Consider the following 57,671-nt stretch of genomic DNA (forward strand, 5'->3'; position numbering starts at 1 on the left):
TTCGACGCGTCAGATGCGGGCTATGTCGTGATTGCCGATGGTATGGGCGGTCACGACGCCGGTGAAGTCGCGTCAGAAATGGTGATTTCAGCCTGGCGTGACGCGTTGGACGCAGAACTTGAGGCCGAAACGCTGAACGAAGGATCCGCGATTGATGCCCTTCCATTGGCGGCCATGCAGGCAAATGCAGCGATCGCCAATCATAACGAGGCGCAGGGACAGGGCTTTAACATGGGCTCGACCTTGTTGGGTGTCTTGCTTCTGGGGCAGCGCGTTTTCTGGATTTCCATCGGGGACAGCCCTTTGTTTCTGTTCCGCGACAACACGTTGACGCAGATCAATGAAGATCACTCAATGGCGCCCGTGATCGATGCGAAACTAAGCGCGGGAGAGATCACAGAGGCTGACGCGCGCGATTTGGACCGTAACCAACTGACATCCGTGATCATGGGTGGCGGTATTCCCAAAGTAGATTGCCCCGAACGTCCCATGCAGGTGACACCAGCGGATATTCTGATCCTTGGCAGTGATGGCCTGCAGTATCTCAGCGACGCCGAAATTCAATCGGTTCTGAGCAAGCACCAACACTCTCTGGCTCAGGATATCGCCGAGGCGTTGCTGTTGGCGGTTCAGACCAAAGACGATCCGGATCAAGACAATCTGTCCATCGCTGTCGCGAAATTCACAAGAACATAATCAGGCAAAGCAACAGGACCCATGAAAAAGCACCTCATCATTTCCAGCCTTGCTCTTGCTGCCGCCACCGGCGCAGCGTCAGCGCAAGAGGCTTGTACCAGCTACGAAATCCAACGTGGTGACAGCCTCAGAGAATTGGCGATTGAAGTATACTCGACCGAAGACTTCCGCATTATCTTCGACGCCAACCGTGACGTCATTGGGTCGAATCCAAACATAATCCGTGTTGGCGATGTTCTGGAGTTGCCGTGTCTGGAAGATGTCGGCCGAGCTCCGGCCCTTGCCGATACCGAAGCAGAACGTCTTGCTGCGGAAATGGCAGCAGAACTGGTAAAAGCCGCCGAGGAACGCGCCGCAAAAGCTGTGGCTGAGGCCGAAGCCCGTGTGGCAGCAGCCGAAGCGGAAGCAAAGAAAGCCAGTGAAGAGGCAGTCGTCGAAGCACGGGCCGCAGCCAAAGAAGAAATTGAGGCCGCCCGATCAGAAGCCGCTGCGTTGATCCGGAATGCCGATGCAGGAGAGCGTCCGGAAATTCGGGACCGGCAGCTTTTGTTGATCACCGGCGGGAACTATGCCCCCTTTACTGACGAAGCGCTACCAAACCGTGGGTTGTATACCAACCTTGTTGAAACGGCCATGCTGCGCGCTGCACCGGAACAGTCCTACAAGATCCAGTTTGTGAACGACTGGTCATCTCATCTGGATCTGTTGATGCCAACACTAGCATTTGACGGAACCTTCCCTTGGTCGCGCCCAAACTGCGAAGAGCCTGAAGCCCTGTCGGAAAGCGATCGCTCGCGCTGTGAAACCTACAACTTTTCGAACCCGTTCTACGAAGTTGTGGACACCTTCTTTGCCTTCGAAGGCTCGGGGTATGAAGAGGCGCTGAGCTATGCCGACTTTGCAGGCACAACGATTTGCCGTCCCGAAGGTTGGTCGACCTCTCACATGGACGCCGTCAGCCTTTACGAGCCGATCATCACTTTGTTGCGTCCGGTTTCGCCCGACGATTGCTTTCATGCGGTGATCGAAGGCCGCGCGGATATTGTCGCAATCGAAGCCCATCTGGCGGTCGAAGCAATCCAACGCCTGGGATACGAACACCGCATCATCGAAAACCCCAACCTAGCGGCGATTAAGTCGCTTAACGTCATGACCCACAAAGATAATCCTGATGGGGAGGCGATCCTTGAGACGCTTAATCAGGGTCTGGCAATCATGCAGCAATCCGGAGAGTGGCGCGACATCGTGTCGACCGCTCTGCGGCATCAAATGGAAAATGGATAAGGCCCCAACTGGCCTGGCAAAACTAAAGTCTGGAGGACGTGGACATGTTTGAATTCAACCTTAAAAAAGTAGCCCTGTCGGCCACCGCCGTTACAGCACTGACTGCTGGTGCAGCCGCAGCGCAGGAAGCTTGTACCAACTACACCGTTCAGGACGGCGACACGATGGCGACTATCGCAATCGCAGCCTATGGCACCTCGAACTATCAGCCGATCTTCAACGCGAACCGCAACGAGATCATCAACCCGAACGCTCTGGAGCCGGGCCTGGTACTGGCGCTGCCTTGTGAAGACGGGAGCCTGCCCAACGGTCGGACTGCTCAAGAAATCATCGCAGAAGAAGAAGAGCGCGCGGCGAGTGTCAAGCGTTCCAACGTCTATGCGCCTCCCATCAAGATGGTTGCCGGTAACGGCTGGGAGCCGTTTACAACCGAGAACCTTAGCGGTGGCGGCATCATGACTCGTCTGGCGACGACCAGCCTTCAGCGCGCGGGTAACCAACGCGATTATTCGGTCAGTTTCGTTGATGACTGGAGCTCGCACCTTGATACCCTGTTGCCACTTGGTGCGTTTGACATCTCCATCGCTTGGACTATCCCAGATTGTACGAACCGCACATACGAATGGTCAGCTGAAACAACCGCGCGCTGTACCCAGTTTGTTGCTTCGGTTCCAGTTTACGACATCGTTGGTGGCTTCTTCACCCTGCCAGAAAGCCAGTATGCTAACGCTACGGATTTCAAGGATTTTGAAGGATCCACCATCTGCCGGATGGCAGGTTGGAGCATGGTTGTCCTGGAAGAAGTCGGCTTGAACCGTGAGAATACAACTGTTGTCCAGCCGAATTCCGCGCGTGAATGCCTGGATGCGGTTTTGACCGGCACGGCCGATGTGGCCGCGTTCGAGGTTGATCTATTCGCATCCACAATGAACGACATGGGTTTGACCTCGTCTGACATCATTGAAAACCCCTATGTTTCGACGCTGTCATCGATGAGTTTCCTTGCGCATCGTACAAACCCGTTCGCGCGTGAGTATATTGCGATGATGAACAAAGGCCTGAACGAAATGCGCGAGTCCGGCGAATGGTACGCGATTATTTCAGACTCGCTACGTGAACAAAATGCAAAACTGAACGCAGCTTCGAACTGATCCCTCGGTTCAGCTGAAACTACGGGCCGGTCTTTGAACCGGCCCTTTTTTCTTTCAGGAAGCGTCCAATTTCTTCGGAAGACAAATTTTGGCCGTTTATCTGCTGCATAACCGCCTCATAGGCACAGCATTCTGAGCCTGAAGCGCAATCATCATTCCCCTTGCGGGACCGCAAAAGCATGAGTGACGCATGATACAAGGTGCCTTGGATCTTAGGAAAAAATCGGTCACGCCTGTGAACAGGCCGGACCTGGATATTGCCGTGATCTTACCGTGCTACAATGAAGCGATTGCCATTGGTGAAACCGTAAAACAGTTTCGTGCCGCCCTGCCTGAGGCAGTCATTTACGTATTTGACAACAATTCCACAGACGACTCGGTCAAGATCGCGGAAGAGGCTGGTGCGCTGGTCTTCTCTGAGCCTTATCAGGGCAAAGGCAACGTTGTGCGCAGAATGTTTGCCGATGTAGATGCTGATGTCTACGTCATGGCGGACGGAGATGCGACGTATGACAGCTCGGCTGCTCCGGACTTAATCAACCTGTTGGTTTCGCAGAACCTGGACATGGTCAATGGCGCGCGCGTGAATGATCAAACGGACGCTTACCGTCGCGGACACAAATTCGGGAATGCCCTGTTCAGCGGGCTCGTGAAGTTCTTTTTCAAAAGCAAAATCAACGATCTGCTGTCCGGTTATCGGGTTTTCAGCAGACGTTTTGTCAAAAGCTTCCCGGCTGTATCCAACGGGTTCGAGATTGAAACCGAACTCACCGTACATGCGATGCAGATGCGTATGCCAATTGGCGAAGTAGAAACCCGCTACTTTTCACGACTGCCGGATTCGAACTCCAAACTGGCCACTTTTTCGGATGGTTGGCGTATTTTGAAGATGATCGGCCTTCTGATCAAAGACGAAAAACCCATCTCGTTCTTCTTGTCCTTGGCCGTGTTGGCTTTCGTACCTTCGCTGTTGGTCTTTATTTCGGTTTTCCGCGAGTTTCTGGATACAGGGCTGGTTGACCGGATTCCATCACTGGTCGTTGCCGTATCGGGGTTTGTTGCTTCGATGCTGTCGATTGTATGCGCACTTATCCTGCAATCTCTTGCCCTCGCACGGCGAGAGGCGCGCCGCATGTCCTACCTTCAGTATGAAGGTGTCGCTGCCTCAGGGGTGAACCGGATGCAAACTTCCCTTGCAAAAGCCAAGTCACGCAAATTCGCCTGACGGGCAGCGTATTTTCAAAAATTGGTTTACTCCACCCAACAGCGTTTGCGTGCTCTGTATCTCCGTGTCGGTTGTTACGGACTTTTCACGATCTCGGGCTTCAAAAAGCAAAATGACCAGCACCCCAAATGCTGGTCATTTTCTGAGTGAGTGATATAGCCCTAAGGCCTCACCAGTGAAATTCTCTGTTACCACACATTTAACGTAGTGTGATGGTCGCAGCTATTGGGGGAATCCCGTAGGTCAGTGCAGTTTCACTCCATCGTATTGAAAAGATTTGCTAATTTTATTCCACCTGTGTTCTCGGACTTCTGTGAGTTTCAAACGAGCACCCGAGACCTAGAGAAAGCTCCAAATTTTTGTGACACCATAACTTTGGGCTGACCGAGCCCAAAAAATAGGGGCCGCACTGTGTGCTGGCCCCTGGTGGCATACAAGGCAAATGCCTAAGCACCTGCTGTTATTTTGATTAGCCGATAATCGCGTTCAGTGTTGCACTGGGGCGCATCACAGCGGCCGTCTTGGCCGGGTCTGTGTGATAGTACCCTCCCAAATCCGCAGCAGCACCCTGAGCAGCAGCCAGTTCAGACAGAATTTGCTCTTCCTTCCCTGCCAGTTCGTCTGCTAAGGGCGCGAATTCGGCTGCGAGTTCGCCGTCATCGGATTGGGCTGCCAAAGCTTCTGCCCAGTAGCGTGCGAACCAATAGTGGCTGTCGCGGTTGTCCGGCTGACCCACTTTACGGCTTGGCGAACGGTTGTTGTCCAAGATGCCCTGCGTTGCAGCTTCGGCAGCAGCACCCAGAACACCTGCCTTGGCGTTGCCTTTGCTGTCAGCAAGGAAGTTCAGAGATTCACCAAGAGCACAGAACTCTCCCATCGAGTCCCAGCGCAGGTGGTTTTCCTCAACCAACTGCTGAACGTGCTTCGGAGCGGACCCTCCTGCCCCGGTTTCAAACAATCCGCCGCCATTCATCAGTTTCACAATCGACAGCATCTTGGCAGAAGTGCCCAGTTCGAGGATCGGGAACAGATCGGTCAGATAGTCCCGCAGCACGTTGCCGGTGATGGCAATCGAGTCGTTGCCCGCCGTGATGGTTTCCAGCGACTGGCGGGTGGCTTCGCGCGGGGCCATGATCAGGAACTTGTCGGCAACGCCAGCGGCCTCGAGCGCCGGTTTGACGTATTTGATCAGTTCGGCATCATGGGCGCGGTTTGCGTCCAGCCAGAAAATCGCCTCGGACCCGGTCAGGCGCTGACGGTCCATCGCCAGTTGGATCCAGTTCTCGATCGGTGCTTTCTTGACGGTGCAGGCGCGCCAGATGTCGCCAGCCTCGACCTCGTGGCTATGCAACGTTTCACCATTCGCAAGAACGATGCGGATCGTACCATCGGCAGGGGCTTGGAACGTGGTCGGGTGCGAGCCATATTCTTCGGCCTTCTGTGCCATCAGGCCGACGTTGGCGACTGCACCTGCGGTCGCTGGGTTTAACGCGCCGTTGGCTTTGAAGAACTTGATGGTTTCGTCATAGACCGGCGCGTAGCAGCGGTCAGGGATCACACAATTGGTGTCACCCTTGGCGCCTGTCTCATCCCAACCCTTGCCGCCTGCACGGATCACGGCAGGCATAGAGGCGTCGATGATCACGTCTGAGGGCACGTGCAGGTTGGTGATACCGCGATCTGAATCAACCATGTACATCGACGGACGATCACCTTTGATCGCATCGATGGCGGCCATGATAACGGCGTTGTCTTTCACACGATCCAACACGTCACCCAGGCCCGAATTCGGGTTCACACCCAGTGCGTCCAATTCGGCACCGAATTGCTCAAACACCGGGGCCAGCCACGCTTTGACGGCATAGCCGAAGATGATCGGGTCGCTGACCTTCATCATCGTCGCCTTCATGTGTAGCGAGAACATGGTGCCGTCTTTCTTGGTGTCCTCGACAGCGTCGGCCAAGAAAGAAGACAAGGCCTTGACCGACATGAAGGTAGCGTCGGCCACAGTGCCTTCTTCCAGCGGCCAGGCGTCTTTCAGGACGGTTACGCCGCCGTCTTTACCAACGAATTCGATCTTTGCGTTACCGGCCTGAGCGGCGCTAATGGTCGCTGACTTTTCGTTGGCATAAAAGTCGTTGCCGGTCATGGACGACACTTTGGTTTTGCTGTCCGAAGCCCATTCACCCATCGAATGGGGGTTCTTCTGGGCATAGTTCTTAACCGCACGCGCCGCTCGACGGTCGCTGTTGCCCTCTCGCAGAACCGGGTTCACGGCCGAGCCCTTGATCGCGTCATACCGCGCTCGGATTGCTTTTTCTTCTTCTGTGGCCGGTTCTTCAGGGTAGGCAGGAATGTCATAGCCTTGCGACTGAAGCTCTTCGATGGCGGCAACCAACTGCGGAACCGAGGCCGAGATATTCGGCAGCTTGATAACATTGGCGTCGGGTGTTTTTACCAGATCCCCCAAAGCGGCCAGATCGTCGGTGATGCGCTGTGCATCTGTCAACTTCTCGGGGAAGGTTGCCAGAATGCGCCCAGCCAGTGAAATATCCTTGGTTCCAACGCTGACGCCCGCAGCAGATGCGAACTTGCGGATGATGGGCAGGAACGAGGCGCTGGCCAGCTCGGGCGCTTCGTCTACAATGGTATACAATATGTCGAAGTTCGATTTATCTGCCATATTCTTTTACCTTTTTTAAGCCTTTCGGGGCGTGCGATCTAAGAGTTAAGGGCCGCAATAGCGCGGCGCGGGAGGGGCGCGATCACGATACCGCCCCTGGGTGACTCTGTTTTGACAGGGCTTCCCTTAAATCAGGTTTGACTTGGAATCAATTGCCTACATGCGCGCGTTTTGCCACGGGTCGGGAAAACTACTTGCAGCCCTGCCCTCATTTGGCTTGGGGGCCAAGTGACGCGAACCCGACTTTCTGTTCCAATCGGCGGATGTGATCATCAATTGCCTTGTTGATATGTTCAACTGCACCCTGTCGGGCTTGCGGGTCGACGGGGACGTCAGCGCCCTCAATAATGTCCATAAGAAGCCCCAAAGAGTACGGACCGCCTTTTGCCAAGAATTGCTGATACTCTGCACGAGCGAGATCTGTTGCACCCAAAGCAGCAAAGGAATGGCTTCGCGTTACCCACTCAGTACTCTGCCCATGGACTATGTATCCAAGCAAAAGATCCATCGTTCTCCGGACCGATCCTTTTTCGCCCCAGTCGATTTTGTTCTCTGCTTTCGGATTCGGGGTAAGCGCTATTCTTGATTCAGCCGCATACAAGGCTTTGCCCAAATCATAGCCATGACGAAGTTCATACGTGACGCGGACGCCGTGTGCCCATGGTTGATCCGGCCATTTCGTTTCAGCTTTCGTCAACTGGGACTCAAAGTCCTCGGCGGGCATAGCCTCGTATAGAAGATTCAAATACCGGACGCCGACATCTTCATAGCCAGGATCTATCTCCAACACCTTTTCATAACCTTCCAGCGCAAGAGAAACTTCACCCCATGCTTGCATCTGCTTTGCCACGATGAACAAAACACATGTGCTATTGGGTCGGATCTTTTGTGCCTGTTCAAAATCGGCCCGGGCACCGGCTTTGTTCTCCAGCGCGTTCTTGGAATAGCCGCGCCAGATGAGTGTAACCGCATCTTCAGAATTCAAGGACAACGCGCGATCCGCGTCTTCAATTGCCCGCTGATAGTGCCCGTAACAGTGCAAAGCCTGCGCCCGTTTGGCGTTGTAGTCCTGACGCGCCTCCAACGGTTCGTCATTCAGGTCAAGCAGCGCAGTGCAGGCCGGAATAGCCATTTCTGATCCACCGCTCATTCCACAGGCGGCGCGCAGTTTGGCGTAGTCCCTTTCCGCTTTCGAAGGCGCGTTGAACGCCAGTAACAATGTCGAGAAAACGACGATCAACGCGGCAAGGCGAACGCGCATAGTATCCTCAAAACAAATACGTTTCTACCATAGGTAGTTGCTTTGAAGGCAGCAAACAAGCGTTGCGGATCAGCCAAACGTTAAAACGCTACCGAAACCTTTGCCCTGTCTCGGGGTCGAACACCATGGCGCGTTCGGGCAGGATTGAAATGCCGATCCGGTCACCCGTTTTGCTGCGTTGATCGTCCCGCTCCTCGACAATCAGTTTGTCGCCATTTGGTGTCAGCAGATAGGAATAGGAAACGCCCCCTAATGCCTCGGTTAGATCCACTGTGCAGATCTCCGCCGACCGGTCGATCTGGATATGTTCCGGGCGCATCCCCAAAGTTACTTTGCTCTGTCCGGCAGGAACCGTTGCAGTGATCGGCAATGGCTGAGCCAGGGCAGGATGGGTAACGTGCCCATCGGCATACTCACATTCCAGGAAGTTCATCGCGGGTGAGCCAATAAAGCCGGCAACAAAGCGGTTGTCGGGATCTCGGTAGAGGTCCATTGGGGCACCCACCTGCTCGATACGACCATCGCGCAGGACTACGATTTTGTCGGCCATAGTCATCGCTTCTACCTGGTCGTGTGTCACGTAAATCATGGTAGCGCCGATTTCCTGATGTAGACGCGCGATCTCGACCCGCATCTCGACCCGCAACTCGGCGTCCAGGTTCGACAAGGGTTCATCAAACAGAAAAACCTCTGGTCCGCGAACAATGGCCCGACCGATTGCAACCCTCTGCCGTTGACCCCCTGACAGAGCCTTGGGTTTACGCTTGAGGTATTGATCCAGTTTCAGAATGTTCGAAGCTTCCTGAACCTTCTTATCAATCTCGGGTTTTGCGACACCGTTCATACGCAGGCCGAACCCCATGTTTTCGGCAACCGTCATGTGCGGGTAAAGCGCATAAGTTTGAAACACCATCGCGACCCCACGTTTTGCAGGGTCCATATGCGTGACGTCCCGCGCACCGATGTGAATCTGACCTTCCGAGGTCTCTTCAAGCCCCGCAATCATGCGCAACAAAGTGGACTTGCCGCATCCCGAGGGGCCAACAAAAACGCAGAACTCACCATCGTCGATCTGCAGGTCGATCCCGTGAATGACCTGCGTCTGACCATACCGCTTGATCGCCTGGTTCAGAGTTACTCCTGTCATGTCACTTGCATCCTGTCATTGCTATGGTTTGGACCTGTTTCGGGAAAGCGCCATGCCTGCGCTTCGGCCCCGATCTGTTCAGCCACGCGGCGTAGACGCGGCACCCAGGCTTCGAGTTGTTTGAAATTCATCCGTTCCGTCGAGCCTGTCACGGAAATCGCGCCCAGCATTCGATTGTTCGACGTCAATACCGGGCAGGCGATACATATGATGCCGGGTTCATGTTCTTCGTCGTCTACCGCAAATCCCCGGGTTCTTATCCTATCAAGATCTTCGCGCAGCGCTTGTTCGGAAGTCAGGGTTTTTTCGGTGAAACGGTGATAGCTTTGCTGAGAAATCACCCTGTTCAGCGCGTCTTCCTCTAAAAACGCCATCATCGCCTTGCCGACCCCGGTGCAGTAAGCTGGGCCGACTTTGCCAGCTTGCGAATACATTTCTATGGGCTGCGCCGCATTGCGTTTGTCGACATACAGGACTTGCCCCGAATCGAGCTGTGCCAGGTGCACGGTTTCCCCGGTTTCCCGGCTCAGCCCATCAAGAAACGGGCGAGCAATCGGCGCCAGAGAACTTTGTGTCCATGCGGCATGGGCCAGCCGAACCAACCTCATTCCAGGCGCATAGGTTTGTCTGTCCGGGTCGTAAGACAACATTCCCTGATTCGTCAGGGATTGAAGGAATCGGTAGAGCGTTGCCTTGGGAAAGGCACTGCTGTCCAGCAGTTCAGAAAACCGCACAGGGCGTTGAAAAGCCGCGACGTGATCCAACACGTCACATGCTTTGCCTATGGTTCCATCACCTGACACGGGCCTGTGTTCTCCTCCGCTTTCCATCGCTTCCTCTCGATGGGTCTTGACAAGACTAACCGAGTCGATGTGTAGTTTTCAATATATAAAACTTGGTTTCAATATTTGGAACCTCACATGGGAGCAACAGGGAGGAGACCATGTATTCCACTTTCAAGCGCACAACGGCTGCGCTGGCGCTTGGCGTCGCAATGGCGGCGCCAGCAGCTGCGGAACTGACCGGAGAGCTGCGCATTTTCCTGGACACGTCTAACCCTGCGCCGCGTGCGACGATGGAAGCGATGATCGAGCGGTTTGCGGAACAGCATCCAGGTTTGGAAATCGAAACCACCGTGATCGACCGCGAAGCTTATAAAACGCAGATCCGCAATTTCCTTACGGCCGACACTCCGGACGTGGCCACTTGGTACGCCGCCAATCGCATGAAGCCGTATGTTGAGGCTGGCCTGTTTGAAGACGTATCAGACCTGTGGGCCGAGCCTGAAATTGCCGAGAACCTGGCTTCGACCAAAGGCGCGATGACCATCGATGGCAAGCAGTGGGGTGTGCCATACACCTACTATCAGTGGGGTGTTTATTACCGCAAAGACATCTTTGATGAGCTGGGCTTGAGCGAGCCGACGACCTGGGAAGAAGAACTGGCCAACTGCCAGAAGATCGTCGATTCAGGTCGCGCCTGCTATACCATCGGCACCAAGTTCCTGTGGACCGCCGGTGGCTGGTTCGACTACCTGAACATGCGCACCAACGGGTTTGACTTCCACAACCAGCTCGCCAATGGCGAAATCAGCTGGGAAGATGATCGAGTCAAACAGACCTTCGCCAACTGGAAACAGCTGATCGACATGGGTGCGTTCATCGACAACCACCAGACCTATAGCTGGCAAGAGGCCCTGCCCTTCATGGTCAATGGCGAAGCCGCTGCTTACCTGATGGGCAACTTCGCCGTTGCGCCGTTGCGTGATGCGGGGCTGACGGATGATCAACTGGACTTCTACCAGTTCGTTTCCATCAATCCCGACGTCGAATTGGCCGAAGACGCTCCGACAGACACGTTCCACATCCCGGCCAATGCGTCCAACAAAGAAGCCGCACGTGAGTTCCTGCGCTTTGTGGTTTCGGCAGACGAGCAGACCGAGATCAACAATGGTGCAAACCTTGGTCAGCTGCCTGTGAACGCGCAGTCTTCGGTGGATGACGACAAGTTCCTGCAGCAGGGCTTCCAAATGTTGTCATCCAACAGTCCGGGCGGTGTCGCTCAGTTCTGGGATCGCGATGCTCCGGCTGAAATGGCCAAAGTGTCGATGGAAGGCTTCCAGGAATTCATGGTCAAGCCGGACAATGCTGATCGTATTCTGGCGAAACTGGAACGCGCCCGTCAGCGCATCTACGACAACTAAGCGGATCGGGCCGGGCTAATTGCCCGGCCTACCTATCCCCTGAAATATAGGACGGGCTTCAGTCCGCCACCCCTTATCGCCCGGAACACCATCATGACCGTTGCCGCCGACATCCCAGAACAAGAAAGCTGGTTTCACCGCAACCAGCAGCGAATTGCGCCGTGGTTGTTTCTGGCACCGGGCCTGCTGTTCTTCATGGTCTATGTGATCATCCCGGTATTCCAATCCTTCAACCTGTCCCTTTACGAATGGGACGGTTTGGGCGCAGCCGAATATGTCGGGTTCCGGAATTACGAAGACCTGTATTGGGAATGGGTGGATCGGGATGCTTTTTTCATCTCGCTGAAAAACAACCTGATCTGGCTGGTCCTTTATCTTCTGGCGATTCCGGCGGGCCTGTTCATTGCATTATTCCTGAACCAGACGGTTTGGGGCATCCGCCTGTACAAGTCCCTGTTTTTCTTCCCGTTCGTGATCTCTCAGGTGGTCGTCGGCCTTGTATTTACATGGTTTTATGACCCGACCTTCGGGCTCTTGAACGAATTCCTTGGTTTCTTCGGCCTTGGCCCGCTGAATGTGCTGGGCGACGAACGGTTCGTAACCTATGGCATCATCTTCGCCGGTCTTTGGCCGCAAACCGCATATTGCATGATCCTGTATCTGACGGGCTTGAACGCAGTGGATCCAGAACAGATCGAGGCCGGGCGATTGGATGGCGCAAAAGGGTGGAGAATGCTGTGGCATATCATCCTGCCACAATTGCGCCCCGCCACCTTCATCGCTTTCGTAGTTACAATCATCGGCGCGTTGCGCAGCTTCGACCTGATCTCGATCATGACCCAAGGCGGGCCCTTCGGATCATCTCGGGTGCTGGCCTACTACATGTTCGAGGTTGCCCTGTCTGAATACGGCTTCCGCATGGGATATGGCGCCGCGATCGCAGTGATCCTCTTCCTCATCATGCTCTGCTTCATCGCCTACTTCCTGTGGTCGATGTACCGCGAAGAAAAGGGGCACTGAAATGTTTCCCAAACCCATCGAAAAACAACCTCGCGCGGCGCAGATCACCTATCAGGCCATGCTGCCACTGGCCCTGTTGCTGTGGCTTGGTCCATTGCTGGCGGTTGCCCTGTTTTCGGTCAAGCCCGCCGCAGACTTCACAAACGCCAATTACTGGGGATTGCCATCAAGCTTTGAAGGTGCGTTCAACTATGGGCAGGTGTTCTTCAACTCGGACATGCCGCGCTATTTGTTGAACTCGTTTATGATCACCGTCCCGACGGTGATCGGAGCTGTCGCGCTAAGCTGCATGACTGGCTTTGCGCTTGGGATCTACAAGTTCAAATCGAACCTCTGGATCTTTTTCATGTTCGTTGCGGGCAACTTCGTACCCTTCCAGATTCTGATGGTGCCTGTCCGTGATCTCACGCTTGAACTCGGTCTCTACAACACCAAAACTGGCCTTGTCCTGTTCCACATCGCGTTCCAGACAGGGTTCTGCACCCTGTTCATGCGGAACTTCATTCGCGCCCTGCCCTTCGAGTTGATCGAAGCTGCGCGGGTCGAGGGTATCAGCGAAATCCGTATCTTCTGGTATGTCGTTTTGCCCTTGATGAAGCCTGCAATCGCTGCGCTCAGCGTGCTGATCTTTACCTTTATCTGGAACGACTATTTCTGGGCCGTTGTTCTAACCCAAGGCGCAGAAAGCCAGCCTGTTACGGCGGGGATCACCAGTTTTAACGCCCAGTTCAGAGCTGCTTACCAATTGATGAGTGCAGGCTCGATCGTCGCAGCCCTGCCGCCTGTTGCCATGTTCTTCCTGATGCAGAAACACTTCATCGCGGGCCTGACCCTCGGTGCAGTAAAATAACGTCAAACCAAGAGTTTGTAAGATGACAAAGATCACCTTTATCGGTGCAGGTTCCACGATTTTCATGCAGAATATCGTTGGTGACACCCTGCTGACCCCTGCACTGGCAAACAGCCACTTTGCGCTGATGGATATTGATCCCGAGCGGCTTGCCGAAAGCGAAGCTGTGGCGCGCGCCATGATCCGCTCGGTCGGCACGGGTGCGACAGTTACCACGCATACAGACCGACGCGCCGCATTGGACGGCGCGGATTTTGTCATCACTGCCTTTCAGATCGGTGGGTATGAGCCCTGCACGGTCACCGATTTCGAAATCCCCAAGCAATATGGCCTGCGCCAAACCATTGCCGACACACTGGGCGTCGGCGGCATCATGCGTGGGTTGCGCACGGTTCCGGTGTTGTGGGACGTCGCACGTGACATGATGCAGCTATGCCCGAACGCAACACTGTTGCAATACGTGAACCCGATGGCAATCAACACCTGGGCGCTGGCTGAGCAATTCCCGGCGCTGAAACAGGTTGGCTTGTGCCATTCGGTTCAAAATACGGTCGAAGAACTGGCCCACGATCTTGACCTGCCCAAAGACGAGTTCCGCTACAAGGTTGCCGGTGTAAATCACGTCGCCTTTTTCCTTAAACTCGAACATCAGGGGCGCGACCTCTACCCCGCGCTGCGGCAAGGTTATGCCAGTGGCCAAATTCCCAAGGCCCCGCTGCTGATGCCACGCTGCCCCAACAAAGTGCGGTATGAAGTCATGGATCACCTTGGCTATTTTTGCACTGAAAGCTCGGAACATCTGGCGGAATACGTCCCGTGGTTCATCAAGGACGGACGTCAGGACCTGATCGAGCAATTCTCGATCCCGCTGGACGAGTACCCGACCCGCTGTGTTGAACAGGTGGCCAACTGGAAAGAACAGGCCAAGACATTGACCGACGGTCGTGACATTGAAGTCATCCGCAGCCACGAATTTGCGGCCGACTTGATGAACGCCGTCGTCACGGATACGCCATACACAGCCTATGGCAACTTGCCCAACACCGGCCAAATTCCCCAACTTCCACCGGGCGCAGCGGTTGAAACGCCCTGCCTAGTCGACAGCAACGGTGTGCAGCCTTCGGTCGTCACCGATATCCCGCCGCAACTGATTGCCTTAATGCGCACTCAGATCAACGTGCAGGAACTGACCGTTCGGGCTCTGATAGATCAGAACCCCGAATACATCTATCACGCCGCCATGATGGATCCGCATACCGCGGCCGAACTCGACCTGCGCCAAATCCGCAATCTGGTGAGTGACCTGCTAACAGCCCATGCCGACTGGCTGCCCGATTGGTGCCGCCCCGCTCGGGCCGCCTGATCTTCATCTTTTTTTGAAATACTCAATTCCAACCACAGCCAAGAAAAGCAACGCAAAAATGACAAAACGCCGCTCACAGCATTGGTACGGAAAGCTCGACAAGGACGGGTTCATTCATCGCTCCTGGATGAAAAACCAGGGCTTTCCCGATCACGCTTTCGACGGGCGACCTATCATTGGAATCTGCAACACGTGGTCGGAATTGACCCCCTGCAATTCGGGCCTGCGCGATCTGGCCGAAGGGGTCAAACGTGGCGTGTGGGAGGCAGGTGGCTTTCCGGTCGAATTCCCCGTTATGTCACTGGGCGAGACACAGATGAAGCCGACCGCCATGCTGTTCCGCAATCTGTTGGCGATGGACGTCGAAGAAAGCATTCGTGCTTACGGCATCGACGGCGTTGTCCTTCTGGGTGGTTGTGACAAGACAACACCGGGGCAGTTGATGGGCGCGGCCTCGGTCGATTTGCCGTCAATCGTGGTCAGCTCTGGCCCGATGCTGAACGGCAAGTACCGCGGGCAGGATATCGGCTCGGGCACAGATGTTTGGAAATTCTCGGAAGCCGTCCGTGCTGGAGAAATGACCCTGCAGGACTTCATGAACGCCGAATCCGGCATGTCTCGCAGTGCAGGCGTTTGCATGACAATGGGAACAGCCTCCACTATGGCATCGCTGGTTGAGGCGATGGGTATGTCCCTGCCTACCAATGCTGCCCTGCCTGCCGTGGATGCCCGCCGTATGGCGCTGGCGCATCTGACCGGCAAAAGGATCGTCGAGATGGTGGACGAAGACCTGAAACCCTCAGACATTCTGACCAAAGAAGCTTTTGAAAACGCCATTCTGGCCAATGCCGCCGTGGGTGGGTCTACCAACGCCGTCGTTCATCTGTTGGCTCTGGCAGGCCGTGTAGGCGTTGATCTGACACTCAAGGATTTTGAGATCGGATCGGAAATTCCCCTGTTGGTGAACTGTATGCCTTCGGGCAAATACCTGATGGAGGACTTCTGCTACGCAGGCGGGGTTCCCGTCGTGTTGAACGAGCTTAAACCCTTCCTTCGCCCGGCAAAAACCGTGTTGAACAAGGACATTTCAGCCCATTACGAAGGGGCCGAGTGCTTCAACACGGACGTCATCCGCCCTTTCAACGATCCGGTGAAACCTGCCGCCGGTCTGCGCGTCTTGCGAGGCAACTTGGCGCCCAACGGGGCCATCGTGAAGCCTTCGGCGGCGACAGATGAACTTCTGGAAACGGAAGCCGAGGCTTATGTTTTTGAAAATATTGAGGACCTGAAAGCCAATATCGACCGGGATGACTTGCCCGTCACACCCGAAACTATTCTGGTTCTGAAGGGCTGCGGCCCCAAAGGGTATCCCGGAATGCCCGAAGTTGGCAACATGCCGATCCCGGCCAAGCTGGTGAAAGAAGGTGTGCGTGACATGATCCGCATCTCGGACGCGCGCATGTCCGGAACCGCCTATGGCACCGTCATTCTGCATGTCAGCCCGGAGGCGCAAGCCGGTGGTACATTGGCACTGGTGAAAACCGGCGACCGCATTCGTATCTCGGCCAGCAAGGGTGAGATGGAATTGCTGGTTGATGCAGTGGAACTGGACGCGCGCCGCACCGCGTGGCAACCGGACGAACCTCACTATACCCGCGGTTATGCGAAACTTTATATCGACCACGTTCTGCAAGCCGATCAGGGGGCCGACCTTGATTTCCTTGTGGGCAAAGACACACGCCTTGTGACCAGAGAGAGCCACTGATGCCACAACCAGCAACATTTCACGACCTGAACGGGGCGTCCGTTTACATCACAGGCGGTGGCTCAGGCGTCGGCGCGGCGCTAACCGATGGTTTCATGACTCAGGGTGCTAACGTGGCCTTCATCGGTCGCTCGGATGCCAATGCGTTTGTCGAAGAGATGCGCGACAAACATGGCCGCGCCCCCCTGTTCATGCAGGGTGACATGACTGACACCGAACTGCTGCACGCTACTATGCAAAAAGCAGCTGAGGCGCATGGACCCTTGAACGTGTTGGTCAACAACGCGGCCAACGATCAGCGGCACGCCTTGGACGAAACAACGCCAGAGTTCTGGGACTGGATGATCGAAGTCAACTTGAAAGCGTATTACTTCGCCTGTCAGGAAGCGGCCCGGCAGATGAAAGAAGGCGGAGCGATTATAAATTTCAGCTCGATCAGCTACATGATGGGCAACGCAGGTTATCCAATCTACACGACATCAAATGCCGGAATTACCGGTATGACACGCTCCTTGGCGCGCGAACTTGGGCCGCAGAACATCCGGGTCAACGCGCTGGCCCCCGGCTGGGTCCTGACGCAGAAACAATTGGACATGTGGGCCACGCCCGAGGATTTGGCTGCACATCTGGATCGGCAATGCCTGAAAGAGCATCTGACACCTGACGATATGATTGCACCCACCTTGTTTCTCGCGTCTAAGGCCAGCCGCGCGATGACCGGTCAATGCATGGTCATTGACGGTGGCGTTGTTGTAACGGGGTGATGGGATGAAAGCAGATTGGATCGCTGTTGATTGGGGCACCTCTCATCTGCGGGCTTGGGCTATGCAGGGGACTGAGGTTCTGGATCAGGCGCAGTCCGGTGCTGGTATGGCTCATGTTGGCAAAGGTGGATTTCAAGCGGCATTGCTGGATCTCATTGAAACGTGGCTTACAGATACACGCATCGATGTGATTGCCTGCGGTATGGTCGGAGCACGGCAAGGCTGGGTCGAAGCACCTTATGGCGCTGTTCCAACCCAACCTCTGCCTGGTGCGCCGGTTCAAGTTCCAGACACTGATCGGCGCATCCGCGCTTTTGTCGTGCCAGGGTTGAAACAGGTAACACCACCGGACGTTATGCGGGGCGAAGAAACGCAGATCGCAGGATTTCTTGCCACTCGTCAGAATTGGGATGGGGTGATCTGCTTGCCTGGAACCCATACGAAATGGGTTCAAGTCAGCGCGGGCGAAGTTGTCAGCTTTCGGACGTTTATGACGGGAGAGATGTTCGACCTGTTGTCAGGGCAATCGGTGCTCCGGCACTCGGTTTGCGAAGGTTGGGATAATAAGGCATTTGTGGACGCCGTTGCAGATACACTGTCCAAGCCCGAACAACTGGCAGCACGCTTATTCGGTCTACGCGCCGCAGACTTATTGCAAGGACAGGACAAAGGCACCGCGCGCGCGCAGCTTTCGGGGTTGCTGATCGGTGCCGAGCTGGCCGCCACCCGACCCTATTGGTTGGGGCAACAATTGGCTGTCATTGGTGCCGACGGTGTATCGCAGATTTATGCAACTGCGCTGAAATTGCAGGGCGCGTTTGTCGAAACTGAAAATGCCACTGCGGCAACGCTGGCAGGGCTTGCGCTGGCCAAAGACAAGGTGAATTCATGAGCCGTCCCATCATCGCCATTCTTCGAGGGCTTAATCCGTCAGAGGCCGAAGCCGTTGGGCACGCGATACTTGACGCAGGGATTGACCGGATCGAAGTACCGCTCAACTCGCCCAACCCATTAGACAGCATCGCCATTCTGGCCGGGTCATTCGGGGATCAGGCTTTGATTGGCGCTGGCACTGTAATGTCAGTCGATCAGGTTGAAGCTGTTTCCGCTGCCGGGGGCAAACTGATCGTGTCCCCAAACTATGATGCTGACGTGATCGGACGTTCGGTTGCCTTGGGGCTGCAAAGCTGGCCGGGTATCTACACCCCGACCGAAGCATTCGGGGCCCTTAAGGCCGGGGCCACAGGATTGAAGCTGTTTCCCGGAGTGATGGCAGGCCCTGCCGGACTGGCCGCATTACGCCCGGTTTTGCCTGACGGTGCGCTGGTCTTTGCCGTAGGTGGTGCGGGACCTGAGAATTTCGATCAGTGGATCAAGGCCGGTGCGGATGGGTTCGGGATCGGATCGGCGCTGTATAAACCTGGGATGGACGTGACCGAGATCGCTGATCGCGCCCACCAGATCGTTGCCGCCTATGACAAGGCGGCGGGATGAGCACTGTTTTCGATGATCGCCCCTGCGAACTGGGCGAAGGCCCTTTGTGGCACCCCGAGCGGCAACAGTTGTATTGGTTTGACATCATCGGCAAACGCCTGATGACCCGTGACGGGCAAGAACCGCATAGCTGGGCATTTGATGAACATGTCTCGGCCGCCGGGTGGGTAGACCGCGATACGCTGGTTCTGGCGTCGGAAACGGGGCTTTGGCGTTTTGACCTCAACACTACGGACCGCAGCCTGATCACGCCATTGGAGGCAGACAATCATGTGACCCGCTCAAATGATGGCCGCGCTGATCCTTGGGGTGGCTTCTGGATCGGAACGATGGGGAAGGAAGCCGAACCCGGGGCAGGATCGATCTATCGGTTCTGGAAAGGCGCGTTGAGGTGTTTGGTTGCGGATGTGACAATCTCAAACGCAATCTGTTTTGCTCCGGATCGGTCGGTTGCATATTTTTGCGATACCGTGACAGGGCAGGTTCGGCGTTGGAAGCTGGACGCGGAAACCGGTTGGCCTGAAGGGGATCATACGGTCTTTCTGGACCTTCGGGCCGAAGGGTTGAACCCCGACGGTGCTGTGGTTGATGCCGCTGGCAACGTCTGGATTGCCCAATGGGGTGCCAGCCGGGTTGCGTGCTACACTCCTGATGCACAATTCCTAAGCGCTGTGGCAATGGACGCAGCGCACACTTCCTGCCCGGCTTTTGGCGGCAGTGATCTGAGCACCCTTTTCTGCACAACAGCACGTCAGGGGTTGAGCGCTGACGAAATCGAAGCGCAACCAAACAACGGAAAGACCTTTGCCGCGCTGAATGCCGGGCGGGGTCGGGCAGAACACAGGGTCATTTTATGAAGCCGGAACTTGGCGTTTGCTATTATCCCGAACATTGGCCCGAAGCGATGTGGGCGGAGGACGCCGCACGCATGATCGGCACCGGCCTGACCTGGGTTCGGATCGGTGAGTTTGCATGGAGCCGTATGGAACCTCAGCCGGGACATTTGCAACTCGATTGGCTGGACCGTGCGATCGAAACACTTGGTTCCGCTGGCTTGAAGGTCGTGCTGGGCACGCCAACGGCGACACCGCCCCGCTGGATGGTGGATAAACACCCGGATATGCTTGCCGTGGATGAACAGGGGCACCCACGCAAGTTTGGGTCGCGGCGGCATTATTGCTTTAGCCATCAAGGCTATGTCGATGAATGCTCACGCATTGCCCGTATCATGGGCGAGCGATATGGCCACAACCCACACGTGGCCGCATGGCAGATCGACAACGAATATGGGTGCCATGACACGACGGTCAGCTACAGTGCCCCTGCTCTGCACGCGTTCCGACAATGGCTTGCGAAACAATACGGGTCGATCGAAGCGCTCAACACTGCATGGGGCAATGTGTTTTGGTCGATGGAATACGCCAGCTTCGATGAGATCGACCTGCCCAATCAAACCGTGACCGAACCGAACCCGGCCCACGTTTTGGCGTTCCGGCGGTTCAGCTCGGATCAGGTTGTGGCGTTCAACAAGGCTCAGGTTGACGTCTTGCGGCAGCTGACCGACGTCCCGCTGCTGCACAATTACATGGGCCGCGTTCTGGATTTCGATCACTTCGAGGTCGGCGCAGATTTGGATATCGCCACCTGGGACAGTTACCCAATTGGGTTTTTGTCGGATCGGCTGGAAGATGACGACGGGCACAAGGTCGCTTTTCTGCAGCAAGGCGATCCGGATATGCAGGCGTTTCATCATGACCTTTACAGGGCCGTCGGACGCGGACGTTGGTGGGTGATGGAACAGCAACCCGGTCCCGTAAACTGGGCGCCTTATAACCCGGCGCCCCTTCCCGGAATGGTACGGCTGTGGTCTCTTGAGGCCGTTGCTCATGGCGCTGAAGTGGTGAGCTATTTTCGTTGGCGACAAGCCCCCTTCGCGCAAGAGCAGATGCACGCAGGCTTGTTGACGCCGAATAACCGCCCCGCGCCTGCTTTGACCGAAGCCCGCCAAACCGCAGATGCACTGTCAGAATTGGGTGAAGTGCGGCAAGAGCAAGCCAAGGTGGCTATCGTGTTCGACTATGCATCGGACTGGGCATGGGCCACTCAGCCGCAGGGGGCCGGGTTTGATTACTTTCGATTGGTCCTCTCGGCCTATCGCGCGCTGCGCCGCGTGGGGATGTCGGTGGATTTCGTATCTACTCATGACCTCTCAGGAAAATACGATCTGATCCTTGCGCCGGGTCTGGCGACGCTTGGTCAGGATTTGGAGAGCCGTCTGCAATCGGCATGTAAACTCGCCATCCTTGGCCCCCGAAGTGGTGCCATAACGGGCGATTTCCAAATTCCCGAGAATGGCCGCCCCGGATTGAGTGCATTGGACTGTGACGTCGATCTGGTCGAAACGCTTCCTCCGACGGTTGAGCGACCTGTTAACGGCGGTGGCGCGGCGTTGCACTGGGTTGATCGACTGTCAGGTTCCGCCACGGACATGCTGAATTTCGAAGATGGGGCAGCCGCGCTCAAAGGGGAAAACAGGGTTTGGTATCTGGCGGGGTTTCCTGACGAACAGCTTTGGGATCGGGTCATTGCGATGGCGGCAAGGCACACAGGGTTGAGCGTGCAGGCCATGCCTCAAGGCCTGAGGATGCGCGAGACAGCTGATCATGTGTTTCTGATCAACTACAACGCAAACCCGGTGATCTGGAATGGGCAAACTGTTCAAGGCTGCGATGTCGCCATCCTGAAACGCAATCCGCCCGGACAGGGTTGATCCTGATCCGGGCGGATGCCTTGGCTATCAACCGGCAAAGTTAGTCGTCGTTTTGCAGGCTGTTGGGGTCGAAGACGTTGCCGAACCCGCTGTTGTTCGATGGGGCCGGGTCGGCCTCGGACGAACCATCGTCGCTTTCGCTTTCGTCTCCGCCCAGAGAGTTGGGGGCAAACACGTTTCCAAAGCCACTGTTGTTCGACGGCTTCGGCGTGGACTGTGCCCCGCCCTGTTCGGCTTCTTCGGCTTCGCGCTGCTTGCGGCGCTCTTCGCGTTGCTCGCGCAGTTGCTGAATGCGCTGTTCGGCCTCCAGCTGTTTCTGCTCGCGTACGTCAGCAATGCACTGACCAGGGTCGTAGGCCGTTGCGGTGCCGACAACCGTGATCGTTGCAATCGCAAAAACAACCACCAGAACCGCAGCTGCGTTTCCAGCAAAGAAGCTGGGCAATTTGATCTTGCCTGCCAGTTCCTCAACCGTTGCGTTCTTGCGCGCCGCTGCCACCAGTTCCTGACGCTTGAGTTTCGCTTCATTCAGCAAAGCAAAGAACACCGTTAATGCCACAATAATGAACGCCAGCGCTGAAATCGCGGGTGTGATACCATAGCGAACTTTTTGGGCCAGCTCGATTGTCAACGTCGGGTATTCACCAAACGTAAAGGTGGTGGTGTTGTAGTTCTCGAACGAAGCGAGGAATGCCAGCACCGCCGCCGAGGCAATCGCCGGGCGCATGAACGGCAGCAAAATCTTGCGGAACGCCTGTGCGTGGCTGGCCCCAAGGTCCAATGCTGCTTCGGTCAGGGCAATATCGTAGCGCTGCAATCGCGCCACCAGCACCAGCATGCAATAGCTTGCGATAAAGGTGGACTGGCCGATCACCGTCAGGAAGATACCGTTCGACAGAAAGCTATCTGCACCCAACCCCAGCATCCGGTTGATCCGGTCCCAGAACACCAGAGTCGAGATACCCAGAACCACACCGGGGATCAGGATTGGCGCAATGACGATAGTATAGTAGGTCGCGCGCAGCTTGGGCCAGATCTGCGTCAGCATCAACGCGCCCGCCAGTCCCATTGCTACCGACAGGATCACTGTCCCCAGACCGACAATCACCGAGTTCTTGATGCCGTTCAGGATACGTTGGTCCTGAAACAACTCACCAAACCACTGGAAGGTCAGGCATTCCCATGGGCTCATCCTTGGGAAACCGGATGAGTTGAACGCGGTGATCGACATGATCACAAGCGGTCCCAGCAGATACAGGAAGAAGATCGCCAGATATGCCCAGACGCTTATACGGAGGAAGGAATTGTTCATTTCCCGATATCCCCCATGTTCACCTTGAACAGGCGCATGACTGCCAGCACGAACAGGATACACGTCACCAACAGAACGATGGCGTAGGCGGCACCCTGAGGCCAGTCATTGTTGTCGTTGAACTGCTGATAAATCAGCTGCGTGAACCAAAGCGACGACGGTCCGCCCAGAATCTGAGGTGCGGCCAGCGCACCGGCACTGAGCATGAAAACCATGGTACAGCCTGAACTGATCCCCGGCTTCGCATAAGGAATGACCACACGCCAGTGAATCCGCCACCACGGCGCACCCAGGTCACGGGCGGCCTCGATCTGGTTTTTATCGAGACTTTCTATGACGTTATACATCGGGAAGACCATCAGAAGGATATAGGCGTAACCCAGACCGGCATAGAGCGCGATGTCGTTTCGGATAAAATCAAACGGTGTATCCCAGATTCCCAAGCCCATGAACAACGTGTTCAGCACTCCGGTTTCACCAAAGATGATCCGCAGGGCAAAAGCCCGCAGGATTTCGTTGATCCAGTAGGGGATGATCAGCATGATCGCAAAGATGCGGATATGGCTGCCTTCGGATTGCCCAAGGTAATAGGCGATTGGATAGCAGATAATCAGGTTGAAGATCGTCACACAAACTGCTGCGACAAGGGTGCGGAAAAACACCCTCAGATCGACTGTGTTGTAGTCCTGACTGCCACCTTCCGGGCCGTAAATCAGATACTTGTAGTTCTCAAGCGTATAGACGTCCTTGGGGCCGCCGATCTCGGGCGGCGGAAGGTTCGGACGGAACGAAAAGTCCAGCATCGATAGCTGCGGTAGGATAATCAGGCCGATGGTCCAAAACAGAACCAGACCCAAGATCGCCAACCCCATGCCCGTGCCATTGCGGTTGAAGAATTCTTTTAGAAACTGGGGCATCTGCTACACCCCTACTCTGCGGCCAGTTCACCCGCTGGCACCAGAACCGCATTGCGGGTCTCGTATTCCAGCGTGATAGTCTGGCCGGTGTGGTCTTCAAAGGACTGTCCGAGGTTTGGCAGAGACACTTTGATCTCTTTGCCACCATCGCCTTCGGTGAAGATATTGAAGACGTTTCCTTCGAACTCCTCGTGCTTAACCCGGGCGGTCACGAAATGGTCCCCGGTGCTGCCATCCGGAGCGATGGTAAAGGCTTCTGGGCGCACGAACATCATTGCGTCGTCGCCTTCTTTCATCTTGCCCTGATTGGCTGTTGAAATGCGCGCCACCAGTTCGCCCGATCGGTTGGTCGCAATCAGCGCCTCATTTCCCATGACTTGTTTAATTTTACCGCGGAATACGTTGTTTTCGCCAACAAAAGAGGCGGCAAACGCGGTGTTCGGGTCGTTGTAAATAGTTTTGCCATCCGCAATCTGATCAATCACGCCTGCACGCATGACCGCGATGTTGTCCGACATGGTGAGCGCCTCACCCTGATCGTGGGTGATGTAGATAAAGGTGATGCCCACGCGCTGCTGAATCTCACGCAGCTCGGTCCGCATGTGCTGACGCAGTTTCAGGTCCAGTGCCGACAGCGGCTCATCTAACAGCAAAACATCAGGCTCAGCGCAGAGCGCACGAGCAATGGCCACACGTTGGCGTTGGCCACCGGACAGTTCGCTGGGCAGTTTGTCGCCCTGTCCCGGCAGCGCGATCATGTCCAGAAGCTCATCGGCTCGCTTACGACGTTCGGCTGCACTGGCGCCTTTAATTTCCATCGAAAAAGTAATGTTTTCCCACACTTTCATCAGCGGAAACAACGCCAGGTTCTGAAAGATCAACGCCGTGGGTCGCTTGTTAGGGCCGATGCCACGCATGTCATTGCCGCCGATCAGCACTTTGCCTTCACTGGGCTCCAGAAAACCTGAAACGGCGCGCAGGATCGTCGTTTTGCCACAGCCCGATGGCCCGAGAAACGAAAAGAAATCGCCCCCGTTGATGTTCACATTCGCGTCCCGCACAGCGACGAAATCACCAAAGCGGATCCACAGGTTTTCAAGATCGACGCCGACCCCTGCACTCATTTTAGGTATCTCCCTGAGGCGCGCATTGTCGTCACACCACATTGCTTTCCGTCACGCCGGGACGGCGCGCAGATTGTGGCCCCCCGCGGTTTGCGGAGGGCCGTTTTTCTAAGCGGTTAAGCGCTTTTGAACTTGTTGACGAACTCGGTCCGTGTTTCAGCATACCAAGGCGCTTCGGCCGGCCACGGGTTGAGGTTGGCCAGCGAGTCCCCCGGATAGGCTTCGGCAAAGTTCTTCTTGTAAGTGTCGCCCGAATATTGATCGGCACCCAGAACCGGCGAGTTGTAGCCGTGGCTGTCGATAGCAACACCAGCAGGTTTCGCCTGATAGGCAAAGTCAATGAATGCGTAGATCTGATCGATATTCGCAGCACCTGTTGGAATCGACATACCGTCAACCCAGGCCATCGCACCTTCGACAGGCGCCTGGTAGTGCACTGGCTCGCCGGCGGACTTCAGCGCCAGTGGCGGGCCGTCCCAAGTTTGGCCAACGATCACACCTTCGTTCAGCAGACCGTTCTTCTGCGTATCGGCGTCATTCCAGATCAATTTGATACGATCCTTCCGCGCGATGCACCAGTCAGTGATCTGACCCCAGACCTTGCGCATTGTGTCTTCGTCACCATACGCAGCCCAGACCGAGCCCGGCTCCATTTCGCCAGAACGCTCCATGAACAGACCCGCACCCAGCATCATCGAATGCGCGCGACCCATTGTCTTGCCCGCGTTTTCTTCCGACCAGACATCGCCATAAGACGGCGCATCACCTTCCGGCAGCCACAAATCGGTGCGATACGCGATGCCTTCTGTGCCCCAGATATGCGGCAGCCAATGCGCGCCTGATCCGCCGAAGTTCCAAGCGTCAGTACCGATCTTGGCCATTGCCGGGTTCACCAGATCAATCGGAACCTTGTTCATGTCAAAGGGTTGCAGCAGCTCCAAAGGTTCCCACTGCAAAGAGCGGTTGTTGGTGGGCGAGACAATGTCAAAGCCCTGGCCCTTGGTGGCCTTCATCTTGTTGATGATTTCTTCGTTCGAACCGATGCCGGTGTAGTTAACTTTGATGCCGGTCAGGGTCTGAAACTCTTCGATAAAGCTGGGTGGAAGATAGTCCGACCACATCAGAATGTTAATCTCACCCGAAGACGCCAGCGCGCTCTTGCTGTACAGCGGTGCCGCCAAAGCAGCTGCGCCCGCGCTTTTTAGCACCGAGCGTCTGGAAAGAGTCGATTTATCAGCCATTAGAATTCTCCCATTGATGGACTGTTTTGTTTTTATTTTTTGTTTATAGGACTTTCCGTGTCAGTACGGCAGTCCAAAAGTGACAGTTTTTAGAAATCTTAAGTCCAGTTCCTTACAAGAACACGTTCAGATTGTTCTTTTTGGTGTCACATCTTCTTGCCAAACAGCCAAATCCCTGGCGCCTACTGGGTCAGCGCCCAACAAAAATGTGCGGTGCTCTCCATCGGGCAAGTGTTTCGGAACGTCCCCAAAATTGAACGCAAATTGCAAGTTACCACGTCGGGTCATACGAATGTCAGGATCGCATTCCAAAGTGCTTATGCCAGCCCATTCCATTGCCTGTCGCAAAATGGACAAAAGCAATCTGTCGCGAGGGATCATGGCCAAATAGATCGCCCGGTCTGATCGAACGACCGCGGGGCTTCCGTCGCAATAGGCGCTGTCAAAGCGGGCAAGAACGTATTCCTTGGTCTCGACAATCTCGCGCCATCCACAGAAAGCAAACCGTTGACCGTCGGCCAGTTGCACAGTCTCTTGCGCCAAATGTGGAAGAGACTCGACACGGGTCACACGAACTCCGGTCAGCGCGGCCAAAGCACCGGGTGCGAGGTTTTCTGGGGTATGCATCCAAGGCGTTTTGCTGCCGGACCGCGCCCCGATCACCAGTTTCGCACCCGAATCAGAAATTCTGGCGGCAAGGTTTGCACTGACAATCATGCTCTGAGGAAGAAGGATCAGCGCGTAGCCATCCAAGTCATCTTCCGGCCCGAGGAAATCGACGTCTGCGCCAAGCTGGCGCAAGCCCGCATACCATTCTCGGAAAATATGCGCGTTCGGAAAGTCCTCATCATGTGGCAGGATGTCCGCCGCCCAGATCGAACTATAGTCCAGCAGTATCGCCACCTTGGCTTTGCACCGTTCAACGGGGGGCAGCGCGTTGCGATCTTTCACGATCTGAGCCAGTTCTGTTGCGGCTTGATCCGGGCTGTTATCTGAACGCAGCAAGGCAGTGTGGTATTGTTCCTGTGCAAGTTTTGCTTGCCGCCAGCGAAAGAACATAACCGCTTGCGCCCCATGAGCATAAGCCGCCCAAGTCCAAAGCCGCACCATACCCGCAGCCGGAGCAGGATTCTTAGCCGCCCAATCCACCGGCCCCGGTTGCTGCTCCAGAATCCACATCCGGCCACGTCCCTGACTGCGATACAGATCGCAATGAAAGCCCTGATAATCTGGAGCACCTGTTCGCAGATAACGACGCTTTTCGTCATCGGATAAGGTTGAGCCCATCAGGTTCCCCAACGGATAGCTGTCGAATCCGACAACATCCAAATCTGCAGCGACGGCATGGTGGTCAAACTCGAAACTGCCGGCCATGAAGTTGTGCGTGATCTCGCGGCCCGGAGCGTATTTCCGCAGAACGTCGACTTGCGCTTTGTTGAACAGACGTACCCTGTCTGAAGAATACCGCATGAAGTCCAGCGCTTGCGTCGGGTTCGGGGCAGCAACCAAGCCGATTGGCAGCTCGATTTGCTCAAACGTAGAATAAAGCGATCCCCAAAACACTGTTCCCCATGTCTGATTCAACACGTCGATAGTTCCGTATTGCTGTTCCAGCCAGCGCCGAAATCCGATGCGTGCCGCTTCTGAATAGCTAAGCACCGTACCGTGGTCATTGTATTCATTATCGATCTGCCAGGCGTGGACCTGAGGGTTTGTTCCATACCTGCGGGCATATTCGGTTGCGATCCGTTGGGCTTCGGACAAATAGATTTCGCTGGAAAAGCAGTAATGCCTGCGCGCGCCATATCCTCTGACCCGACCGTCCGGCCCGACTGGCAGAATTTCGGGGTGCTCGTCGATCAGCCACTTTGGCGGGGCGGCCGTGGGGGTCGACATCATGACCTTCAGCCCGGCATCCCCCAAAATTTCGACCACCTCATCCAACCAATCCCAACGGAATTGCCCGCGCGCGGGTTCGATCAGACCCCAGGTGAATTCGGCGATCCGCACCCAATCCAACCCCATCTCGACCATGCGTTTGGCGTCGTCACGCCATTGGGATGGATCCCATTGCTCGGGGTAATAGCAAACCCCCAGTTCCAGCTTGCTCATCTATCGTCCTTTGCGGTGCGCCGCTCGATCCACTTCAAGAAGCTGGCGCATCCCAATGTAATCACGACGTAAAGGATGGCCGCTGTGTTAAATGGGGCGAACGGCAGGAAACTGGCGGCTTGAAACTCTCGCATTCTCTGGGTCATGTCCCGGACCGAAAGGATCGACAGCAAAGAGGTGTCCTTGATCATCGCAATGAATTCGTTACCCAAAGGCGGTGTCACAATCCGCAATGCCTGTGGCAGGACGATCAGCCGTGCAGTTTGCCACCGAGACAGCCCCAGAGAACTGCCCGCTTCCAACTGTCCTTTAGGGATCGCCTCGATTCCAGATCGGAAGATCTCGGCCATATAGGCGGAATAACCCACCGAGATGGCGATGATCCCGCGTGTCATATTCGTCATGTCTATGCCGCCCCCTGTGGCGTCCTTGACCGCACCGGCCAGCGGCAAACCTATGTAGAGAATGATCACCAGCATCGGGATGCCCCGGATGGTATCCACAAAGAACTCGGCCCCGACGGCAAGCGGGTGCAATTTATGCTGCGCTCCGCCTATGGTCAGCGTTAAAAGCAGAAAGCCAAAAACTGCAAAAGCCAGCGCCGGATTGCGAAACTTGTCCGGCAAAAAGCTGGTTTGCCAGAGCACAGGATAACCCTGAGTATGCGCCTCAACCGGGACAAATGCCCCCGACACGCTGTCAAGGGTTTCTATTTGCTCAAGCGCCGCCGCTGCGTCTGTGGCGCTGCGAATGCGATAATTTTGTTCTCCGCCACCTTCGAATTCACCGAAACGGATAATGTCTGCCTGCGCCTGCGGGGTGCCGCGCACAATGGCAATGCGGGCGTCCGTGCTGCCAACAAGGACATAATTCACCTGTGGCTGCATGAAGAAGAAGGTCGAAACGCCCAAAAGACCCAAGCTTATCGCACCATAGACCATCGTTGTGCGCGCTTTGGGTTTGAATGACTGTAGCCCAACCCAGATAAGCCCAAGGATAGCGGCGAAGATATAAGCAAAGATCGCTGCGCGGAACGTGATCGCAACCCCGGTGGCGAATTGCCAATGGGCCATGAACATCAGGTAGAACAAAGAAGCTCCGGTCAGAACCTCAAACCCAATTTGCACGAAACTGCGCAATGGATTGGCCAGACGACCCGACACAAAGCACAGCGCGACGACAACCGCGTAGATCGCCAGCAAAATCTGTAAACCTGTCTGGACCTGATTTACCACTTCGGGGAACAGAACCCAGGTCTGGCTGGATCGGTCAATCAAAGTTGAAGTGTTTTCGTTAAGTGCATGAAAAAACACTGACTCGGCGAAAGGTAAAAGAATCTGAGGCGCAACAAAGGAAAGGATCGACAGCCCGACCGCAACCGGAAATGCCGCTATTGCTGAGACACGCAACCAGGCTGGCGCCTGCAACTGGAAACGAGAGTGGCGGGCGCAGAGATAGCCCAGGGTCGCCGTTGTCAGGATCAGCAAAAACCCGACAAAGATAGGCCCCGCATTGTTGCCGATCCCCAGGATGGCAACCAGAGATCGCAAATACTTGGATGAGGTGGCAAACAGGTAAATGATGAACGGCGCGGCAGCGAGCAACACAAGGTTGCTCGGGCGGATCGAGCTCAGGCGCGACATGGGGTTCTCCGCTAAGTCAAAACCCCGGCGAATAAACTCCGCCGGGGCTGTAGGTGTTCAGAGGATCAGTTGGTGCCCCAGTATTGGGCCATCAGCTTGTCCAGCGTGCCGTCTTCCTTGATGGCGGCGAGGCCAGTGTTGATTGCGTCGACGGTTGGGTCGCCTTCCTGAAAAACAATACCCAGCGGGTCGGACTGCAGACCGGTTATCCCGACCGTCAGTTCGCCAGCAAATTCCTGCTCGTATGCGGATGCAGATGTGCCATCGATAATCACACCCTGAACGTCTGCGTTTTGCAGCGCTAGAATGGCCGCCGAGAAGTTGTCATACAGGCTGACATTCTCACGGCCCACCAATTCTTCGGCCAGTTGCGCATTGGTCGTTCCGGTTTGTGCGGCAAGCTTCTGACCACCCGCCTTGAAATCGTCCAACGTCATGTCCTCGTTGTCGACCTGAAGCAGGATCGCCTGGCTGACAACGATGTATGGCTCGGAGAAATCCATTGTTTCTTCCCGCTCCGGCGTGATTGAGACGCCCGAAATCACCAGATCGAACTCGCCTTGCTGAAGGGCTGCAAAGATGCCATCCCACGCCGTGTTGACGAAGTTTGGAACGCAGTTCACGCGCTCGCAAATGGCGTTCATGACGTCAACGTCAAAGCCCACAATCTCACCGGTTGTTTCATCCACGGTTTCCATCGGCGGATAGGTCGCGTCCGTCCCGATCTTGAGCACGCGACCTTCCAGATCAGCGGCAAACGCTGCGGGCGCTGTCATCGCGGCAAGCGTCGCGGCGGCAATTAGGTGTTTGAACATGTTTGGTCTCTCCTCTGTTGGTCTAGGTTACTTGCGCATCTTGTGACGCAGGTGTGTCAGGTTGCCGCTCGATCAGTTTGGCCCTGATCTTTTTTTGAATCTCTGGCGGGTCAGCGCCGTCCAAGGCTTTCAGCATGAACTCTCCCAACAGGCGGCTCGTTTCACCAATGGGCAGGTAATAGGTGCTGGGCGGGGGCACAAAGTACTGGCTGAGTTTCAGGTCATCGTTTGAAATGACTACAACGTCCTGCCCTACCCTCACTCCTGTTTTGGCTGCGGCTGACAAGGCGCCAAGGGTCATCGCCTCGTTAGCGCAAATTATAGCGCTTGGTGGGTTCGGCAGTTTCAATAGTGCCGAAAAGGAAACTTGGCCTGTCTCTGCTGTCGTTGGCCCGGTTTCTATCAGTGTCGGGTCGAAACCTACCCCTGCCTCTGACAAAGCATCTGCATAACCCTTAAGTCGTTGTTGCGCATAGATCAGATCATCAGGAGGGTTGATCAATGCGATCCGAAGATGACCCAGGCGGATCAATCGCGCGGTCGCATCGAAGGCAGCCGCCTGACTGTCGAGGTCTACATAGGCATGCGGCCGGGTACTGTCGCTCATACCATATGTGACGAAAGGGAATCTTTTGGCCTGCAAATATGCGATGCGCGGGTCGTTCACACGGGTGCCCGAGAAGATCACGCCGTCGGCCAAACCCTCTTGCACGATTGAGCGCAAGGTCTCCAGCTCAGTGTCGCTTTCGCTGATGCTGAAAACGCTGAGTTGATAGCGCGACCCCTGAACCGCGCCTGAAATTCCGGCCAAAATACGCGTGAATTCTACGCCTTCCCATTCCTCGGCGGACTCTTCCGACACGCTCACCAATACCGCGATCCGATAGGATTTGTTGGTGCGCAGCTTGAGCCCATCCAGGTTGACGCGATAGCCTAAGGCGGCGGCGGCCTTTTGAACCTCCTCCCGCGTTTCTTGTTTCACTGACGGGGCATCCCGCAACGCGTTCGAGACTGTGCCAACAGAATAGCCTGTCTTCTTGGCAATCGATTTGATCGTCGCCCGCGCCATCAGGTGGCCCCGATCAGCTGTTCGGTCAGGAACATCCGCCCTGTGTTCAACGTGCGTCTGTGATTAGAACTTTCGTCATGTTCTACAAACAGATCGGTGCAGTTGCTGTGCGCGAGGGCATTTAATGTGGCGCCCCAGTCCACAACGCCCTCACCCAGATCGCGCCAACATTCGTCACCTGTCCCAGCATCCGGATCGATGTCTTTTGCATGGACCGACAGGATTCGGTCCGCGTGGAGAGTGAGTGTTGCCGCAGGGTTCAGGCCAGCAGCTTGCAGCCAGCCGACATCCGGCTGCCAATAAACTTTCCCCTGAGCCAGTATTTGATCCAGAGGCGTTTCACCGGGGTTTCCCACCAAATCAAAATCATGATTGTGATAGGCAAGGCGGATGCCGTGTTCACTAAGCTGATCAGCCCATTCAGACAACTGGCCCGACACTGCCATCCATCCCCGGGCAGTGTCGGGCCGCACCTGGGGCGCCAGCCAAGGCATGACGGCCACCTGGCATTCCAAAAGACCCAGAACTTCGACGACCTCGTCGAAACGGGTGTCGAACTCTTCCCAGTCAAAATGCGCCGACCGAACATTTAAACCCGATTGATGAACAATGCGTGCCATCTGCCGCGGGCTGAGATCATGCAGGCCAGTGGTTTCGACATCAGTAAAACCGCAAGCTGCAACCAGACGCAGCTGATCTGACAGATCGCCACATTGCCGGACGGTATAAAGCTGGGCTGAAACTCTCATTCACCACCATTGAAACGTTTCAATTATGGTGGAATACGAACTATCGCGTTGTCAAGCGTCGCGTTGAACGCCAGTTGCTATCACTTTCGCATCGATACGCCGTTGTGGAACAGGTGTACTTTTTCAGGGGCTGCGGTCACGGAAACCGTTTGTCCGCGCATATTCCTTTGAACACCAGGCAGTTTGGCAATTGGCGCTTCTGCGTCCGCGGTTTTTTCAAAGTACAACAGTGTGACTTCACCCAAAGCCTCGGTGAAATCAACGGTTCCAGTCAGGATCGCGGTGCTTTCTGTGATGACAAAGTCTTCAGGGCGCACCCCGATCTTGACCTGCTTACCCTGATCACTGTCCTCGGTCGGAATCGCGGAAACGGCGGTGCCGCCCGAGGCAAGCTCGACAGTCGTTGTCGCCCCCGTTCCGGTGATCGTTCCGGGCAAAAGGTTCATTGAAGGCGAGCCAATGAATTGGGCCACAAACTCGTTGTCGGGCGTTTCATAAAGTTCAAGCGGCGTGCCAACCTGCGCAATGCCCTTGTTGGCCAAAACCACAATTCGGCTGGCCAATGTCATCGCTTCGACCTGATCGTGGGTGACGTAGATCATGGTGCTGTCGGGCATGGCCTCTTTCAGCCGCGCGATTTCGATCCGTGTGGCGACCCGGAGGGCTGCGTCAAGGTTCGACAGAGGCTCATCAAACAGATACACTTTCGGGTCGCGCACGATCGCGCGCCCGATCGCAACACGTTGTCGCTGACCGCCGGATAGAGCTTTGGGCAACCGGTCCAGAAAGGGGTCCAGTTGCAGAATCTTGGCGGCACGCTCTACCGCAGCGTCAATCTCGGCCGTAGGCATCTTGGCGATTTTCAGGGCAAACGCCATGTTTTCGCGCACGGTCATGTGGGGATACAGGGCGTAGCTTTGAAAAACCATCGCGATGCCCCGTTGTGCGGGCGGCACATCGTTCATGACCTGCCCTTCGATTTCCAGCGTGCCGCCTGTAATCTTTTCTAAACCGGCAATCATCCGAAGCAGAGTGGATTTCCCACAACCGGAAGGACCAACAAAAACGATCAGTTCGCCCTGCTCAATGTCGAGATTGATGTTCTTCAGAACGTCAACAGGGCCATAAGACTTGGCGACATCCGTTAGGTTGAGTTCAGACATGTCTTATCCCTTTCCCCGAACCATCAGGCAGAATTGCGAAGCCGCCAAAGTGATTGAATTGTCGCCTTGAATGCCACCCAATTCCAGACCGATGGACTGCCAATCGCCGTCCGGTACCTTCACCTCTGTGGTGTCTGATCCGAGGTTGAACGCACAGAAAACTTGCTCGGAACTATCCTCACGCAGGAAAGTCAGAACCGGACCTATTTCGTTCATCTCAGACAGGCGTCCAGATGCCAAAGCCGGGTGTGCATGACGCAGTGCAATGGCGCGGCGATAGTGGTTCAGCATCGATTGCGGATCCGCCTCGGCCCGGTCTACCGCGTGCTCAGCCTGCTGGACGCTGACCGGCAGCCAGGGTTCTGCGGTGCTGAAGCCGGACTGTTCATCCTGCGCTTGCCAAACCATTGGCGTACGGCAACCGTCGCGGCCTTTGAATTCGGGCCAGAACTCGATGCCATAGGGATCTTGTAGCTTCTCAAACGGCACATCTGCTTCGTGCAGGCCCAATTCTTCGCCTTGATACAGGCAAGCCGAGCCACGTAGGCACATCATGAGAACCGCATGTTGCCGGGCCGCGGTATCATCCAAATTCCAGCGAGAGGCATGGCGTTGCACGTCATGGTTCGAAAACGCCCAACAGGGCCATGCATCCCCTGCCTTGGCCTGCAATTGGTCAAAGACATGTTTGGTGTAACTTGCCGTCAGTGCGCGTTTCTCGAGAAACTCAAACGCATAGCACATGTGCATCCGCTTGTCGCCCGAGGTGTATTCGCCCATGATCTCGAGCCCACGCTGCGCATCGCCGACCTCGCCCAGGCACGCGCGGCCTTCGTATGCGTCCGTCAGCGCGCGCAGCCGTTCAAGGAATGCGATATTTTCGGGTTGGCTTTTCGAGAACAGGTGGTCCTGATGGTTGTACGGGTTGACTGCTGGTGCAATCGACGCGTTGCGCTGATCCATTGGCAGGGCTGGGTTGTTGCGCAGTTCCTTGTCATGGAAGTAAAAATTGATTGTGTCCAACCGAAAGCCGTCTACACCAAGATCAAGCCAGAACCGTGCGACGTCCAACAAAGCATCCTGAACATCCGGGCAGTGGAAGTTCAAATCCGGCTGCGATGTCAGGAAGTTGTGCAGATAGTACTGCAGGCGGCGAGAATCCCATTGCCACGCCGAGCCGCCAAAGATCGAAAGCCAGTTGTTTGGTGGTGTGCCATCCGGCTTGGGGTCAGCCCATACATACCAGTCGGATTTCGGGTTTTCACGGCTGCTGCGGCTTTCGCTGAACCAAGGGTGCTGGTCCGACGTGTGCGACAGAACCAGATCGATCATGATCTTCAGTCCTTTGGCATGCGCCTGATCCAGAAGCTCTTTGAAGTCCTCCAGCGTTCCGAACATGGGGTCGACATCGCGATAATCGCTGACATCGTATCCAAAGTCTTTCATTGGTGACTTGAAAAACGGTGAGATCCAGATCGCATCAACGCCGAGCGACGCGATATAATCCAGTCGCGCGGTGATGCCTTTCAAGTCACCGATCCCATCGCCGTTGCTGTCCTGAAAACTGCGCGGGTAGATCTGATAGATCACCCCTCCTCGCCACCAATCCGAAGACAGTTTTGTTGCTTTGCTGTGTTCAAAGTTGTTCTGCACGTTCATCAGACGCCTCTATTTTACAGATCCGGCCAACAGGCCCCGGACCAGGTATTTTTGCATTGCGAAGAAAACGACCAGCGGCACAAAGATCGAGACAAAAGCGGCGGTCGCAAGAATTTCCCAGTTGCCACCTCGCGTCCCCAAAAGCTCGACGATGCGGTTGGTCATCACGGTCGTCTGGCCTGTCGCGTCGATCAGGAAGACCTTCGCAACCAGAAGGTCGTTCCATGTCCAAAGGAACTGGAAGATCGCGAAAGACGCCAGCGCCGGGAAGCTGAGCGGCAGGATCAGTTTGGTGAAGATCTGGAATTCAGTGGCGCCGTCGACGCGGGCATTTTCGATCAGGTCACGCGGCAATCCGGCCATGTAGTTGCGAAGCAGATAAATCGCCAAAGGCATCCCGAACCCGGTATGTGCCAGCCAGACGCCCAGATAACCCTTGCCGATGCCGATATTCAGGTGGAATTTCAGCAAGGGGATCAGGGCAAGCTGAAGCGGAACAACCAACAGCCCAACAACCGCCGCGATTAACAACGCCCGACCGGGAAAATCCATCCAAGCCAGCGCATAGGCCGCAAAGGCGGCAACCAGAATCGGGATGATTGTTGCCGGGATCGTCACGGTCAGCGTATTGAAGAACGCCTTGGCCATGCTGTCCGTACTGCTTTGATCCAGAAGAACTTTCTGGTAGTTGTCCAAAGTGAACTCGGGCGGCAACTCAGCCGTCACAAAGATACGTGCGCCGCGGTTTCCGGAGAACTCTTCGGTGTTTTCCATCCGGTAATAACCATCAGCGTCCACTGTGATCGTGCCACCTCGGCGTAGTTCAGCCGTTTGGCCGGGCGCAAAGGCGTCGACTTCGCGCGCACTGATGCCCCAGCTCGAAATCTTTGCCTGCTCGCCCGCGTCAAACAATTGGCCTTCAATCACGTATACGCCGTTTTCCAACACCTGTGTTTCAGGTGCGGCGCTGCGAAGGGTCAGGTTCTGCTCGGATGGAAACAGCGATCGCCACCACCCGCTTGATGAGATTTGGTCGGCTGTCCGAAAGGACGAGACCAACAGACCCAAAGTTGGAATGACCCACAACACCACAAGAAAGATGACCGAAAGGTGTACAACCCATCTGAGCGCCGGTTTGGTTCCTGCAATATCGCTCATGGCTTACTCCATCTCCTTGCGGGCATTGCGCACGTTCCAGACGAGGATCGGAGCAACCAGCAGCATAATCACCATGGCCGAGGCTGATCCGACGCCCCAGTCATTGGCCCGGAAAAGCTTGTCGTACATGTAGTTTGCCAGCACCTGTGTCTCCCACTGGCCGTTGGTCATCGCGAAAACGATGTCAAAGACCTTGAGCACGGTGATTGTGATCGTCGTCCAAACCACAAGGATGGTTGTCTTGATCTGGGGTACCTTGATCTTGAAGAAGATCTGGAACGGATTCGCGCCGTCCAGAATGGCTGCTTCAATGGTTTCTTCGGGGATGCCCCGCAAGGCTGCCGAAAGGATGACCATGGCAAAACCGGTCTGAATCCAGACCAAAACGATCATCAGGAAAAAGCTGTTCCAGAACGGGACCGTCAGCCAGGTTTGCGGTTCGGCCCCGCCAAAAAAGATATAGAGCGCGTTCAGGATGCCAATCTGGTCTTGTTCTGCAGGTCGCGCATCATAGACCAGTTTCCAGATCACTGAAGCGCCGACAAAAGAAATCGCCATCGGCATGAAGATCAGAGATTTGGCGAAGTTGCCCCAGCGGATGCGGTCAGTCAGTTGCGCAACAAGCAGACCAAAGGCCGTTGACATAGCCGGCACAACGATCAGCCAGAACATGTTGTTGCGCATGGCCTCCCAAAATTTGGGCTCAGCCGCCATTTGCGAGTAATTGTCCAAACCGACCCACTTGTACCCGCCGCCGGGCACACGCTCCGTGAGTGACAGGCGCAGGGTTTCAACAACCGGATAGGCCAGATACAGCCCCAGCGCAGCCAGCGCAGGGAACAGAAACAGCCATGGCCGGATCATGTTGGCCCGGTTGATGTTGCGCCCCGCATTCGGCCCGCGCGGCGGGAACAGGACTTTGTCCAGAAACTGGTTGGAGAGGTAGAAATAGCCCACACAACCCGACACGCCGATGGCGATCGTCAGCAGGCCTTGAAGTGCCGGTGTCATGGTGCGCTCATCCGTTTGGCAAGTGGGGCGATCCTTAGACCGCCCCAGCGGTTGATTACTTGGCCGCGTCCCAGGACGACTGGATTTCGCTGGCCACGGTGGCTGCGTCTTTTGCACCCGACGAATAATCCACCATCCCGGTCCAGAACGTTCCCGCACCAACGGCACCCGGCATCAGGTCAGACCCGTCAAAGCGGAAAGTGGTGGCATTGGTCAGGATTTCACCCTGCCCACGCTGGGTGTCGTTGGAATAGTTTTCAGGGTTAGCACCCAGGTGAGGCGTCAGGAAGCCGTCTTGAGACATCATGATCTCATGCGCAAAAGGTGTCTTGAGGAACTCCATGAACGCTTCGGCGGCAGGATTCGGGTTGGTGACGGTAAACAGCGTGCCCGCCCCAAGTACCGGAGTACCCAGATCCTTTTCTGCATAAGCCGGGAAATAGAAGAAATCGGCATCAACGCCCAATTCAGTGCCCTCAGGGAAGTACGCCGGAATAAACGACGCTTGGCGGTGCATCATGCAGGCCGGAGGGCTGTCGAACAAACCCTTGGGGCTGTCGCGAAAGTCAATCGCGGCGGTGTCGTCAGCATCCCCGACAACATAGTCATCGTTGCGAGTAAAGCTGCCATATTCCTCAATTGCGGCGATCACCCGAGGATCGTCAAACTTCATCTCATTCGACACCCACTGGTCATAGACTTCCGGCGGCTGGGTGCGCAGCATCAGGTCCTCTACCCAGTCGGTTGCAGGCCAACCGGTCGCGCCACCCGATGCCAGGCCAACGCATAGCGGAGTTTCGCCATCTTCGACCATCTGGTCCATCAGCGCTTTGAACTCTTCCATGGTCTGAGGCACGTCGTACCCGAAATCTTCAAAATTCTCCGGGATGTACCAGACCAGAGATTTCACGTTCACGTTGAAGAAGAAACCATAGAACTCGGCAGCACCTTGATCGTTCTCGAAGGTGCCCAGATCGACCCAGGACTGACCTGCGGCAAAGTTATCTTTGATCCAGTCAGCCGATCCTTCGGCCAGCGGTGTCAGATACCCCTGCTTCGCAAGGTTTGCGGCCAGACCGGGCTGTGGAAACACCGTCAGGTTCGGCGCCGAGCCTGCTGCCGCGTCAATGAGGATTTGCTGCTCAAGCGAATCTGAACCCACATAGCTGGAATTCGCGCCTGTTGCTTCGTCGAAATACGCAACAAGGTTCTCAAAGGATTTGCCTTCACCCGCCAGCCAGGGACCAAAAATGGTCAGGCTTTCCCCGGACAGATCGTTTGCATCGGCAAAAGCCTGAAACCCGTCCCAGTCAAAGCTGCCCTCACCTACGGCGTGGATCAATTCACCTTCCGCCTGAACAGATCCAGCCATCAGGGCGAACACCGCCGCACCTGCATAAAGCGAGTGTCTCATCTCATCCTCCTCCCAAGTTTTCGCGCGCTTGCAGACTCAGTTTCAAAGCGCTTTGGATGCGATGTGTTATCCGCTAACATTTTCTCTCTGTCAATAATTCGCTTTCCCGATCCAGCAATATTAATAAATCTGGCAATTGCGGCAAAACAAGTTGACGGACGCTTAAATTGCCCACACAACAAGTGCGAGCACACAATTGAAGGCGCTTTGAATAGCAAAATGAACCTGAAGCAGCTCTCAGAAATTCTGGGTCTTTCGCAAACAACGGTAAGCCGTGCGCTGAACGGCTATCCCGAGGTCAGCGAGGGAACGCGTGTACGTGTGCAAGCCGCCGCTCAGAAACATGGGTATCGTCCCAACAGCCGAGCAAAAGGGCTGGCAACAGGTCGATCCATGGTTATCGGACATGTGATCCCCAGTTCGTCGCAACATGAAATGGTGAACCCGATCTTCGGAGATTTTGTCGCCGGAGCAGCAAAGAAATATGCCGAACATGGGTACGACATGATGTTCACCAACGCTGACGATACCTCGATCGAAGAAGCCTATCGCAGCCTTTTTCAGCGAGGGGCCGTTGATGGTATTGTGCTGCAAGGTCCAAAAGTGAACGAAGCTCGGATCGCTGTCCTCAAACGCATGAGAGTGCCGTTCATCGTGCATGGGCGTTCAACGGGCGCGGATACGCCTTACGACTGGATAGATGTAAACAACAAAAGCTCGTTTTTGCGGGCGACCCGGTTTTTGATTGATCTTGGACACCGCAGGATCGCCCTTATCAACGGGTTGGAGGAGATGGATTTTGCACAGCGCAGACGTGCGGGGTATCTGGCGGCACTGGAGCAAGGCGGTATAATCGCAGACCCTGACCTGATGCGCCGTGCCGAGATGACCGAGGTTTTCGGGCATCGGGAAACGCACGGCATGTTGCAGCTTGATGACCCTCCAACAGCTATTTTGGCATCCTCGATGATTTCCGCCATCGGGGTCAGACGCGCGATTGACGAAGCAGGCTTAGTTATGGGGCGCGACGTTTCGGTCATCGCACATGACGATGACCTTTCGTATCTGAAGAACGGGCAAGACATCCCTATTTTCACAGCGACTCGATCATCTGTCCGCCAAGCCGGGGAAATGGCCGCAGAGATGCTGATTGATCGGATAAAGTCTCCAGATGGTCCGCCCAATACCAAATTACTTGAGGCCGAACTGGTTGTTGGCCGCTCGACTGGCCCTGCGCCCAACAGGACGTAATCATGAAACATTCTCGCGCTGACTTCCCAAAAGATTTCCTTTTCGGGGTCGCAACCTCGGCTTATCAAATCGAAGGGCATGCACAGGGTGGTGCCGGGCGAACGCACTGGGATACATTTGCGGCCTCACCCGGCAATGTGGTGCGTGAGGAAAACGGCGATCTGGCCTGCGACCACCTGAACCGGTTCGAGCAGGATTTTGATCTGGTGCGCGAGGCCGGTTTTGACTGTTATCGGTTCTCAACCAGCTGGGCGCGTGTCATGCCGGAAGGTCGCGGCCAGATCAATCAAGCCGGGCTGGATTACTATGACCGGCTGGCAGACGCGCTGCTGGCCCGCGGAATCCGCCCGTGTGTGACGCTGTATCACTGGGAACTGCCCTCCGCTCTTGCGGATCAGGGGGGCTGGTGCAACCGAGACATCGCGGGATGGTTCGCAGACTTCACCGAAATCATCATGGGCCGCATCGGTGACAGGATGTTCAGTGCGGCCCCAATCAACGAGCCATGGTGTGTCAGTTGGCTCAGCCATTTCGAGGGCCATCATGCGCCCGGTTTGCGCGATATTCGCGCCACGGCCCGCGCAATGCATCACGTTTTGCTTGCTCATGGACGCGCCATTCAAGCCATGCGCAGCCTTGGCATGAGCAACCTTGGTGCGGTGTTCAACCTTGAATGGGCAGAACCCGCCGATGAGAGCGTCGAAGCGCGACTTGCAGCGGACCGGTATGACGCGATTTACAATCGGTTCTTTCTTGGTGGTGTATTCAGGAAAGAGTATCCTAAATTGGTACTGGACGGCCTTGAACCACACTTGCCCTCTGGCTGGCAGGATGATTTCGAGACAATTGGCACACCGGTCGATTGGTGCGGATTGAACTACTACACGCGAAAGCTGATTGCCTCGAACGATTCCGCATGGCCCAGCTTGACGGATGTTCCAGGACCATTGCCAAAAACGCAAATGGGTTGGGAAATAGACCCTTCTGCCCTAAACCGTTTCCTGGTTCGCACACAGAAGGACTATACGGGCGGGCTACCAATCTATATCACCGAAAACGGAATGGCGAGCGCAGAGCGCGTGCGGGATGAGGACCGTATCGAATATCTTGATACACACCTTGCAGCCGTGCAGGACGCTTTGGCACAAGGTGTTCCGGTTAAAGGCTATTTTGTCTGGTCTCTGCTGGACAATTACGAATGGGCCTTCGGATACGAGAAAAGGTTTGGACTGGTGGACGTGGATTTTGAAACTCTGGAAAGAACGCCCAAAGCGTCGTTCGTGGCGCTTACATCCGCCCTTTCAGAGGGGCAGAACGTCTCTCAGCCGTTAGCGCAACCATCCGGATCTGTGCATGAGCACTGGAATTTGGTTGCGGACATCGGTGGAACAAATACACGTCTGGGCGTTGTGACAAACGGCGAACTGACAGACCTGCGCAAGCACCCAACGGGAACTCTGGATGATCTGCTGAACGCATTTCACGCTTTGCGCGATGAGGTTGGCACAAATCCTCAGGCGGTTGTTGCCGCCGGGGCTGGTCCTGTCAGAGACGGCGTCATCCGCCTTACAAACGCCAATTTGGACTTGTCCGAGTTGGAACTGGCGCAGGCGACCGGGGCGGAACATACTTTTGTTATCAATGACTTTACGGCCGCGGCATGGTCAGTTGCTGACGTCACACAGAACGAAGTTTCGGTTTTGCAAGGTCAGGCGAAACCACCAGCAGGCACGCGTTTGGTGGTTGGCCCCGGCACCGGACTTGGCGTCGGAGCATTGCTTTTTTCCGAAGGTCACTATCACACAGTTTCCGGCGAAGGTGGGCATGTTGGGCTGTACCCGCGTCACCGGGACGAGGTCGACGTCTTTGAAGCCGCCCGTCACATTGCTCCTGACTGTTTCTTTGGCGATAGCCTTGCTTTGGAAGCAGAGATGTTTCTGAGCGGAACTGGCCTTCCTATCCTGTATCAGGCCGTTGGGTTGGCAGCGGGCACCGGGCGGTCGTCTTTTCGTTCCGCCAAAGACATTTTGACCGAAGCCCGCGATGCTTCGGACCCCATCGCAGTCAAAACTGCGCAGATGTTCACAACGCATCTGGGCGCGCTTATGGGTGATATGGCTGTCACGCTTATGCCTGCTGGTGGAGTGTTTCTTGTCGGCGGGGTCGCCGAGAAAAACCGCTGGCTGTTTGATCAGGATTTCAAGGACGCATTCAATGGCGGCGGGCGGTTCAGCGAGCTTCGTAAATCCTTGAACCTTTACGTCTCAGAACAGGCCGAGTTCGGCATCATCGGGGCGAACAATTTTTGCAAAAACGCACTAAAGCGATGAACGACTTGTGCGCTTGAGGCTCTGGGAGAGGACGTTGGAATGATCCTGTGCTGTGGGGAAGCCCTGATTGACATGATTGCCGAGCCGACAGTGTCCGGCGTACGCGGCTTTGTGCCCCATACGGGTGGCGCGATCCTGAATACCGCTGTTGCCATGGGGCGCTTGGGTGAGTCCGTGGGAATGTTGACCGGTGTCTCCACGGATATGTTTGGTCAACAGCTGATCAACGCGTTAAAGGCAAGCCACGTTGACGTTTCGCATGTAATTGTCTCGGATCGTCCCACTACACTTGCGTTTGTACAACTTGAAGATGGGCACGCAACCTACAGTTTCGTTGATGAAAACACGGCTGGCCGTATGTTGGCACCTGAAGATATGCCAGACCAACTCCCTGCCATCTCGGCATTGTATCTTGGGGGTATAAGCTTGGCGTGTGAGCCATGTGCAGATGCCTATGCATCTTTGTTGGCTCAACACGGAAACGACCGCCCTGTCATGTTGGATCCCAACATTCGTCCGGGTTTTATTCAGGATCAAACCCGCTTTCGAACGCGTTTGAACCGCATGATCGCGCAGTCCGATATCGTGAAAGTGTCGGACGAGGATCTGGACTGGATCATTCCCGGTGCGGAACCCGAAGCAGTCAAAGCAGCCTTGCTGTTGCAAGCCGGACCATCAGCGCTGATCGTGACCCGGGGCGGCGATGGCGCAAACGGGTATCTGGCGGATGGATCGCAAGTGACGGTGCCGGTAAAACCGGTGCAGGTCGTGGATACGATCGGTGCGGGCGACACGTTCAATGCAGGTGTGCTCACTGGTCTCAGCCGCGCCGGGCATCTGACAAAACCTGCTGTACGCAACTTAACTGCCAACTCTTTGCGCGCGGCCATGGAACTGGGCGCCGAAGTTGCAGCTGTAACCGTATCTCGAGCTGGGGCGGAACCGCCTTGGGACCATGAGCTATAATTCTTGGAAAAAACAATGAAACGATCTGACATAAATCGCATCAAATCCGAAGCGCAGGCGTTCATCCAGTCCTTTGGCGGTGTACTGCCGCCTTTTGCAGACTGGTCACCCGAACAGATGCGCAGCCCAGTGGCGCAAACGATCCGCAGCCGCGGGTTGGGGTGGGACATCACCGACTACGCTCAGGGCCGGTTTGATGAACTGGGCCTGTTTCTTTTCACGCTGCGCAACGGCGAAGTGAATGATTTGCAGTCTGGGCGCGGGATGCTTTACGCAGAAAAATTGCTGATTTCGAAAGACAAACAACTGTCTCCGATGCATCGCCACATCATCAAGGCAGAGGACATCATCAACCGTGGCGGCGGCGATCTGGTGATGGAGATTTATGCATCGGACCCAGAAGGTGGCATCGACCGGCATACGCCTGTCACAGTGCCCAGCGATGCCTGCCCTGTTACGTTGCAACCAGGTGAGCATCTACGCCTGAAACCAGGGCAAAGCGTAACCCTGATGCCCGGAGTTTGGCACGCGTTCTGGGCCGAGCACGGTGATTGCCTTATCGGCGAGGTTTCGACTGTGAATGATGATCGAACGGATAATGTGTTCGAAGATCCGATCCCTCGATTTTCAAAGATTGAGGAAGATGCCGCGCCAGATTTCCTATTGGTTTCCGACTACTGACGTAGACCGGGTTGACAATAACCGACAGACAACTGGGCTGAGCCCAAGTGATTTCGTCAAACGCCACTCATTCTCTTGCTTGACAAGTCCAGCACCACGAGACTAGCTGAGCGGGATGGTTCCGTAAGGGATGAAAATGGGAATACGGTGCGGCACAGTTTTTTTGCCAAGTCCGTGACTGCCCCCGCAACTGTAAGCGGAGAGCGACGCCATTACGCCACTGACCCCGAAAGGGTTGGGAAGGTGGGCCGAGCCTTGACCCGCAAGTCAGGAGACCTGCCATCCGATGTTCAACCAACCCGGGGCGGGGCGTCCTGGAAGGAGGCTTTGATGGCACGTTTTTCGCGTGTTTACATTGGTAGCACCTTCTGTCCGCGCTTGGTTTCAAGCGGAGCGGACAGTGTTAAAGGTGACTGACAGAAATAAGCTCTTCTTCAATACCTACTGCGCTGAGGCATCCCGCGGTGCCGTTAATTCAATGCCACGTTACGTTATAACATTGCATATCAATCCAACCCGCAGTAAGCGCTACATGCAATGACGAAAATCGCTGATCATTTCATTCTTGTGTGTGCGACCTGCACAGGTGCCATGTCCACCGATCAAGTGACTGGCGCACTGGCGCAAACATTGCCCGAAGGATTTGCAATTCGAACAGTTGATTGCATGGCAGGTTGTTCCCGACCAACCACCATTGGCCTTCAGGCACCGGGCAAGGCGCAGTATCTGTTTGGAGACATCGACACGGAATTGGATCTGGACGCAGTGGTGGAATTCGCCGGACAATACCGCCTTAGTTCCGATGGCTGGACAAGTGCAACCGAACGCCCGCCCGCGTTATTCACCAAGACCTTGTCCCGAATACCCGCCCTGCCAACCGAGAGGGTGTCATGAGTTTTCTGTCGGTCGAGGGTCTCGAATATTACGCTTTGAACGGCGATGTCCTTTTGCAGGACGTGTCCTTCGGCTTGGAGGAGGGCTCGATTCTGGCAATTGCGGGTCCGAATGGCGCGGGAAAAACAACACTGCTCAAGTTGCTTTGCGGAATAGAACGTATTGCACTGGGTGATGTGCTTATAAGAGGCAAAAGCTTGCGCACCTTGTCCGCGCATGAGCGTGCCCGAACCATCGCGGTCGTAGGCCAGCAAGAAATGCCAGACGGTCGGTTGCGTTTGCGAGACTATGTTGCGCTTGGGCAAATCCCGATTCAGGCGGATAAATCGGCAACCGAGCACAAGGTAGATCTTGATCGAGTTCTGGAAACAACCGGATTGTCTCATCTTTCCCGCAAGCCGATGAGCCAGCTATCGGGTGGCGAGCGACAGCGCGCTCACATCGCGCGCGCTTTGGCACAAAACCCATCCCTGTTGTTTCTGGACGAACCGACCAATCACCTGGATCCAGACGCCAAGGGGCACATGTTGTCCTTGGTGGCCGAGCTGGGCGTCACGGTGGTCATGATCGTCCATGATCTGGTCATGATCCCGGAATTCGCCACGCATGTGGCCTTGATGAAATCCACACGCCTGACGGGTTATGGGCCCGTCAGCGACGTGCTGACCTCAGAACGTGTTCGCGACACCTTTGGTGTGGATTATCTGTGCTTTCAGCATGAGGGCCGCATAATCCCAGCGCTGGATATTCGAAAACGAAAACTGTCATCATAACAGGAGCTTACAATGATGCAGAAACTTTGGCCTGTGGCTCTGTTCACTGGCCTGGCAAGCGGCGCGGTCGCAGAAGCCATCACAGTGGACAATTGCGGCGAACCGCTGGTTTTTGAAACCGCGCCCGAACGGATCGTTGTCCACGACATGAACATGACCGACATGGCGTTCGCATTGGGCCTGCAAGACAAGATCGTGGGCCTGACCGGCATCACGGGCTGGTACAAGACGAGCCCTGATTTTGATGCACAGCGCGGTGATATCCCAGAGCTTGCACCAAAATACCCTACTGTTGAGAACCTCATCGCAGTAGAACCCGACATGTTCTTTGCAGGGTGGTATTACGGTATGCAGCCGGGTGGCGAGGTTACTCCGGACACCCTTTCGCCCTTTGGCATCAAGACCATGGTTCTGACCGAAAGCTGCGTACATCTGAGCAAGGATCGCCCAGAGGCCAGTATGGACCTGCTGTTTGGCGACGTTCTGCGTTTGGGTCAGGTCATGGGCGTCGAAGCCAAGGCGCAAGAGCTTGTCTCGGGCTGGAAAGACCAACTGGCCGCTATCGAAGCCAAAACAGCTGATCTGCCCAAACCACGTGTCTTCCTGTTGGACGGGCCGGCAGATGCGCCGTTTACCGCTGGTAAGTTTGCGATACCGGACGCGATGATCGCCGCAGCAGGCGGAGAGAATGTGACCCATGACATGGACACCAGCTGGGGTCGTACGTCGTGGGAAACCGTGGCTGCTGCAAACCCGGAATTCCTGGTTCTGCTGGACTATCAGACAGGAAACGGTGCAGAAGATACCTTCCAGTTCCTGAAAGATCATCCCGTCATGTCTCAAACCGATGCAGTCAAGAACGAGCGCTGGATCGGCCTGCGCTACGAAGAGCTGACACCCGGCCCGGCAAACATTGAGGCCATCGAAAAGATGGTCAAGGCAATGCACCCGGAGACCAACTGATATGGCCCATTTGGGCCGTTCGATCTTGCTGGGGGCGATCGTTCTGATCGCCCTTTTGCTGCTGTCCATCGTTTATGGAACAACAAATATTCCTGTGCGGGACGTGGTCGCCGCGATTGGTCTAGGAACAGGCCTGATCGATGGCGACATGTCCCCGCTTCACCGGATCGTTTTCGACTTGCGCCTTCCCCGCGCCTTGTTTGCCGCGGTCATCGGGGCAGGATTGGGGGTTGTTGGTGTGGTTTTGCAAACAACCACGCGCAACGATCTTGCCGATCCATTCTTGTTTGGCCTGTCCTCGGGCGCGGCTGCCGGGGCGGTGTTGGTGATCACCGTCACGGGTGATGTACTGGGCATTTGGACCCTGCCCTTGGCGGCATTTTGCGGAGGCTTGATTGCTTCGGGCATTGTTCTGGCACTGGTTCAGGGCCTGCGCACAAGTGCGCCGGAAAAACTGATTCTAGCCGGTTTGGCCGTGTCCTTTCTGTTCTCGGCCATCACAAACTATTTGATTTTTTCCGGCGACAATCGCGCGGCGCATTCGGTCATCTTCTGGATGCTTGGCGGGTTGGGCCTTGCACGGTGGGAGACATTCCCACTGGTTCTGACCGGACTGGCTCTGATCCTGAGTTATGCTCTTTACCGCAGTCGCTGGCTGGATGCCCTTTTAACCGGAGATTTCACGGCGTCCTCTCTTGGCATACCCGTTCAGGGCTTGCGATTTAGTATGTTCTTTGTCGCGGCATTGGCGACGGCGAGCTTTGTTTCCGTGGCCGGCGTTATTGGTTTTGTCGGGTTAATGGTCCCTCATATTGCACGGGGCATTGCCGGCACGCTGCACAGAAACCTGTTGATTACCTCAGCTATCGTCGGGGCGATCCTGCTGACGATGTCGGATATTCTGTCCCGCCTGCTTTTGGCCCCTCAAGAACTGCCCGTAGGTATCGTAACAACGTCGATCGGGTCTCTTTTTGTGTTCCTATATCTGTTCAAATCCGCGCGCGGTGATTGACGCCAGATATTGGCCTACGTGTCTGGTCCGTGTGACAAAAGCTCCTGCACCAAGGGATTAGGGAACCGGCGCTTGAACGTAATTGCGTGGAAGTTTTCCTTGATCTTCGGATGCTCATTTGCCTCGACCAAACGGCCCGAGTTCAGCTCATCCTGAACAACGATCGGAGCCACCAGAGCCAAGCCGATATCCTCGCGCGCCAAAAGCCGCATCATGGCCATATCGTCCACCTCGGCAGCTACCTGAGGCCGTACCGACATGCGGCTGGCCATAGCGTCAAACGCAGTACGAACACTGTTGTTGGTTGTGGGCAGGATGAAAGGTTGTTCTTCCAACAGATGCCGTATCGGGCGCGTCGGATCAAGGCGATCCGGGGTTCCAACGATACTCACTGGTTGTTCGGCCAGATGATGAGTGACAAAGCTGGTCAGGCTGTCACTCGCGGGTTCGTGGTTCATGAGGACCAAGTCGAAATTCAACGTTTCCAGCCCTTCCAGCAACTCACTTGGACTGCCAGACCTCAAGATGACCTCAACATCAACACGCGCCAAAATGGGTCGCAAAAAGCGAATCTGAAAGTTCCGCGACAGGGTAGACTGCGCCCCCACCCTCAGCGCCTGCCGCGTGTTTCCTTCATCCTGTAAGGTTGCCACAAGTTCCTGGCCTGTCGCAAAAATCGCATCTGCGTGGTCCAGCGCGATATGTCCGGCTTCGGTCAGGTGCAGCTTGCGGCCTCTGCGCTCAAACAGGGGATGGCCAAGGCGATCTTCCAATTCCTTTATCTGCACGGACAAGGCGGACTGTGACAGATTCAAACGTTGTGCAGTCCTGGTCAGATTGCCGTCATGGGCAACCGCCCAGAAATAGCGGAGATGATGATAGTTAAGCGGCATATCGTTCTATCTAACCGAACATAATTAATCAAACAATGTATTTTTCATATGATGGCACGCGAAATATGTCTCCTTGAACAATTCGAGTCAGTATCGAACGTCAAGGGACACACGCATGAGCTATTTGCTTCTACCCCTCCTGAGTCCGCTGATCTTTTTAGGGTCGGCTTTTTATTGCAGCCGTCATCCGGGGATGCGCCCGGGCAACTTACCTAAAATCGCAGAATGGGCTGCGTTGGCAGCTTTTGCTGTGTCTGCGCTATCTGCAGTGTTGCTGATTGCGAATGGATCCGGAACATCGGCACTGATCGGGTTCTGGGGCGTCGGACTGTCAGTACGGTTGGACGCGGTAAGCGCCACGATGCTGGTTCTGGTCAGCTTTATTGGCTGGATCGTCCTGCGTTATTCAGCGACTTACATGGATGGGGAACAGAAACAGGGCGCCTTCACCGGATGGATGTCCGTTGCGCTTGCTTCCGTTCTTTTGCTGGTCATGTCCGGCAACCTCACTCAACTTCTTGCAGCCTGGATCGCAACAAGCCTGGCGCTGCATCAACTGCTGCTGTTCTACCCGGAACGCACTACGGCACAGCGTGCAGCGCGCAAAAAGGCGGTTGTGGCGCGGCTTAGCGAGGCCGCACTTGCGCTGGCCGTAGTCCTGTTGATCATCGGCTACGGAACAACCGATATCGCCACGATCCTGTCATCCGCACAGCCAACCGTGGTGACAATTGTTGCGGCCCTGTTGATCGCAGTGGCCGCCGTGCTGGCGTCGGCTCAGTTCCCTGTTCATGGCTGGCTGACCGAGGTTATGGAAGCACCGACACCGGTGTCAGCACTGCTGCACGCAGGCGTGATTAATGCCGGTGGGTTCCTGTTGATCCGCTTTGCTGATGTGATGCTGGTTGCACCGGGCATCATGGCATTGCTGGTCATGCTGGGCGGGTTCACTGCACTGTTTGGCGGGCTGGTGATGCTGACACAACCAGCGGTAAAGACGTCTCTGGCATGGTCCACAATCGCTCAGATGGCGTTCATGATCATGCAATGCGGGCTGGCACTGTTCCCGTTGGCGCTGCTGCACATCGTGGCGCACTCACTTTATAAAGCGCATGCCTTCCTAAGCGCCGGCGAAGCCGTGCGCAACGTCGCGGCGATCCGTCGGCCGGGGCTAGTGGCTGTGCCAAGCGCACGCAACGTATTGCTGGCTTTCGCAACCGGCATTTTGATCTACGGCGCGGTGGCTTCGGTATTCGGGATCGATGGGAAATCGGTTCAGGCCATCGCACTGGGCGTTATCCTGATCTTCGGCGTCGCTTATCTGCTGGCGCAGGGATTTGCCGATGCAGCCCCCGGAGCCCTGACCCGCCGCACCGTCATCTATGCCGGAGCAACATCTGTCAGCTACTTCGTTCTGCAAATTGCAGCGCAGCATCTGACCGCCGGAACTTTGCCACCCACACCCGCTGCGGGACCATTGGAATGGGCACTGATCGTACTGGCGCTCATCAGCTTTGGTGCAGTGGCACTGGCTCAGTCAACCTTCCCGCTTTGGGCCTCGCATCCTGCGGCGGCTGGCATCCGGGTGCATCTGTCCAACGGGCTTTATGCCAACGCAATCTTTGATCGGCTGCTGGACGGATGGTCCACGCGGCGGTCTGTATGAAAAGGGGATCAGACATGTATATGAAACACGAAAGCTATCCTGCTCCGCTTTTGGAACTGGTCGCGATTGCAAATGACGCTGTGCGTCAGATCCCTCCTCTGTTTCCGCTGGCGGCCAACGTCGCCGTAAACCCCTTCCTGGGACAGACTGAAGACACCCTAGCCGTGACAGCTGCGCGCCTTGGTCGTGTCGCCGGTGTACGCATCACACCTGACCGGCAAGCCATGGCCGAAAAGCTGAAGACCGGCGAGATGGTTGACGGTGATCTGGTCGAGGCAATTTCTCATGTCGAAAGCCGCTTTGATCCGCCAAGGCTGGAAGATGTAACGGCTGCTTTGACCACGGACGCGGCACCTCTTGCCCCGTTGCCAACAGTTGCGGATCTCGCCGCCGACGTGTCGGGCATCGACTGGCCGGGTCTGATCGAAGAACGTATCGGAGCTTGGGCCGCAAGTCATTTCGACGAAGGCCAGGCCCTGTGGCAGCCCAGCCGCGTTGGCGGTGCATTCAGCGCATGGCGGGAGTTCGCCTCGCGCGACCTTACGCCGGAAATCAATGGGTTGAAGGGCTTTGGCGCATTTGTGGCGGCCACCAACCGTTCTCAATGGCGGGCCATCGGACGGGCCGCGGAAACGCTGGGCGTGACGCCAGAGGCGGCCGGAACAACCTTTCATCGCTGGCTGATCACGTTGGGCGGTTGGGCACAATATGCGCGCTACTTGTTGTGGCAGGCCGAGCTTCAGGGACAGACCGACACAACAACGGCTGAATTACTTGCCATTCGGATGGTGTTTGAAGAGGCGCTGTTCCACCAGTACCGCGATCAGATCACGTCACGTTGGTCGGAAACCATCGCAGCACACGAAACGCCGATCACACCGTCCCGTGACATGGTGATTGACGCCATTTTGCAAGATGCCGCTGAACGGGCGCAACAGCGCAAGTTGCGGCAGGCTTTGTCCGGATCTCAGCCAAGAGAAACCGAAGGCCGCCCCATGGTTCAGGCCGCATTCTGTATTGACGTCCGGTCCGAGGTCTTCCGCAGGGCGCTGGAAGCACAGGATGCAGGCATTGAAACCATAGGCTTTGCCGGGTTCTTTGGGTTGGCCAGCGCGCATAAATGCGCAGGATCAGACGTTACCGAGCTGCGGGGGCCCGTTCTTCTGAACCCCAATGTCACATCTAAAGCAGCAGAAGACACATTGTCCGATCTCGACCGGCGCTACACGGCCCGCGCGAAACGTGCTTGGGGGCGTTTCAAGCTGGCCGCTGTATCATCCTTTGCCTTTGTCGAAGCGACCGGGCCGATCTACGCAGGTAAATTGCTTCGGGACTCGCTGGCAGCCAGTGGCAAGGGAACCAAGTTTGATCCTGCACCCAAGCTGGATCCTTCGATGGATCTGACCACGCGCATCGATACCGCCAAGGCCATCCTGGGCGCTATGTCTCTGACAGGGAATTTTGCTCGTATCGTGATGCTGGCAGGACATGGGGCGGACGTCACCAACAACCCCCATGAAAGCGCGTTGCAGTGCGGTGCCTGCGGTGGTCATGCAGGGGACGTCAGCGCCCGGCTTCTGGCCAGCCTCCTGAACGACAACCAGGTGCGCGAGGGTCTGCGGGGCAAAGGGATCGACATCCCCGCTGACACGCTGTTCCTTCCAGCGCTGCACAATACGACGACGGATGATGTCACCCTGTTTGATCAGGACCATCCGGCAGGATTGTGGGCCCCGCAGATCGCCAAATTGAAAACCTGGCTGAATGAAGCCGGACGCCTGGCGCGCGCCGAGCGTTCGGCCCGGTTGCCTCGTGCCAACGGAGGTGACGATATCGCCCGCCGTGCCAAGGATTGGGCCGAACTTCGGCCTGAATGGGGTTTGGCAGGCTGTCGGGCCTTTATAGCTGCCCCACGCAGCCGGACCGATGGGACCGGATTGGCCGGACAGTCCTTTCTGCATAGCTATGACTGGCGTTCGGATGATGGGTTTGGCGTGCTTGAGTTGATCATGACCGCCCCGGTGGTTGTGGCAAGCTGGATCAGCCTGCAGTATTACGGGTCGTCCGTCGCGCCGGGCTTGTTTGGCGGTGGCAACAAACTGCTGCACAACGTGGTCGGCGGGATTGGCGTTGTCGAGGGGAACGGAGGTGCTTTGCGCCCAGGTCTGCCTTGGCAATCGGTCCATGATGGCGAAGCATTCCAGCATGATCCTCTGCGCCTGTCGGTTGTAATCGAAGCGCCGCGTGAAGCCATGAACGACATTCTGAAACGGCATGCGAATGTCAAAGCCCTGTTTGACAACCGCTGGCTTCACCTGATCGCAATGGATGAAAATGGTGATCTGGCTTGGCGTTACACAGGTGATCTGGAATGGAGCCCGATTGCGAAACCGGCTGGCTCTGAACAAGCCATCGCTGCCGAATAAGCTAAAAACGGAAGGGCCCGGCCACAGTGCCGGGCCTTCTTTTTACTGACTATGTGTTGATAAGTTTCAGAAGATCTGCATGCAGATCAGGGGTTGCCGCCGATACGACCGCGCCATCTGACTCCAGTGTCAACGCCCTGCCCTGCCAATCGGTCATCACACCACCAGCTGCCGCAACAAGCGGCGCAACCGCCAAGTAGTCATAGGGTTGCAGGTCATAATCCACTACAGCGTCCACATGCCCTGCGGCCAGCAACGCATGCGGATAACAGTCATAGGCAAACCGACGCGTCTGCCCGGCCTGCATCAAACGGTTGAATAGGTCCAGGTGATCGCGATGGATCTTGTCCCCCTCGTTTACGTATAGAATAGATTGATCCAAACGCTTTTGTTGCGAGGCCCGTATGGGTTCACCGTTCAGAGCGGCCCCTTCACCAATGACACCCACATACACCTCATTCAAAGCGGGCATTCCGACCAAGCCTAACTGAGGCTGCCCATCAACCAGATGTGCCAACAGGAACCCGAACAAAGGATGCCCGGACAGAAATGACCGGGTTCCGTCGATTGGGTCAATGACCCACATGTGCCGACCATCACCTGCCTCTTGCCCGTGTTCTTCGCCAAAGACCCCATGCTCGGGAAAGTGCTGGTTCAGGTAGGACCGAACCTCGGCTTCAACCCCTTTGTCAGCTTGCGTCACAGGGCTTTCATCCAGTTTGAACTCGACACCCAGAGATCCACGGAAAAACCGCATCGCAGACGACGACGCAATGTCAGCCATCTGAATGGCATGTTCCTTCAGCGTATGTGCGACGACCATTTCAATCCTTTCAGACGGATGTTTCTGCGTTGTTTCTGACGACGGTTTTCATCGGGTGCAATGGGGAACATGGCACGATCAGTATCAGCCATTTTAAACGGTCCGGGCGTCCTTTTCGGGCTGTCTTCACGCCATTTTTCCGCTGCAAGCCAATCACCAAGCGGGGCACGGATGTGCCCCGCCACTAGCTTTTGCTTACCGCATAGATTACGGATCACGTTCGGGGCTTCAAACCTTCACGCGTTCCATCTTGGGGTCGTAAAGTGGCTGCAAAGTCACCTGACAAGGTACTCGCGTAGTCGCCACGTCCAATTCATACTCTCCGGACGTGACATATTCTGGATCAACGCCTTCGGGGTTGCGGATATAACCGTATCCAATCGATTTCCCGATGGTATAGCCATAACCACCTGAGGTCAGCCAACCGACCCTTTCACCGTTTCGATAGATTGTTTCCCGCCCTAACAGGACGATGTCGGGGTCAACTGTGAAACAGGCCAGCATCTTTTTGACGCCTTCTGCTTTTTGCTTTTCGGATGCGGCACGGCCTTTGAAGGCAACATCCTTGCGCAGCTTGACGGCCCAGCCCAGCCCGCTTTCGAACGGTGTATGATCCGGCCCGATATCCGAGCCCCATGCGCGGTAGCCCTTCTCAAGCCGCAGCGATTCAATAGAGCGGTATCCTGCATTCACCAGACCATGAGGCGCGCCCGCCTCCATCAACGCGGCATAGACGGTTTGGGCATATTCCACGGGCAGATGCAGTTCCCAGCCCAGTTCACCCACATAGGTGACGCGCAGCGCCTTGACCGGGCAACCGGCGATGCCGATTGTGCGGATCGTTCCAAATTTAAACCCGTCATTCGAAACATCATCTCGCGTCACCGCCGCCAGAATATCCCGCGCCTTTGGTCCCATCAGCGACAACACCGCATTCGATGAAGTGATGTCGAAAAGCTGGCAGTTCATGCCTTCCGGGATATTGCGGTTGATCCAGTCGAAATCATGGGTGGCAAAGCCAGTGCCAGTGACGATGTAGAATTCGTCATGTGCCACTCGACCAACGGTCAGGTCACATTCGATTCCGCCCTTGTCGTTCAGCATCTGAGTATAGACCAACGCGCCGACCGGCTTGTCGACATCATTGGCGCAGATCCAATTCATCGCCGCCAGCGCATCGGGGCCTTTCAGCGCAAACTTGGCAAAAGAGGTTTGGTCAAACAGCACCGCCGCCTCGCGCGCGGCCTTATGTTCGCGGCCCACCGCATCGAACCAATTTTGGCGACCAAAGCTGTATTCATCTTTGGCGGTCTCTCCCAGCGACGCATCCGCGTACCAGTTCGGGCGTTCCCAACCCAGTTTCTCACCAAAACACGCGCCCTGCGATTTCAGCGTGTCATAGAGCGGTGACTTGCGGCACGGACGGCCCGAGTCATGCTCCTCATGCGGCCAGCCCATTGTGTAATGTTTGCCATAGGCTTCGACGGTCCGGGTGCGCACCCAATCGGTGTCGAAATGCGGGCGGCCAAAGCGGCGGATATCGGCGGACCACAGGTCAAAGGGGGGTTCTCCCTTGTGGACCCATTCAGCCAGCGCCATGCCCGCCCCACCACCAGCGGCGATGCCGAAGGCATTGAAGCCTGCACCAACGAAGAAGTTGTTCAACTCGGGCGCTTCGCCGATGATGAAGTTGCCGTCTGGCGTGAAGCTTTCCGGCCCGTTGGTCAGCGTCTTGACGCCTGCGTTTTCCAGCGCTGGAACACGACCCAGAGCCAATTCCATCAACTGTTCGAAATGGTCGAAATTACTGTCGAGCAAGGTGTAGTGGAAGCCCTGCGGAATCCCTTTAGTCGCCCAAGGAATTGGGTTCGGCTCATAGCCGCCCATGACCAGCCCGCCGACCTCTTCCTTGTAGTAGGTCAGGCGATCCGGGTCGCGCAGGGTTGGCAGGTTGGACGGTACATCAAAAGGTTCGGTGACCATATACTGATGCTCCATCGGCACCAGCGGTACGTTGACACCAAAGCGCCCGGCAAAGGTGCGGGTCCACTGACCGGCGCAGCAGATTACCTTTTCGCATTCGATCCGGCCATGTTCCGTGATCACCGCACGGATCTTCCCGTCTTCGATTTCAATATCCGTGACTTTTGTGTCTTCGAAAATCTTTGCACCGGCCATACGTGCGCCTTTGGCCAGTGCCTGAGTGATATCTGAGGGATTCGCCTGTCCATCGGTTGGCAAATAAGCCGCGCCGATCACGTCCGAGACGTCCATCAGCGGCCACAGTTCCTGCGCCTCAGACGGCGTCAGCAACTGCATATCCAGACCAAAGGAATGCGCGGTGGTGGCCTGACGTTTCACCTCGGTCCAGCGTTCCTCGTTACAGGCCAGACGCAGTCCTCCGTTCATCTTCCAGCCGGTACCAAGCCCAGTTTCCTCTTCGATCTTGTTATACAGATCAACCGAGTAACCCAGCAGCTGCGTAATATTCGCGTTCGAACGCAGCTGCCCTACCAGTCCTGCCGCGTGGAAGGTGGTGCCCGAGGTGAGCTTTTTGCGCTCCAACAACACCGTGTCGGTCCAGCCCAGTTTGGCCAGGTGGTAGGCGGTCGAGCAGCCGATGATTCCGCCGCCGATAATGACGGCTTTGGCTGTTTTCGGAAGGTCGGTCATGTCTGTCCTCAGGTATTTTTGAAATCGGAAAGGGCTGCGCGAAACCGCGCGAGGTTTTCGGCCGTATAGGCTGCGTAGTCGAATTCGATGTCCGAGGTGATCTCGGACACCATGCTCCACATGGTTTCCCGCAGAAGCGAGGCGCATTTCATCGCCGTATAACGGTGGCGCAGATCGTCGGTGACGGGAGCGTGGAAATAGGTCTCAAGCACCCAGTCTTCCTGTTCGGGGGAAAGACCATTGTTTGAAGCCAACCCACCCAAATCGAAAAGCGACGAATTGAATCCGGCATAGTCGAAGTCGATCAGCCAAAGGCGATTGCCGTCGTTCAGAAAGTTTCCACAGAGCAGATCGTTATGGCCAAACACCATGTCATACGGCCCGGCCTCGCGTTCCAACGTAGCGCCTGCGTCGATCAGGTCAGGGATCAGCGCTGAATGGGCACTGCCGCGTTCAGTGAGTGTCGCGGCATAGTCGCGGATGACGTGGAACACCCAGAAAACCAGCGATGGACCGCGCAGGTGCTTCGGTACCTCGGTATGGCACGCCTTAACCAATTCCAGCACGCGCGGCAGCATATCCGGGTTGCGAACATCTTCCTCGGTCAGTGTGCGGCTTTCGATGAACTCTAGCACCGTCAGATCGCCTGACGAGTGTACAACCGCTGGCGACAAACCCGCCGCATGGGCGGCCTTGCTGGCGGCCAGTTCGTTAAACCGCATGACTTGATGCAGCGGGATATCGTCCCCCACACGCACCACATAAGATCCGCTGCTATCGGTGACTCTGTAGTTCACATTGGTGATACCGCCGGTCAGAGGCGCGGTCTTGATCTCACCTTGCCAGATCGGCAGGGCGCGGATGCGGGTCATCAGATCGGATTGGCTCATCTTAACTCTCCAGTCCAAAGCGGATGCGGGCTTGACGGGCACCTGCATTGATAAGGCGGTCGGCAATGATGGCGATGAACGCGATGGCCAAACCCGCGACCAGACCCCTGCCCGTATCTGCCTTGGTCAGGGCGATATAGACCTCTTGCCCCAGATCGCGCGTACCGACAAGTGCAGTGATGACCAGCATCGACAGGGCCAACATGATGGTTTGGTTGATGCCCAGCAGAATCTCAGGCAGCGCCATGGGCAGGCGGATATGGCGCAGCAATTGCGTACGGGTGCAGCCGGAAACCAAACCGGCCTCAATCAGTTCCTCACTGACCGAGCGCACACCATGTGCCGCATAGCGCACGGCTGGGGCCAG

At 55.9% G+C, this 57,671-nt stretch carries 47 protein-coding genes, 1 pseudogene and 1 riboswitch (2 of these 49 only partly in view); of the genes and pseudogenes, 25 read left to right on the forward strand and 23 right to left on the reverse strand.

All coding sequences use genetic code 11. The features are described from left to right. The 4 genes from ACR3EH_RS20185 to ACR3EH_RS20200 all read left to right on the forward strand — a co-directional run. Positions 1–696 carry the 3' portion of a PP2C family protein-serine/threonine phosphatase gene (locus ACR3EH_RS20185; protein WP_171185494.1) on the forward strand. 87 nt of this gene lie to the left of the window's left edge, so the window shows 696 of its 783 coding nt (coding positions 88–783); its start codon lies beyond the left edge, outside the window; it ends in the stop codon at positions 694–696. A 21-nt stretch (positions 697–717) separates the two neighbouring features. Beyond that, entirely contained in the window at positions 718–1,980 is a 1,263-nt protein-coding gene (locus ACR3EH_RS20190) for a transporter substrate-binding domain-containing protein (protein WP_171185492.1), read from the forward strand. A 44-nt stretch (positions 1,981–2,024) separates the two neighbouring features. Further along, the gene (locus ACR3EH_RS20195) at positions 2,025–3,131 is read left to right on the forward strand and encodes a transporter substrate-binding domain-containing protein (protein ID WP_171094749.1); all 1,107 of its coding nucleotides are present in this window, start codon (positions 2,025–2,027) and stop codon (positions 3,129–3,131) included. A gap of 190 nt (positions 3,132–3,321) precedes the next feature. Further along, positions 3,322–4,356 (forward strand): glycosyltransferase family 2 protein, encoded by a 1,035-nt coding sequence (locus tag ACR3EH_RS20200; protein WP_171185491.1) that lies wholly within the window; start codon positions 3,322–3,324, stop codon positions 4,354–4,356. 469 nt (positions 4,357–4,825) lie between these two features. Here the strand turns inward: ACR3EH_RS20200 and ACR3EH_RS20205 are convergent, their stop codons facing one another. The 4 genes from ACR3EH_RS20205 to ACR3EH_RS20220 form a co-directional block, all read right to left on the reverse strand. Continuing rightward, a complete protein-coding gene (locus tag ACR3EH_RS20205; protein ID WP_171185490.1) occupies positions 4,826–7,039 on the reverse strand; it encodes an NADP-dependent isocitrate dehydrogenase in 2,214 nt (737 codons plus the stop codon). Positions 7,040–7,247: 208 nt separating this feature from the next. Beyond that, positions 7,248–8,300 (reverse strand): tetratricopeptide repeat protein, encoded by a 1,053-nt coding sequence (locus ACR3EH_RS20210; RefSeq protein ID WP_171675977.1) that lies wholly within the window; start codon positions 8,298–8,300, stop codon positions 7,248–7,250. Between the two features lie 88 nt (positions 8,301–8,388). Continuing rightward, entirely contained in the window at positions 8,389–9,447 is a 1,059-nt protein-coding gene (locus ACR3EH_RS20215; RefSeq protein WP_171185488.1) for an ABC transporter ATP-binding protein, read from the reverse strand. Next, on the reverse strand, positions 9,444–10,250 hold the full coding sequence (locus ACR3EH_RS20220) for an IclR family transcriptional regulator (protein ID WP_171185723.1): 807 nt from the start codon (positions 10,248–10,250) through the stop codon (positions 9,444–9,446). The genes ACR3EH_RS20215 and ACR3EH_RS20220 overlap by 4 nt, the downstream gene beginning before the upstream one ends. A gap of 140 nt (positions 10,251–10,390) precedes the next feature. Between ACR3EH_RS20220 and ACR3EH_RS20225 the strand changes: the two genes are divergently transcribed. From ACR3EH_RS20225 to ACR3EH_RS20270, 10 genes are all read left to right on the forward strand, one after another. Next, on the forward strand, positions 10,391–11,650 hold the full coding sequence (locus ACR3EH_RS20225) for an ABC transporter substrate-binding protein (protein WP_171185487.1): 1,260 nt from the start codon (positions 10,391–10,393) through the stop codon (positions 11,648–11,650). Between the two features lie 93 nt (positions 11,651–11,743). After that, positions 11,744–12,670 (forward strand): carbohydrate ABC transporter permease, encoded by a 927-nt coding sequence (locus ACR3EH_RS20230; RefSeq protein ID WP_171094759.1) that lies wholly within the window; start codon positions 11,744–11,746, stop codon positions 12,668–12,670. A 1-nt stretch (position 12,671) separates the two neighbouring features. After that, the gene (locus ACR3EH_RS20235; protein ID WP_171094761.1) at positions 12,672–13,520 is read left to right on the forward strand and encodes a carbohydrate ABC transporter permease; all 849 of its coding nucleotides are present in this window, start codon (positions 12,672–12,674) and stop codon (positions 13,518–13,520) included. A gap of 22 nt (positions 13,521–13,542) precedes the next feature. After that, positions 13,543–14,883 carry an alpha-glucosidase/alpha-galactosidase gene (gene melA, locus ACR3EH_RS20240; protein WP_171185486.1) on the forward strand — a complete coding sequence of 447 codons (1,341 nt, stop codon included), beginning with the start codon at positions 13,543–13,545 and terminating at the stop codon, positions 14,881–14,883. A 58-nt stretch (positions 14,884–14,941) separates the two neighbouring features. Continuing rightward, a complete protein-coding gene (locus ACR3EH_RS20245) occupies positions 14,942–16,648 on the forward strand; it encodes an IlvD/Edd family dehydratase (RefSeq protein WP_171647201.1) in 1,707 nt (568 codons plus the stop codon). After that, the gene (locus ACR3EH_RS20250; RefSeq protein WP_171675975.1) at positions 16,648–17,412 is read left to right on the forward strand and encodes an SDR family NAD(P)-dependent oxidoreductase; all 765 of its coding nucleotides are present in this window, start codon (positions 16,648–16,650) and stop codon (positions 17,410–17,412) included. The genes ACR3EH_RS20245 and ACR3EH_RS20250 overlap by 1 nt, the downstream gene beginning before the upstream one ends. Before the next feature lie 4 nt (positions 17,413–17,416). Continuing rightward, positions 17,417–18,304 (forward strand): 2-dehydro-3-deoxygalactonokinase, encoded by an 888-nt coding sequence (locus ACR3EH_RS20255; protein ID WP_171185483.1) that lies wholly within the window; start codon positions 17,417–17,419, stop codon positions 18,302–18,304. Continuing rightward, positions 18,301–18,906, forward strand: coding sequence for a 2-dehydro-3-deoxy-6-phosphogalactonate aldolase (locus ACR3EH_RS20260; RefSeq protein WP_171185482.1), 606 nt, complete (start codon positions 18,301–18,303; stop codon positions 18,904–18,906). Before ACR3EH_RS20255 ends, ACR3EH_RS20260 begins: the two co-directional genes overlap by 4 nt. Further along, positions 18,903–19,763, forward strand: a complete 861-nt coding sequence (locus ACR3EH_RS20265) for an SMP-30/gluconolactonase/LRE family protein (RefSeq protein ID WP_171185480.1) — start codon at positions 18,903–18,905, stop codon at positions 19,761–19,763. The genes ACR3EH_RS20260 and ACR3EH_RS20265 overlap by 4 nt, the downstream gene beginning before the upstream one ends. Then, a complete protein-coding gene (locus ACR3EH_RS20270; RefSeq protein ID WP_171185478.1) occupies positions 19,760–21,676 on the forward strand; it encodes a beta-galactosidase in 1,917 nt (638 codons plus the stop codon). Before ACR3EH_RS20265 ends, ACR3EH_RS20270 begins: the two co-directional genes overlap by 4 nt. A gap of 40 nt (positions 21,677–21,716) precedes the next feature. Here the strand turns inward: ACR3EH_RS20270 and ACR3EH_RS20275 are convergent, their stop codons facing one another. The 14 genes from ACR3EH_RS20275 to ACR3EH_RS20340 form a co-directional block, all read right to left on the reverse strand. Continuing rightward, positions 21,717–22,988, reverse strand: coding sequence for an ABC transporter permease (locus ACR3EH_RS20275; RefSeq protein WP_171185476.1), 1,272 nt, complete (start codon positions 22,986–22,988; stop codon positions 21,717–21,719). Next, positions 22,985–23,905, reverse strand: a complete 921-nt coding sequence (locus ACR3EH_RS20280) for an ABC transporter permease (protein WP_171185474.1) — start codon at positions 23,903–23,905, stop codon at positions 22,985–22,987. Before ACR3EH_RS20280 ends, ACR3EH_RS20275 begins: the two co-directional genes overlap by 4 nt. Before the next feature lie 11 nt (positions 23,906–23,916). Then, positions 23,917–25,029, reverse strand: coding sequence for an ABC transporter ATP-binding protein (locus tag ACR3EH_RS20285; RefSeq protein ID WP_171094784.1), 1,113 nt, complete (start codon positions 25,027–25,029; stop codon positions 23,917–23,919). Positions 25,030–25,145: 116 nt separating this feature from the next. Continuing rightward, positions 25,146–26,270 carry an extracellular solute-binding protein gene (locus ACR3EH_RS20290; protein ID WP_171094786.1) on the reverse strand — a complete coding sequence of 375 codons (1,125 nt, stop codon included), beginning with the start codon at positions 26,268–26,270 and terminating at the stop codon, positions 25,146–25,148. Positions 26,271–26,396: 126 nt separating this feature from the next. Next, entirely contained in the window at positions 26,397–28,382 is a 1,986-nt protein-coding gene (locus ACR3EH_RS20295; protein WP_171675972.1) for a beta-galactosidase, read from the reverse strand. Beyond that, positions 28,379–30,025 carry an amino acid ABC transporter permease gene (locus ACR3EH_RS20300; RefSeq protein WP_171675970.1) on the reverse strand — a complete coding sequence of 549 codons (1,647 nt, stop codon included), beginning with the start codon at positions 30,023–30,025 and terminating at the stop codon, positions 28,379–28,381. Before ACR3EH_RS20300 ends, ACR3EH_RS20295 begins: the two co-directional genes overlap by 4 nt. 65 nt (positions 30,026–30,090) lie before the next feature. Next, the gene (locus ACR3EH_RS20305) at positions 30,091–30,840 is read right to left on the reverse strand and encodes a basic amino acid ABC transporter substrate-binding protein (protein ID WP_171185470.1); all 750 of its coding nucleotides are present in this window, start codon (positions 30,838–30,840) and stop codon (positions 30,091–30,093) included. A gap of 22 nt (positions 30,841–30,862) precedes the next feature. Further along, positions 30,863–31,909, reverse strand: a complete 1,047-nt coding sequence (locus ACR3EH_RS20310; protein WP_171185468.1) for a LacI family transcriptional regulator — start codon at positions 31,907–31,909, stop codon at positions 30,863–30,865. After that, positions 31,909–32,658: a sugar phosphate isomerase/epimerase family protein gene (locus ACR3EH_RS20315; protein WP_171185466.1), complete on the reverse strand. Its 750-nt coding sequence runs from the start codon at positions 32,656–32,658 to the stop codon at positions 31,909–31,911. Before ACR3EH_RS20315 ends, ACR3EH_RS20310 begins: the two co-directional genes overlap by 1 nt. Before the next feature lie 80 nt (positions 32,659–32,738). Beyond that, a complete protein-coding gene (locus ACR3EH_RS20320) occupies positions 32,739–33,821 on the reverse strand; it encodes an ABC transporter ATP-binding protein (RefSeq protein ID WP_171094797.1) in 1,083 nt (360 codons plus the stop codon). 3 nt (positions 33,822–33,824) lie between these two features. Further along, positions 33,825–35,480: an alpha-glucosidase gene (locus ACR3EH_RS20325; protein ID WP_171675968.1), complete on the reverse strand. Its 1,656-nt coding sequence runs from the start codon at positions 35,478–35,480 to the stop codon at positions 33,825–33,827. A gap of 9 nt (positions 35,481–35,489) precedes the next feature. Continuing rightward, positions 35,490–36,638: a carbohydrate ABC transporter permease gene (locus ACR3EH_RS20330; protein WP_171185463.1), complete on the reverse strand. Its 1,149-nt coding sequence runs from the start codon at positions 36,636–36,638 to the stop codon at positions 35,490–35,492. 3 nt (positions 36,639–36,641) lie between these two features. Further along, on the reverse strand, positions 36,642–37,649 hold the full coding sequence (locus tag ACR3EH_RS20335; RefSeq protein WP_171185461.1) for a carbohydrate ABC transporter permease: 1,008 nt from the start codon (positions 37,647–37,649) through the stop codon (positions 36,642–36,644). 55 nt (positions 37,650–37,704) lie between these two features. Beyond that, positions 37,705–39,063, reverse strand: coding sequence for an ABC transporter substrate-binding protein (locus tag ACR3EH_RS20340; RefSeq protein WP_171185459.1), 1,359 nt, complete (start codon positions 39,061–39,063; stop codon positions 37,705–37,707). A gap of 219 nt (positions 39,064–39,282) precedes the next feature. Here ACR3EH_RS20340 and ACR3EH_RS20345 point away from each other — a divergent pair, with 219 nt between their 5' ends. The 9 genes and pseudogenes from ACR3EH_RS20345 (at position 39,283) to ACR3EH_RS20385 (ending at position 47,933) form a co-directional block, all read left to right on the forward strand. After that, positions 39,283–40,314 carry a LacI family DNA-binding transcriptional regulator gene (locus ACR3EH_RS20345; RefSeq protein ID WP_171185457.1) on the forward strand — a complete coding sequence of 344 codons (1,032 nt, stop codon included), beginning with the start codon at positions 39,283–39,285 and terminating at the stop codon, positions 40,312–40,314. A 2-nt stretch (positions 40,315–40,316) separates the two neighbouring features. Then, positions 40,317–41,618 (forward strand): annotated as a pseudogene (locus ACR3EH_RS20350) (GH1 family beta-glucosidase); the annotation flags it as partial. A gap of 45 nt (positions 41,619–41,663) precedes the next feature. Next, positions 41,664–42,644: a glucokinase gene (locus ACR3EH_RS20355; RefSeq protein WP_371732126.1), complete on the forward strand. Its 981-nt coding sequence runs from the start codon at positions 41,664–41,666 to the stop codon at positions 42,642–42,644. Positions 42,645–42,683: 39 nt separating this feature from the next. Next, the gene (locus tag ACR3EH_RS20360) at positions 42,684–43,610 is read left to right on the forward strand and encodes a carbohydrate kinase family protein (RefSeq protein WP_171675966.1); all 927 of its coding nucleotides are present in this window, start codon (positions 42,684–42,686) and stop codon (positions 43,608–43,610) included. 15 nt (positions 43,611–43,625) lie between these two features. Further along, positions 43,626–44,291 carry a D-lyxose/D-mannose family sugar isomerase gene (locus tag ACR3EH_RS20365; RefSeq protein WP_171185451.1) on the forward strand — a complete coding sequence of 222 codons (666 nt, stop codon included), beginning with the start codon at positions 43,626–43,628 and terminating at the stop codon, positions 44,289–44,291. A gap of 99 nt (positions 44,292–44,390) precedes the next feature. Then, positions 44,391–44,589, forward strand: a riboswitch (cobalamin riboswitch). A gap of 239 nt (positions 44,590–44,828) precedes the next feature. Further along, entirely contained in the window at positions 44,829–45,185 is a 357-nt protein-coding gene (locus ACR3EH_RS20370; protein WP_171185450.1) for a DUF1636 family protein, read from the forward strand. Next, the gene (locus ACR3EH_RS20375) at positions 45,182–45,958 is read left to right on the forward strand and encodes an ABC transporter ATP-binding protein (protein WP_171185448.1); all 777 of its coding nucleotides are present in this window, start codon (positions 45,182–45,184) and stop codon (positions 45,956–45,958) included. The genes ACR3EH_RS20370 and ACR3EH_RS20375 overlap by 4 nt, the downstream gene beginning before the upstream one ends. Before the next feature lie 12 nt (positions 45,959–45,970). After that, the gene (locus ACR3EH_RS20380) at positions 45,971–46,921 is read left to right on the forward strand and encodes an ABC transporter substrate-binding protein (RefSeq protein WP_253746464.1); all 951 of its coding nucleotides are present in this window, start codon (positions 45,971–45,973) and stop codon (positions 46,919–46,921) included. Between the two features lies 1 nt (position 46,922). Next, positions 46,923–47,933 carry a FecCD family ABC transporter permease gene (locus ACR3EH_RS20385; protein WP_171094819.1) on the forward strand — a complete coding sequence of 337 codons (1,011 nt, stop codon included), beginning with the start codon at positions 46,923–46,925 and terminating at the stop codon, positions 47,931–47,933. A gap of 14 nt (positions 47,934–47,947) precedes the next feature. On the opposite strand, the gene ACR3EH_RS20390 is transcribed toward ACR3EH_RS20385, so the two are convergent. After that, entirely contained in the window at positions 47,948–48,826 is an 879-nt protein-coding gene (locus tag ACR3EH_RS20390) for a LysR family transcriptional regulator (protein WP_171675964.1), read from the reverse strand. Between the two features lie 115 nt (positions 48,827–48,941). On the opposite strand from ACR3EH_RS20390, the gene ACR3EH_RS20395 reads away from it, so the two are divergent. Continuing rightward, positions 48,942–50,492: a proton-conducting transporter transmembrane domain-containing protein gene (locus ACR3EH_RS20395; RefSeq protein WP_171185444.1), complete on the forward strand. Its 1,551-nt coding sequence runs from the start codon at positions 48,942–48,944 to the stop codon at positions 50,490–50,492. Between the two features lie 14 nt (positions 50,493–50,506). Then, entirely contained in the window at positions 50,507–52,918 is a 2,412-nt protein-coding gene (locus ACR3EH_RS20400; RefSeq protein ID WP_171675962.1) for a YbcC family protein, read from the forward strand. A gap of 49 nt (positions 52,919–52,967) precedes the next feature. On the opposite strand, the gene ACR3EH_RS20405 is transcribed toward ACR3EH_RS20400, so the two are convergent. The 4 genes from ACR3EH_RS20405 to ACR3EH_RS20420 form a co-directional block, all read right to left on the reverse strand. Beyond that, entirely contained in the window at positions 52,968–53,741 is a 774-nt protein-coding gene (locus ACR3EH_RS20405) for an inositol monophosphatase family protein (protein ID WP_171675960.1), read from the reverse strand. A gap of 228 nt (positions 53,742–53,969) precedes the next feature. Continuing rightward, the gene (locus ACR3EH_RS20410; RefSeq protein ID WP_171675958.1) at positions 53,970–56,414 is read right to left on the reverse strand and encodes a GcvT family protein; all 2,445 of its coding nucleotides are present in this window, start codon (positions 56,412–56,414) and stop codon (positions 53,970–53,972) included. An 8-nt stretch (positions 56,415–56,422) separates the two neighbouring features. Beyond that, complete coding sequence (locus ACR3EH_RS20415) at positions 56,423–57,304, reverse strand: phosphotransferase (protein WP_171185437.1); 882 nt, start codon at positions 57,302–57,304, stop codon at positions 56,423–56,425. A gap of 1 nt (position 57,305) precedes the next feature. Then, positions 57,306–57,671, reverse strand: the 3' portion of a protein-coding gene (locus ACR3EH_RS20420) for an ABC transporter permease (protein ID WP_171185435.1). 1,626 nt of this gene lie beyond the right edge of the window; 366 of the gene's 1,992 nt are visible here — the last part of the coding sequence; its start codon lies beyond the right edge, outside the window; it ends in the stop codon at positions 57,306–57,308.

This window comes from Ruegeria sp. BG7 (assembly GCF_056535685.1).

What these genes read in the sequence shown, in the direction of transcription:
- ACR3EH_RS20190 (WP_171185492.1), top strand. Translation starts at nt 718, where the DNA reads ATGAAAAAGCACCTCATCATTTCCAGCCTTGCTCTTGCTGCCGCCACC.
- ACR3EH_RS20195 (WP_171094749.1), top strand. Translation starts at nt 2,025, where the DNA reads ATGTTTGAATTCAACCTTAAAAAAGTAGCCCTGTCGGCCACCGCCGTT.
- ACR3EH_RS20200 (WP_171185491.1), top strand. Translation starts at nt 3,322, where the DNA reads ATGATACAAGGTGCCTTGGATCTTAGGAAAAAATCGGTCACGCCTGTG.
- ACR3EH_RS20205 (WP_171185490.1), bottom strand. Translation starts at nt 7,039, where the DNA reads ATGGCAGATAAATCGAACTTCGACATATTGTATACCATTGTAGACGAA.
- ACR3EH_RS20210 (WP_171675977.1), bottom strand. Translation starts at nt 8,300, where the DNA reads ATGCGCGTTCGCCTTGCCGCGTTGATCGTCGTTTTCTCGACATTGTTA.
- ACR3EH_RS20215 (WP_171185488.1), bottom strand. Translation starts at nt 9,447, where the DNA reads ATGACAGGAGTAACTCTGAACCAGGCGATCAAGCGGTATGGTCAGACG.
- ACR3EH_RS20225 (WP_171185487.1), top strand. Translation starts at nt 10,391, where the DNA reads ATGTATTCCACTTTCAAGCGCACAACGGCTGCGCTGGCGCTTGGCGTC.
- ACR3EH_RS20230 (WP_171094759.1), top strand. Translation starts at nt 11,744, where the DNA reads ATGACCGTTGCCGCCGACATCCCAGAACAAGAAAGCTGGTTTCACCGC.
- ACR3EH_RS20235 (WP_171094761.1), top strand. Translation starts at nt 12,672, where the DNA reads ATGTTTCCCAAACCCATCGAAAAACAACCTCGCGCGGCGCAGATCACC.
- melA (WP_171185486.1), top strand. Translation starts at nt 13,543, where the DNA reads ATGACAAAGATCACCTTTATCGGTGCAGGTTCCACGATTTTCATGCAG.
- ACR3EH_RS20245 (WP_171647201.1), top strand. Translation starts at nt 14,942, where the DNA reads ATGACAAAACGCCGCTCACAGCATTGGTACGGAAAGCTCGACAAGGAC.
- ACR3EH_RS20250 (WP_171675975.1), top strand. Translation starts at nt 16,648, where the DNA reads ATGCCACAACCAGCAACATTTCACGACCTGAACGGGGCGTCCGTTTAC.
- ACR3EH_RS20255 (WP_171185483.1), top strand. Translation starts at nt 17,417, where the DNA reads ATGAAAGCAGATTGGATCGCTGTTGATTGGGGCACCTCTCATCTGCGG.
- ACR3EH_RS20260 (WP_171185482.1), top strand. Translation starts at nt 18,301, where the DNA reads ATGAGCCGTCCCATCATCGCCATTCTTCGAGGGCTTAATCCGTCAGAG.
- ACR3EH_RS20265 (WP_171185480.1), top strand. Translation starts at nt 18,903, where the DNA reads ATGAGCACTGTTTTCGATGATCGCCCCTGCGAACTGGGCGAAGGCCCT.
- ACR3EH_RS20270 (WP_171185478.1), top strand. Translation starts at nt 19,760, where the DNA reads ATGAAGCCGGAACTTGGCGTTTGCTATTATCCCGAACATTGGCCCGAA.
- ACR3EH_RS20275 (WP_171185476.1), bottom strand. Translation starts at nt 22,988, where the DNA reads ATGAACAATTCCTTCCTCCGTATAAGCGTCTGGGCATATCTGGCGATC.
- ACR3EH_RS20280 (WP_171185474.1), bottom strand. Translation starts at nt 23,905, where the DNA reads ATGCCCCAGTTTCTAAAAGAATTCTTCAACCGCAATGGCACGGGCATG.
- ACR3EH_RS20285 (WP_171094784.1), bottom strand. Translation starts at nt 25,029, where the DNA reads ATGAGTGCAGGGGTCGGCGTCGATCTTGAAAACCTGTGGATCCGCTTT.
- ACR3EH_RS20290 (WP_171094786.1), bottom strand. Translation starts at nt 26,270, where the DNA reads ATGGCTGATAAATCGACTCTTTCCAGACGCTCGGTGCTAAAAAGCGCG.
- ACR3EH_RS20295 (WP_171675972.1), bottom strand. Translation starts at nt 28,382, where the DNA reads ATGAGCAAGCTGGAACTGGGGGTTTGCTATTACCCCGAGCAATGGGAT.
- ACR3EH_RS20300 (WP_171675970.1), bottom strand. Translation starts at nt 30,025, where the DNA reads ATGTCGCGCCTGAGCTCGATCCGCCCGAGCAACCTTGTGTTGCTCGCT.
- ACR3EH_RS20305 (WP_171185470.1), bottom strand. Translation starts at nt 30,840, where the DNA reads ATGTTCAAACACCTAATTGCCGCCGCGACGCTTGCCGCGATGACAGCG.
- ACR3EH_RS20310 (WP_171185468.1), bottom strand. Translation starts at nt 31,909, where the DNA reads ATGGCGCGGGCGACGATCAAATCGATTGCCAAGAAGACAGGCTATTCT.
- ACR3EH_RS20315 (WP_171185466.1), bottom strand. Translation starts at nt 32,658, where the DNA reads ATGAGAGTTTCAGCCCAGCTTTATACCGTCCGGCAATGTGGCGATCTG.
- ACR3EH_RS20320 (WP_171094797.1), bottom strand. Translation starts at nt 33,821, where the DNA reads ATGTCTGAACTCAACCTAACGGATGTCGCCAAGTCTTATGGCCCTGTT.
- ACR3EH_RS20325 (WP_171675968.1), bottom strand. Translation starts at nt 35,480, where the DNA reads ATGAACGTGCAGAACAACTTTGAACACAGCAAAGCAACAAAACTGTCT.
- ACR3EH_RS20330 (WP_171185463.1), bottom strand. Translation starts at nt 36,638, where the DNA reads ATGAGCGATATTGCAGGAACCAAACCGGCGCTCAGATGGGTTGTACAC.
- ACR3EH_RS20335 (WP_171185461.1), bottom strand. Translation starts at nt 37,649, where the DNA reads ATGACACCGGCACTTCAAGGCCTGCTGACGATCGCCATCGGCGTGTCG.
- ACR3EH_RS20340 (WP_171185459.1), bottom strand. Translation starts at nt 39,063, where the DNA reads ATGAGACACTCGCTTTATGCAGGTGCGGCGGTGTTCGCCCTGATGGCT.
- ACR3EH_RS20345 (WP_171185457.1), top strand. Translation starts at nt 39,283, where the DNA reads ATGAACCTGAAGCAGCTCTCAGAAATTCTGGGTCTTTCGCAAACAACG.
- ACR3EH_RS20360 (WP_171675966.1), top strand. Translation starts at nt 42,684, where the DNA reads ATGATCCTGTGCTGTGGGGAAGCCCTGATTGACATGATTGCCGAGCCG.
- ACR3EH_RS20365 (WP_171185451.1), top strand. Translation starts at nt 43,626, where the DNA reads ATGAAACGATCTGACATAAATCGCATCAAATCCGAAGCGCAGGCGTTC.
- ACR3EH_RS20370 (WP_171185450.1), top strand. Translation starts at nt 44,829, where the DNA reads ATGACGAAAATCGCTGATCATTTCATTCTTGTGTGTGCGACCTGCACA.
- ACR3EH_RS20375 (WP_171185448.1), top strand. Translation starts at nt 45,182, where the DNA reads ATGAGTTTTCTGTCGGTCGAGGGTCTCGAATATTACGCTTTGAACGGC.
- ACR3EH_RS20380 (WP_253746464.1), top strand. Translation starts at nt 45,971, where the DNA reads ATGATGCAGAAACTTTGGCCTGTGGCTCTGTTCACTGGCCTGGCAAGC.
- ACR3EH_RS20385 (WP_171094819.1), top strand. Translation starts at nt 46,923, where the DNA reads ATGGCCCATTTGGGCCGTTCGATCTTGCTGGGGGCGATCGTTCTGATC.
- ACR3EH_RS20390 (WP_171675964.1), bottom strand. Translation starts at nt 48,826, where the DNA reads ATGCCGCTTAACTATCATCATCTCCGCTATTTCTGGGCGGTTGCCCAT.
- ACR3EH_RS20395 (WP_171185444.1), top strand. Translation starts at nt 48,942, where the DNA reads ATGAGCTATTTGCTTCTACCCCTCCTGAGTCCGCTGATCTTTTTAGGG.
- ACR3EH_RS20400 (WP_171675962.1), top strand. Translation starts at nt 50,507, where the DNA reads ATGTATATGAAACACGAAAGCTATCCTGCTCCGCTTTTGGAACTGGTC.
- ACR3EH_RS20405 (WP_171675960.1), bottom strand. Translation starts at nt 53,741, where the DNA reads ATGGTCGTCGCACATACGCTGAAGGAACATGCCATTCAGATGGCTGAC.
- ACR3EH_RS20410 (WP_171675958.1), bottom strand. Translation starts at nt 56,414, where the DNA reads ATGACCGACCTTCCGAAAACAGCCAAAGCCGTCATTATCGGCGGCGGA.
- ACR3EH_RS20415 (WP_171185437.1), bottom strand. Translation starts at nt 57,304, where the DNA reads ATGAGCCAATCCGATCTGATGACCCGCATCCGCGCCCTGCCGATCTGG.